Annotated in this window: 54 protein-coding genes and 3 pseudogenes (2 of these 57 only partly in view); 37 read left to right on the plus strand and 20 right to left on the minus strand. The window is 59.2% G+C overall.

All coding sequences use genetic code 11. From position 1 onward, the window contains the following. Both CWM57_RS01715 and CWM57_RS01720 read left to right on the plus strand, forming a co-directional pair. Window positions 1-622, plus strand: the 3' end of a protein-coding gene (locus CWM57_RS01715) for an ABC transporter substrate-binding protein (protein ID WP_100675510.1). The gene continues 977 nt to the left of window position 1, outside the view; only the last 622 of its 1599 coding nucleotides appear in the window; its start codon lies beyond the left edge, outside the window; its stop codon occupies window positions 620-622. Between the two features lie 16 nt (window positions 623-638). Further along, entirely contained in the window at window positions 639-872 is a 234-nt protein-coding gene (locus CWM57_RS01720; RefSeq protein WP_061154428.1) for a YdcY family protein, read from the plus strand. 8 nt (window positions 873-880) lie between these two features. On the opposite strand, the gene CWM57_RS01725 is transcribed toward CWM57_RS01720, so the two are convergent. Both CWM57_RS01725 and CWM57_RS01730 read right to left on the minus strand, forming a co-directional pair. Continuing rightward, complete coding sequence (locus CWM57_RS01725) at window positions 881-1330, minus strand: DMT family transporter (protein WP_032730509.1); 450 nt, start codon at window positions 1328-1330, stop codon at window positions 881-883. Beyond that, complete coding sequence (locus CWM57_RS01730; protein ID WP_074385701.1) at window positions 1327-1845, minus strand: GNAT family N-acetyltransferase; 519 nt, start codon at window positions 1843-1845, stop codon at window positions 1327-1329. Before CWM57_RS01730 ends, CWM57_RS01725 begins: the two co-directional genes overlap by 4 nt. A 161-nt stretch (window positions 1846-2006) precedes the next feature. Between CWM57_RS01730 and CWM57_RS01735 the strand changes: the two genes are divergently transcribed. Next, window positions 2007-2588, plus strand: a complete 582-nt coding sequence (locus CWM57_RS01735) for a helix-turn-helix domain-containing protein (RefSeq protein WP_074385702.1) — start codon at window positions 2007-2009, stop codon at window positions 2586-2588. A gap of 65 nt (window positions 2589-2653) precedes the next feature. Beyond that, window positions 2654-3691, plus strand: coding sequence for an NADP-dependent oxidoreductase (locus tag CWM57_RS01740; protein WP_100630568.1), 1038 nt, complete (start codon window positions 2654-2656; stop codon window positions 3689-3691). A gap of 62 nt (window positions 3692-3753) precedes the next feature. Here the strand turns inward: CWM57_RS01740 and rihA are convergent. Next, window positions 3754-4688 (minus strand): annotated as a pseudogene (gene rihA, locus CWM57_RS01745) (pyrimidine-specific ribonucleoside hydrolase RihA). Here rihA and CWM57_RS27345 point away from each other — a divergent pair. After that, a pseudogene (locus tag CWM57_RS27345) lies at window positions 4650-4811 on the plus strand (hypothetical protein); the annotation flags it as partial. The pseudogenes rihA and CWM57_RS27345 overlap by 39 nt on opposite strands. A gap of 168 nt (window positions 4812-4979) precedes the next feature. After that, window positions 4980-5279, plus strand: a complete 300-nt coding sequence (locus tag CWM57_RS01750) for a DUF406 domain-containing protein (RefSeq protein ID WP_100630566.1) — start codon at window positions 4980-4982, stop codon at window positions 5277-5279. A gap of 59 nt (window positions 5280-5338) precedes the next feature. Here CWM57_RS01750 and pqqU read toward each other — a convergent pair whose 3' ends face one another. Then, window positions 5339-7444, minus strand: coding sequence for a TonB-dependent receptor PqqU (gene pqqU, locus CWM57_RS01755; protein ID WP_165784118.1), 2106 nt, complete (start codon window positions 7442-7444; stop codon window positions 5339-5341). Window positions 7445-7703: 259 nt separating this feature from the next. On the opposite strand from pqqU, the gene CWM57_RS01760 reads away from it, so the two are divergent. Together CWM57_RS01760 and CWM57_RS01765 are read left to right on the plus strand one after the other, a co-directional pair. Continuing rightward, complete coding sequence (locus CWM57_RS01760) at window positions 7704-8765, plus strand: YncE family protein (protein ID WP_074385704.1); 1062 nt, start codon at window positions 7704-7706, stop codon at window positions 8763-8765. A gap of 161 nt (window positions 8766-8926) precedes the next feature. Further along, complete coding sequence (locus CWM57_RS01765; protein ID WP_002906779.1) at window positions 8927-9148, plus strand: YgdI/YgdR family lipoprotein; 222 nt, start codon at window positions 8927-8929, stop codon at window positions 9146-9148. 50 nt (window positions 9149-9198) lie between these two features. On the opposite strand, the gene ansP is transcribed toward CWM57_RS01765, so the two are convergent. Then, the gene (gene ansP / locus CWM57_RS01770; protein ID WP_074385705.1) at window positions 9199-10653 is read right to left on the minus strand and encodes an L-asparagine permease; all 1455 of its coding nucleotides are present in this window, start codon (window positions 10651-10653) and stop codon (window positions 9199-9201) included. A gap of 189 nt (window positions 10654-10842) precedes the next feature. Then, window positions 10843-11730 (minus strand): LysR family transcriptional regulator, encoded by an 888-nt coding sequence (locus tag CWM57_RS01775; protein WP_074385706.1) that lies wholly within the window; start codon window positions 11728-11730, stop codon window positions 10843-10845. A gap of 194 nt (window positions 11731-11924) precedes the next feature. Here CWM57_RS01775 and dapF point away from each other — a divergent pair, with 194 nt between their 5' ends. Continuing rightward, window positions 11925-12791 (plus strand): diaminopimelate epimerase, encoded by an 867-nt coding sequence (dapF, locus tag CWM57_RS01780; protein WP_074385707.1) that lies wholly within the window; start codon window positions 11925-11927, stop codon window positions 12789-12791. Window positions 12792-12814: 23 nt separating this feature from the next. On the opposite strand, the gene CWM57_RS01785 is transcribed toward dapF, so the two are convergent. Then, window positions 12815-13510 carry a class I SAM-dependent methyltransferase gene (locus CWM57_RS01785; protein ID WP_074385708.1) on the minus strand — a complete coding sequence of 232 codons (696 nt, stop codon included), beginning with the start codon at window positions 13508-13510 and terminating at the stop codon, window positions 12815-12817. A 95-nt stretch (window positions 13511-13605) separates the two neighbouring features. Between CWM57_RS01785 and CWM57_RS01790 the strand changes: the two genes are divergently transcribed. From CWM57_RS01790 to CWM57_RS01830, 8 genes and pseudogenes are all read left to right on the plus strand, one after another. Then, a complete protein-coding gene (locus tag CWM57_RS01790; protein WP_074385709.1) occupies window positions 13606-14157 on the plus strand; it encodes a shikimate kinase in 552 nt (183 codons plus the stop codon). A 91-nt stretch (window positions 14158-14248) separates the two neighbouring features. After that, window positions 14249-15256 (plus strand): MsnO8 family LLM class oxidoreductase, encoded by a 1008-nt coding sequence (locus CWM57_RS01795; RefSeq protein WP_074385710.1) that lies wholly within the window; start codon window positions 14249-14251, stop codon window positions 15254-15256. Then, window positions 15246-16367, plus strand: coding sequence for a M20 peptidase aminoacylase family protein (locus CWM57_RS01800; protein WP_061154439.1), 1122 nt, complete (start codon window positions 15246-15248; stop codon window positions 16365-16367). Before CWM57_RS01795 ends, CWM57_RS01800 begins: the two co-directional genes overlap by 11 nt. Window positions 16368-16391: 24 nt before the next feature. Continuing rightward, window positions 16392-18655, plus strand: a pseudogene (locus CWM57_RS28100) (NtaA/DmoA family FMN-dependent monooxygenase). Between the two features lie 11 nt (window positions 18656-18666). After that, a complete protein-coding gene (locus CWM57_RS01815; RefSeq protein WP_100675512.1) occupies window positions 18667-19176 on the plus strand; it encodes a GNAT family N-acetyltransferase in 510 nt (169 codons plus the stop codon). Between the two features lie 9 nt (window positions 19177-19185). Further along, the gene (locus CWM57_RS01820; RefSeq protein ID WP_008804709.1) at window positions 19186-20112 is read left to right on the plus strand and encodes an amino acid ABC transporter permease; all 927 of its coding nucleotides are present in this window, start codon (window positions 19186-19188) and stop codon (window positions 20110-20112) included. Further along, window positions 20096-20875, plus strand: a complete 780-nt coding sequence (locus CWM57_RS01825) for an amino acid ABC transporter ATP-binding protein (protein ID WP_008804710.1) — start codon at window positions 20096-20098, stop codon at window positions 20873-20875. The genes CWM57_RS01820 and CWM57_RS01825 overlap by 17 nt, the downstream gene beginning before the upstream one ends. Before the next feature lie 38 nt (window positions 20876-20913). Beyond that, complete coding sequence (locus tag CWM57_RS01830; RefSeq protein ID WP_162678287.1) at window positions 20914-21765, plus strand: transporter substrate-binding domain-containing protein; 852 nt, start codon at window positions 20914-20916, stop codon at window positions 21763-21765. 65 nt (window positions 21766-21830) lie between these two features. On the opposite strand, the gene CWM57_RS01835 is transcribed toward CWM57_RS01830, so the two are convergent. Together CWM57_RS01835 and CWM57_RS01840 are read right to left on the minus strand one after the other, a co-directional pair. Beyond that, window positions 21831-23141: an MFS transporter gene (locus CWM57_RS01835; protein ID WP_074385713.1), complete on the minus strand. Its 1311-nt coding sequence runs from the start codon at window positions 23139-23141 to the stop codon at window positions 21831-21833. Window positions 23142-23345: 204 nt separating this feature from the next. Continuing rightward, a complete protein-coding gene (locus CWM57_RS01840) occupies window positions 23346-24542 on the minus strand; it encodes an L-talarate/galactarate dehydratase (RefSeq protein WP_061154444.1) in 1197 nt (398 codons plus the stop codon). Between the two features lie 304 nt (window positions 24543-24846). Here CWM57_RS01840 and CWM57_RS01845 point away from each other — a divergent pair, with 304 nt between their 5' ends. The 3 genes from CWM57_RS01845 (at window position 24847) to pptA (ending at window position 26850) form a co-directional block, all read left to right on the plus strand. Then, a complete protein-coding gene (locus tag CWM57_RS01845; RefSeq protein WP_100675513.1) occupies window positions 24847-25851 on the plus strand; it encodes a LacI family DNA-binding transcriptional regulator in 1005 nt (334 codons plus the stop codon). Between the two features lie 83 nt (window positions 25852-25934). Beyond that, the gene (locus CWM57_RS01850) at window positions 25935-26552 is read left to right on the plus strand and encodes a glutathione S-transferase family protein (RefSeq protein ID WP_100630559.1); all 618 of its coding nucleotides are present in this window, start codon (window positions 25935-25937) and stop codon (window positions 26550-26552) included. A gap of 70 nt (window positions 26553-26622) precedes the next feature. Next, the gene (pptA, locus tag CWM57_RS01855; protein WP_002906690.1) at window positions 26623-26850 is read left to right on the plus strand and encodes a tautomerase PptA; all 228 of its coding nucleotides are present in this window, start codon (window positions 26623-26625) and stop codon (window positions 26848-26850) included. Between the two features lie 39 nt (window positions 26851-26889). On the opposite strand, the gene CWM57_RS01860 is transcribed toward pptA, so the two are convergent. From CWM57_RS01860 to CWM57_RS01870, 3 genes are read right to left on the minus strand one after another with little or no spacing between them, the layout of a single operon-like run. Then, complete coding sequence (locus CWM57_RS01860) at window positions 26890-28437, minus strand: carbohydrate porin (RefSeq protein WP_074385716.1); 1548 nt, start codon at window positions 28435-28437, stop codon at window positions 26890-26892. A 42-nt stretch (window positions 28438-28479) separates the two neighbouring features. Beyond that, window positions 28480-29862 carry an MFS transporter gene (locus CWM57_RS01865; protein ID WP_100675514.1) on the minus strand — a complete coding sequence of 461 codons (1383 nt, stop codon included), beginning with the start codon at window positions 29860-29862 and terminating at the stop codon, window positions 28480-28482. 23 nt (window positions 29863-29885) lie between these two features. Then, window positions 29886-31454 (minus strand): family 78 glycoside hydrolase catalytic domain, encoded by a 1569-nt coding sequence (locus CWM57_RS01870; RefSeq protein WP_100675515.1) that lies wholly within the window; start codon window positions 31452-31454, stop codon window positions 29886-29888. Between the two features lie 204 nt (window positions 31455-31658). Here CWM57_RS01870 and CWM57_RS01875 point away from each other — a divergent pair, with 204 nt between their 5' ends. Continuing rightward, on the plus strand, window positions 31659-32483 hold the full coding sequence (locus CWM57_RS01875) for a helix-turn-helix domain-containing protein (protein WP_074385719.1): 825 nt from the start codon (window positions 31659-31661) through the stop codon (window positions 32481-32483). Window positions 32484-32538: 55 nt separating this feature from the next. On the opposite strand, the gene CWM57_RS01880 is transcribed toward CWM57_RS01875, so the two are convergent. Continuing rightward, window positions 32539-33120, minus strand: a complete 582-nt coding sequence (locus CWM57_RS01880; protein ID WP_004151228.1) for a flavin reductase family protein — start codon at window positions 33118-33120, stop codon at window positions 32539-32541. Window positions 33121-33331: 211 nt separating this feature from the next. Here CWM57_RS01880 and CWM57_RS01885 point away from each other — a divergent pair, with 211 nt between their 5' ends. The 4 genes from CWM57_RS01885 (at window position 33332) to nhoA (ending at window position 37638) form a co-directional block, all read left to right on the plus strand. Further along, complete coding sequence (locus tag CWM57_RS01885; protein WP_012541582.1) at window positions 33332-34036, plus strand: ABC transporter ATP-binding protein; 705 nt, start codon at window positions 33332-33334, stop codon at window positions 34034-34036. Beyond that, a complete protein-coding gene (locus CWM57_RS01890) occupies window positions 34033-35001 on the plus strand; it encodes an ABC transporter substrate-binding protein (RefSeq protein WP_008804721.1) in 969 nt (322 codons plus the stop codon). The genes CWM57_RS01885 and CWM57_RS01890 overlap by 4 nt, the downstream gene beginning before the upstream one ends. 59 nt (window positions 35002-35060) lie before the next feature. After that, entirely contained in the window at window positions 35061-36716 is a 1656-nt protein-coding gene (locus CWM57_RS01895) for an ABC transporter permease (protein ID WP_100675516.1), read from the plus strand. Window positions 36717-36792: 76 nt separating this feature from the next. After that, window positions 36793-37638, plus strand: a complete 846-nt coding sequence (gene nhoA / locus CWM57_RS01900) for an N-hydroxyarylamine O-acetyltransferase (RefSeq protein ID WP_070544480.1) — start codon at window positions 36793-36795, stop codon at window positions 37636-37638. A gap of 189 nt (window positions 37639-37827) precedes the next feature. On the opposite strand, the gene CWM57_RS01905 is transcribed toward nhoA, so the two are convergent. Then, on the minus strand, window positions 37828-38403 hold the full coding sequence (locus CWM57_RS01905) for a TetR family transcriptional regulator (RefSeq protein ID WP_100675517.1): 576 nt from the start codon (window positions 38401-38403) through the stop codon (window positions 37828-37830). Between the two features lie 123 nt (window positions 38404-38526). On the opposite strand from CWM57_RS01905, the gene kmrA reads away from it, so the two are divergent. Next, window positions 38527-40026: an efflux MFS transporter KmrA gene (gene kmrA / locus CWM57_RS01910; protein ID WP_061154453.1), complete on the plus strand. Its 1500-nt coding sequence runs from the start codon at window positions 38527-38529 to the stop codon at window positions 40024-40026. Here the strand turns inward: kmrA and CWM57_RS01915 are convergent. Beyond that, complete coding sequence (locus CWM57_RS01915; RefSeq protein ID WP_165784119.1) at window positions 40021-40857, minus strand: IclR family transcriptional regulator C-terminal domain-containing protein; 837 nt, start codon at window positions 40855-40857, stop codon at window positions 40021-40023. The genes kmrA and CWM57_RS01915 overlap by 6 nt on opposite strands. 171 nt (window positions 40858-41028) lie before the next feature. Between CWM57_RS01915 and CWM57_RS01920 the strand changes: the two genes are divergently transcribed. The 7 genes from CWM57_RS01920 (at window position 41029) to CWM57_RS01950 (ending at window position 47277) form a co-directional block, all read left to right on the plus strand. After that, window positions 41029-42192 carry a muconate cycloisomerase family protein gene (locus tag CWM57_RS01920; protein ID WP_165784120.1) on the plus strand — a complete coding sequence of 388 codons (1164 nt, stop codon included), beginning with the start codon at window positions 41029-41031 and terminating at the stop codon, window positions 42190-42192. 12 nt (window positions 42193-42204) lie between these two features. Beyond that, window positions 42205-42495: a muconolactone Delta-isomerase gene (gene catC, locus CWM57_RS01925; protein WP_061154455.1), complete on the plus strand. Its 291-nt coding sequence runs from the start codon at window positions 42205-42207 to the stop codon at window positions 42493-42495. A gap of 69 nt (window positions 42496-42564) precedes the next feature. Next, entirely contained in the window at window positions 42565-43491 is a 927-nt protein-coding gene (gene catA, locus CWM57_RS01930) for a catechol 1,2-dioxygenase (protein WP_100675520.1), read from the plus strand. A 109-nt stretch (window positions 43492-43600) separates the two neighbouring features. Further along, window positions 43601-44983 carry a Rieske 2Fe-2S domain-containing protein gene (locus CWM57_RS01935; RefSeq protein ID WP_074385725.1) on the plus strand — a complete coding sequence of 461 codons (1383 nt, stop codon included), beginning with the start codon at window positions 43601-43603 and terminating at the stop codon, window positions 44981-44983. Further along, the gene (benB, locus tag CWM57_RS01940) at window positions 44983-45468 is read left to right on the plus strand and encodes a benzoate 1,2-dioxygenase small subunit (RefSeq protein ID WP_074385726.1); all 486 of its coding nucleotides are present in this window, start codon (window positions 44983-44985) and stop codon (window positions 45466-45468) included. Before CWM57_RS01935 ends, benB begins: the two co-directional genes overlap by 1 nt. 9 nt (window positions 45469-45477) lie before the next feature. After that, window positions 45478-46494, plus strand: coding sequence for a benzoate 1,2-dioxygenase electron transfer component BenC (gene benC, locus CWM57_RS01945; RefSeq protein ID WP_100675521.1), 1017 nt, complete (start codon window positions 45478-45480; stop codon window positions 46492-46494). 9 nt (window positions 46495-46503) lie between these two features. Continuing rightward, window positions 46504-47277 (plus strand): 1,6-dihydroxycyclohexa-2,4-diene-1-carboxylate dehydrogenase, encoded by a 774-nt coding sequence (locus CWM57_RS01950; protein WP_074385728.1) that lies wholly within the window; start codon window positions 46504-46506, stop codon window positions 47275-47277. Here the strand turns inward: CWM57_RS01950 and yddG are convergent. Next, entirely contained in the window at window positions 47274-48152 is an 879-nt protein-coding gene (yddG, locus tag CWM57_RS01955; protein ID WP_074385729.1) for an aromatic amino acid DMT transporter YddG, read from the minus strand. The two genes, CWM57_RS01950 and yddG, sit on opposite strands and share 4 nt — an antisense overlap. A gap of 225 nt (window positions 48153-48377) precedes the next feature. Here yddG and fdnG point away from each other — a divergent pair, with 225 nt between their 5' ends. The 3 genes from fdnG to fdnI are packed head-to-tail and all read left to right on the plus strand — an operon-like array spanning window position 48378 to window position 52970. After that, window positions 48378-51425: a formate dehydrogenase-N subunit alpha gene (gene fdnG, locus CWM57_RS01965; protein ID WP_100630547.1), complete on the plus strand. Its 3048-nt coding sequence runs from the start codon at window positions 48378-48380 to the stop codon at window positions 51423-51425. Between the two features lie 11 nt (window positions 51426-51436). After that, a complete protein-coding gene (fdxH, locus tag CWM57_RS01970) occupies window positions 51437-52321 on the plus strand; it encodes a formate dehydrogenase subunit beta (RefSeq protein WP_100630546.1) in 885 nt (294 codons plus the stop codon). After that, window positions 52314-52970 carry a formate dehydrogenase-N subunit gamma gene (gene fdnI / locus CWM57_RS01975; protein WP_048330292.1) on the plus strand — a complete coding sequence of 219 codons (657 nt, stop codon included), beginning with the start codon at window positions 52314-52316 and terminating at the stop codon, window positions 52968-52970. Before fdxH ends, fdnI begins: the two co-directional genes overlap by 8 nt. A gap of 52 nt (window positions 52971-53022) precedes the next feature. Here the strand turns inward: fdnI and CWM57_RS01980 are convergent, their stop codons facing one another. From CWM57_RS01980 to CWM57_RS01995, 4 genes are all read right to left on the minus strand, one after another. Beyond that, window positions 53023-53349 carry a CcdB family protein gene (locus tag CWM57_RS01980; protein ID WP_074385734.1) on the minus strand — a complete coding sequence of 109 codons (327 nt, stop codon included), beginning with the start codon at window positions 53347-53349 and terminating at the stop codon, window positions 53023-53025. Next, on the minus strand, window positions 53346-53531 hold the full coding sequence (locus tag CWM57_RS01985) for a hypothetical protein (protein WP_025711567.1): 186 nt from the start codon (window positions 53529-53531) through the stop codon (window positions 53346-53348). The genes CWM57_RS01980 and CWM57_RS01985 overlap by 4 nt, the downstream gene beginning before the upstream one ends. 178 nt (window positions 53532-53709) lie before the next feature. Further along, on the minus strand, window positions 53710-54528 hold the full coding sequence (gene ppk2 / locus CWM57_RS01990) for a polyphosphate kinase 2 (protein ID WP_012541603.1): 819 nt from the start codon (window positions 54526-54528) through the stop codon (window positions 53710-53712). A gap of 86 nt (window positions 54529-54614) precedes the next feature. Next, window positions 54615-55052 (minus strand): VOC family protein, encoded by a 438-nt coding sequence (locus CWM57_RS01995; protein WP_012968112.1) that lies wholly within the window; start codon window positions 55050-55052, stop codon window positions 54615-54617. Window positions 55053-55330: 278 nt separating this feature from the next. Here CWM57_RS01995 and araJ point away from each other — a divergent pair, with 278 nt between their 5' ends. After that, on the plus strand, window positions 55331-56200 hold the 5' portion of the coding sequence (araJ, locus tag CWM57_RS02000) for an MFS transporter AraJ (protein WP_038422617.1). 285 nt of this gene lie beyond the right edge of the window; only the first 870 of its 1155 coding nucleotides appear in the window; the start codon lies at window positions 55331-55333; the stop codon falls past the right edge of the window.

The following is a 56200-nucleotide window of genomic DNA, read 5'->3' on the forward strand; positions in this document are numbered from 1 at the left end:
CGATTCCGGCAGCGTGGCGAAATCACCGATCCCGTCGGCGATGCTCGGGTATAAGAAAGATCTTCCGGACTACGACTATGATCCGCAGAAAGCCAAAGCGCTGCTCAAGCAGGCGGGTCTGGAGCAAGGGACGGAAGTGACCCTGTGGTCGATGCCGGTCCAGCGCCCCTACAACCCGAACTCGAAGCGGATCGCCGAAATGATCCAAAACGACTGGGCTAAAGTGGGCGTCAAAGCCAAGATTGTCAGCTATGAATGGGGCGAATACCTTGCTGGTATGCGCAAGGGAGAAGATGACAGCGCATTGTTTGGCTGGATGTCGGACAACGGCGACCCGGACAACTTTGCCGGCACGCTGCTCAGCTGTGATAATATCCAGACCGGCTCCAATGTCGCCCGCTCGTGCGATAAGTCCTATGACGCGCTGGTGAAGAAAGCGCTGCTGGTGAGCGATCCGCAGGCGCGCGCCAAACTCTATGAACAGGCGCAAGAGATCTTCTACCAGCAGGCGCCGTGGATCACCCTGGCGACCGGCAAGACTTTCTATGCCACCCGTAGCAACGTCAGCGGCTACCGCGTGAGCATGATGGGGAGTGATTTTTCCAAAGCGAAGCTGAATTAAGCGAAAGGAGAACAGGATGGCACATCTGGATGAGGTTATCGTCAAAGTCGATGACACCCTTGCCGAGGGCGTTATCACTCATATGAATGAGCTGCTGATCGCCCTGAGCGATGATCCACAACTCAGCCGTGAGGAACGCTATACCCAGCAGCAGCGCCTGCGCACTGCCATCGCCCACCATGGGCGACAGCATCAGGAAGAGCTGGACGCACGCCGCGAGCAGCTGACGAAAGGTGGCGCGATCCTCTGAAGATGCGCTCAGAACTGGCGCCTGGCCACCAGCCAGGCGCCCACCACCAGCATCACCGCGCCGCATACCGGCCCAATCAGCGCCCGCACCGGCACGCCGTGGGCGCGTACTAAATCCATGATCAACCCGCCAACCAGCTGGCTGGCGACCAGTACCGCAATGGTGGTGGCCGCGCCCACGCTCTGATAGCCGCTGATGCTGGCGAAGACGAAAAAGGACCCCAGCAGGCCGGGGATCAGCGTCCACCACTTCACGCTCAGGGCCAGCTCCTGAAAGCCGGCGACGCCCTGGCGCAGCAGTAACATCGTCACGAAAATAACGATCCCCACCAGCGAATTGAGCAGCATGGCGATAAGGATCGTCGACGCCGACTGGGTGATGCGCACCATCAGGGTATTTTGCACCACCAGACCAACGCCGGCGGCGACCAGACAGGCGAGGGTAAGCGACGCATTCATGCCTTGCCGTCCGGATCCTGACGCTCATCCAGCTGCAGCTGCATAAAGGTGAGATCCAGCCAGCGACCAAATTTGGTCCCTACCTGCGGCATCTGCCCGGTAGTGATAAAGCCCAGCGTTTCATGCAGATGCAGCGAAGCGTGGTTCTGCGATTCGATACCGGCGACCATCACATGTTTATTCAGCCGACGCGCTTCGGCGATCAGCGCAACCAGCAGTTTGCGACCCAGCCCTTTCCCCTGATGATCGGGGTGAACGTACACCGAATGCTCTACGGTGTGGCGGAAACCGTCAAACGCGCGCCAGTCGCCAAACGAGGAATAGCCGGTGATGACGCCGTTTTCCTCGTTCACCAGCACCGGAAAGCCGGCCAGCTGGCGGGCTTCAAACCACGCGATGCGGTTGTCGGTATCCACGGTTTTATCATTCCAGATGGCGGCGGTATGCGTGACGGCGTGGTTATAGATCTCGGCGATCGCCGCACAGTCGTCTTTAATGGCAGGGCGGATGGACATAGCAAACCTCAGTTTTTGTACACTATAGTAGTACGATATTATTACAATAATGAACATCGCACTGTCATCCGTTTTCCGCATAATTTTTTCTGATGACCCGGTAATAACGCGGCCCGACGGGCAGTTGTGTAATGGGTGGTCGCACACTATAGTATTACGTTATGAATACTATAGAAGACAACCTCAATCAGCGCATCAGTGCACGCATCCGCATCGAGCGCGAGTCCCGCGGCTGGTCGCTGAACGACCTCGCCGAACGGGCCGGCGCCTCACGGGCGATGATCCATAAAATCGAGCGCGGCGAAAGCAGCCCGACGGCCTCGATGCTGGGCCGTCTTTCCGGCGCCTTCGGCATCAGTATGTCAACGCTGATCGCCCGGGCGGAAATGCAGGAGGGTAAGCTGCTACGCTTCGCCAGCCAGCCGGTGTGGCACGACCCGCAAAGCCACTATCTCCGCCGCCATGTCTCGCCGCGCAGCGATCTGCCGATCGATCTGGTGCAGATTGAGCTGCCGCCCGGCAGCGATGTGCCCATGCCGGCCTCTTCCTATGCGCTCGCCCGCCAGCTTATCTGGCTGCAGCAGGGCGAGCTGGTGTTCATCGAAGGGAATACCCGTCATGAGATGCAGAAGGGGGATTGTCTGGAGCTTGGCCCGCCCAACGACTGTCGCTTTATCAATGAATCTGCGGAGACCTGCGTCTATCTGGTGGTTCGCCTTAATCAATCGCCATCCGGCTCTTAATGGTAAAGCACGTTGCGCATAAAGCAGCTAGCCTCAGTACAGTCTGCTAACAAGAGGAGTTTGCTATGACAGATCAACCGCAACGCCAACACCGCTGGGTACTGGCTTCCCGCCCCCATGGTGAACCGACGGCAGAGAATTTCCGCCTGGAAGAGAGCGAGGTGCCGACGCCGGGACCGGGGCAGGTTCTGCTGCGTACCGTTTATTTATCGCTCGACCCCTATATGCGCGGGCGCATGAGCGACGCACCTTCTTATTCGCCACCGGTGGCCATTGGCGCGGTGATGGTGGGAGGGACCGTGAGCCGCGTGGTCACCTCAAATCATGCTGATTTTCAACCCGGCGACTGGGTGCTGGGCTACAGCGGCTGGCAGGATTATGAACTCTCCGATGGCAACGGACTGGTGAAACTGGGTGACGACCCGCAACACCCGTCCTGGTCGCTGGGAGTTCTGGGGATGCCGGGCTTCACCGCCTACATGGGATTGCTGGACATCGGCCAGCCGAAGGCGGGCGAAACGCTGGTGGTCGCTGCGGCGACCGGTCCGGTTGGCGCCACGGTCGGACAGATCGGCAACATTAAGGGCTGCCGCACCGTCGGCATCGCTGGCGGCGCGGAGAAGTGTCGGTATGCGGTTGAGACGTTAGGCTTTGATGTCTGCCTTGACCATCGCGCCGCGGATTTCGCCGAACAACTGGCCCAGGCCTGCCCGCAGGGCATTGACGTTTACTACGAAAACGTCGGCGGCAAGGTCTTTGACGCGGTGCTGCCGCTGCTGAATACCGCGGCGCGGGTCCCGGTCTGCGGGCTGGTGAGCGGCTATAACGCCACCGGTTTGCCGGACGGACCGGATCGTCTGCCGCTGCTGATGGCGACCATCCTCAAGAAGCGCATTCGGATGCAGGGCTTTATTATCGGCCAGGATTACGGGCATCGGATCGCGGAATTCCAGCAGCAGATGGGGCGCTGGGTGCAGGAGGGGAAAATCAAATATCGCGAACAGCTGATCGACGGTCTGGAGCAGGCGCCGCAGGCGCTGATCGGCCTGTTAAAAGGTGAGAACTTCGGTAAGGTGGTGATCCGCGTCGCGGCGGACGACTAGTCCGGCGGATCCGACTTACTCTGCCCCTTTTCCCGCGACGGAAAAGGGGCATGTCAGGCGTGTCAGGCGTAAAAGGCTAACCGTTGGGCGAGCAGATCGACAAAGGCTTCGCGGTCCACATCCAGCATCAGGGTGGTATTGGGCCGATTGCCAGTCAGATGGTAGTAATCGACCACCGTCATCCCCTGGGTATATTTTCCTTCCGTTTCCACGCCGACCCAGCGTTCGATAGTGGTAAATATCTCCGGCTTGAGGAGCCAGGCGATGGGCAGGGATCGTGCAGCGGCGCGCCGTCGAACCCCCACTTTTCATCCTTGTGGTAGGCCATAAAGAAGTCGAGCAGCTCGGCGACAATGGTCGACACCGGATTGCCAATCTGGCGGAATCGCTCGATATCGGCGGGAAGGATTTGCGCCTTATGGGTGACGTCAAGGCCTGCCATCACCACCGGGATCCCCGACTGAAAGACCATTTCCGCGGCCTGCGGATCGACGAAAATATTAAACTCTGCCGCTGGCTGCCAGTTGCCCAGCCCCATTGCGCCCCCCATGATCACGATGCGGGCGATTTTCGCGTGCAGCTCCGGGTGGCAGGCGAGCAGCAACGCCACGTTAGTTTGTGGCCCGGTGGCCACCAGAGTTACCGGCTCCTGGCTCTCGCGCAGCACCCTGGCCATCAACTCGACGGCGGTGCAGTTCTGCGGGGCAAAGGTCGGTTCCGGCAGGCTTGGGCCATCCAGTCCGCTCTCGCCGTGCACGTTATCGGCGATGATCAGATCGCGCATCAACGGTTTCCGAGCGCCGCCGGCAACCGGGATATCCGGCCGGTTCAGCAGCGTCAGCATACGCAGCACGTTGCGCAGGGTCTTCTCCGGCGTCTGGTTTCCCGCGGAAGCGGTGACGGCTTTTACCTCCAGCTCCGGCGAGGCGAGGGCGAGGACCAGGGCGATCGCGTCATCATGTCCCGGATCGCAATCAATCATCATCGGCAGTGCCATAGCAGCTCCTTGTTGGCGTTGTTCTGTGACCAGGCTAACGCTGTGAGGCGAGGCAGACGAGATGGTGTGCAGAATAGTGTGATGGAGGCCACGATTGCAGCGATGGCATCGCGTATCGTCACGTGATCGTCCGCAATCATGTTGCCTCGTTTTGCGGTGGCGCAAGCTGGCGCAAGCTGGCGCTCGCCGCGGCGCAATATAATAGAAAAATTGCTAATCCTTACGGATATTAATGGTTTGCTTTTCGGTGAGCGGATTCTTATCCTTAAGAAAACTCGAGAGGTTATTACGATGAAAGATGTAGTAGATAAATGCAGCACCAAAGGCTGCGCCATTGATGTCGGTACCATCATTGATAACGAGGACTGCGTCTACCGGGCTGAGAAAATGTTCCCGAGCCGCGAAGAAGCAGAATCCACCGTTGCCGCCGTGCGCGAACGTGCCGCCGCCGCAGCGCCGGCCAGTGAACCGCCGCAGGTTGATTACACCATTGCCGCCGCCGGCGACGCGGTGAAACTCGATCTCGCCATCGCCTTCTCCTGCCAGGCGGAAAAGATCATTTTCGAGTTATCCCTGCGAAATCTGCTTTAACCCGCGGAAGCGCAACAACGTTAAGCCTTCGCCCGCCGCTCCGCGGGCGAAGTCGAGCGTTATTCGAAGCGCCAGGCGAGGTTCAGGCCGATGCCGTAGTTACGTCCGGGAGCAGGCTCGTAGTAGCGCCCGTTGGACTCATTAACGATAACGGACCCGACGTACTCCCGGTCGAACAGATTGTCGACGCGGCCGAACAGATCCATGTCCATCCTGCCGTAGCTCCATTTATAGCCAGTCGTCAGGCCAACCACCGTCCAGGAAGGCGCTTTAGCCGTGTTTTCGTCATTGGCCATGATGTCGCTCATGTAGCGAATATCGCTGCCGGCGTACCAGCCCTGCTCCGGCTGATAGCCAAAGGAGGCGAAGCCCATATTGCGTGCGATCCCCGGAATGCGGTTACCGTTGCAGCTGGCGTCATCGCAGACGTTAGTGCGATAGGTCGCGTCCAGCCAGGTCCAGGCCGCCTTCAGACGCCAGCTCTCGCCAAACTGCTGATCCAGTCCCAGCTCCATCCCCTGACGACGGGTTTTGCCGGCGTTTTTATAGCTGGTGCGCCCGCCGCTGCTGCTGTCGACCACGATCTCATTATCGGTATTGGTCTGGAACAGGGCGGCGGTGAGCAGCCCATTGCCGATCCGCGTCTTACTGCCGATCTCCACCGTGTCGTTGGTGGAGGGCTTCAGGCCGAAATTGAGGCCGCTCTGGTTATCGGAGCGGTATGACAGCTCGTTGATAGTCGGCGTCTCGAAGCCGCGGCCAGCAGAGAGGTAGACGTTCCACGCGTCGGTCAGGGCATACTTCAGCGAGCCTGCGGGTAGCCATTTGTGATAGCTGGCATCGCCGCTGTCATCGCCATTGCCTGGGGTGATGTAGTAGTCATTCGAGTCGAACCATACTGAGCTGTAGCGAACCCCGGCATCGAGCGAGAGTTTTTCCGTTAACTGCCACTGGGTCTGCAGGTAGGGGTCGACGTTCCACATCAGGTTGCGTTCGTTACGGCGCAGCGCGCCCTGTTCGCCATACTGTGGCGCGCCGTTGAGCATCACAAAGTTTTCATACCCTTTGCGGCGCTCGCTCATGTTCTCGTAATCGAGACCGGCGGTGAGAGTAACGGGCACCAGCCACTCTCCGCGATGGGTCAGGCGAGTATCGATCCCCTGGTAGTGACGGGTGAGATCGATCACCCCGCCGGCATGGCTCGGCTTCAGCTGCGGCGCGCGCGGGATCGACTGGTACTGCGTGGTTTCGCGTTCGCCGGCGTACATCATGACGCTGAGATCGTCCTGGGCGCTGAGCTGGCGCTCATAGCGCAGGCCGGCCTGGGTCTGCCGGGTATTCTTGCGGGTATTATACTGGTCGCCGCGCGGCGACTGGCGCGGGTTATCGCGCCATTCGTCGGCGGTTAAGCCGCCGGCGTCATTGGCTTTGATATCCACGCTGTTCAGCAGCAGCGTCAGCTTACTGACATCGTTGATGCGCACCCCCAGTCGGGCGTTCGCCAGATTTTTGCGTGCGCCGCTGTGATCGCGATAGCCATGAGTGGTGAAGCGGTTGGTCGAGACCGTGTAATCCACATCGCCTGCATGGCTGCCGTCGCCAACCGCGCCAGTGGCCTTCATCCCGTAGTGCCAGGTACCGAAGCTGCCATAGTAGCTGCTGGCTTCCACGGTGGGCGGCTGGGTGCCGGTCTGGCTGGTGACGTTGATCACCCCGCCGGACGAGTTACCGTACAGGGCAGAGAAGGGGCCGCGCAGCACCTCAATAGTGTCGACGCTGCCAATATCGATATTCGAGGTCTGCCCCTGGCCGTCGGGCATGGTCGCCGGAATGCCATCGACATAGATGCGCAGTCCGCGTACGCCATAGGTTGAGCGGGAGCCAAAGCCACGAATCGACAGTTGCAGATCCTGGGCATAGTTTTGCCGGTTCTGCACCTGCAAGCCCGGTACGGCGCCCAGTGATTCAGAGAGGTTGACGCGCGGGGCGGCCTGGCGCATTTCATCCCCATTGACCACGCTGACGGCGGCGGGGGTATCCAGTTCAGAAACAGTGGTTGGCGCGGCGGTCACCACCATGGTTTGTTCATCAGCGGCCTGGGCGGCGGCGATGAGCGGCAGCAGCAGAGCCGGCAGGGCCGCGTGACGCACGGACAGGATTTTCATCGATAGTACTCGGGAAACGAACCAAATGGAACATATGTAGATATGTTACCCCGTTTGTAAAATATTTGAAAATTATTAACCGTCGTTGGTTAACGGATAGTGCTTCTTGCTGATGAATTTACCGAACAACAACAATTAGCGCTCCACTTTGAGATAAATAATGATTACTATTCGCATTCAAAAATAAAGGTAAAGCCATGACTTTACCGCCGGAAGCGATGTCGGGTCAGCACATACTGGTTTATCAAAGGGAGTCGTCATGTCACTACGTCATTTTGCCGCGCCGCGTCTGCGCCATTCACTGTTATTTACCTCTCTGCTGCTGGCAGGTAGCTTTAGCGCCCACGCCGCGGATGAGATGCTGCGTAAGGCCGTCGGGAAAGGGGCCTACGAAATGGCCTACAGCCAGCAGGAGAACGCGTTATGGATCGCCACGTCGCAGAGTCGCTCACTGGACAAAGGCGGTATTGTTTATCGTCTTGACCCCACCACCCTGGACGTGACGCAGATTATTCACAACGATCTGAAACCGTTCGGCGCCGCTATCAACCATGCCACCGGCACGCTGTGGTTTGGCAATACCGTCGACAGCACCGTCACCGCCATTGACGCCAAAACCGGCGCGGTGAAAGGGCGTCTGGTGCTGGACGAGCGTCAGCGCAGTGAAACCGTGCGCCCGCTGCAGCCGCGCGAGCTGGCGGTCAATGAGCAGACCAACACGGTCTACATTACCGGTCTGGGCAAAGAGAGCGTGATTTGGGTGGTGGATGGCGCGACCCTGAAGCTGAAAACCACTATTACCGGCACCGGGGCGATGGCGACGGGTCTGGCGATCGATCCGCAGGCGAAACGTCTCTATACCACCAATGCCGATGGCGAACTGCTGACCATCGACAGCGAGAGCAACACCATTGTGTCGCGCAAAAAATTGCAGGACGATGGCAAAGCGCACTTCTACTTAAACCTGAGCCTTGATACCGCCGGTCATCGCGCCTTTATCACCGACAGCAAGCAGCCGGAAGTGCTGGTGGTTGATACCCGCGACGGTAAAGTGCTGGAGAAAATCGCCGCGCCGGAATCGCTGGCGGTGCTGTTTAACCCGACGCGTAATGAAGCCTATGTGACGCACCGTAAGGCCGGGGAAGTCAGCGTCATCGACGGTAAGCGCTACAAGATCGTGAAGACCTTTAAAACGCCGACTCACCCCAACAGCCTGGCGCTCTCTGATGACGGCAAAACGCTGTACGTCAGCGTGAAACAGGCTTCCAGCCGTGAGAAAGAGGCCACTGCGCCGGATGATGTGATCCGTATCGCGCTGTAAGCCAGCTGCCCGGGCGCGACGACGATCGGTCAAGGTCGCGCCCCGTATGCCGTCCGGCACCTCACCCTCTGTTACAAACGCGTATTGGCCTGATAAACCAGATGGTTATACACTTAACCCTTTCCCGCTTCGCGCGGGCAGTGGTAATCAGTGGAGATAAAATGAAAAAGCCATTTATGGTGATTTGCGCCGGTGCGATGCTGGCGCTGCTGGCAGGCTGTTCGTCCAACTACGTTATGACCACCAAAAGCGGTCAGACGATCGTCACCCACGGCAAGCCGCAGCTGGATAAAGAAACGGGGATGACCAGCTATATTGATGAGTCTGGTAATAAGCGGGAAATTAACAGCAGCGACGTGTCGCAGCTGGTTGAGGATAACTAAATCCTGACCTCCCGGTTTGCCCGCGATGGACAAACCGGGAGTCCTGCCAGTTACTTCCTGAGCGTCGGCGCCGTACTGTGGATCGCATGCACGCGTTTACGCACGCCAAACCAGCCAGCTACCAGCAGCACCGCCAGCAGTGGAATTGAGCCAATGGTGTAAGTGCCGTTCGGATAATCGAAGGCCATCAGCACCAGCACGCTGAACAGGAACAGCAGCGTCAGCCAGGAGGTGAATGGCGCCCCCGGCATTCTGAAGCTCACCTTCGCCGCTTTTCCTTCCTTGATCGCTTTGCGCAGACGCATCTGACACACCACGATAAAGCCCCAGGAAGCAATGATCCCCAGTGACGCGACGTTCAGCACGATCTCAAACACCTGCGACGGCACCAGATAGTTGAGGAACACCCCCACCACATACACCGCCAGCGTTGCCAGGATCCCGGCGTAAGGGACGTGGTGACGGCTCATCTTCGACATAAACTTCGGCGCGGAGCCCCCCATCGACATCGAGCGCAGGATACGTCCGGTGCTGTAGAGGCCGGAGTTGAGGCTGGAGAGGGCGGCGGTTAACACCACGATGTTCATCACGCTACCGATATAAGGCACGCCCAGTTTTGAGAAGAAGGTGACGAACGGGCTCTGTCCTGCCTGGTAGGCGGTCCACGGCAGGAGCAGCACCAGCAGCACTACCGAACCGACGTAGAACAGGCCGATACGCCAGATCACGCTGTTAATGGCCTTAGGTACCATCGACTCCGGATCTTTACACTCGCCGGCCGCGGTCCCCACCAGCTCAATAGAGGCGAAGGCAAAGACCACGCCCTGCACCAGCACCAGCGCCGGCAGGAGGCCGTGAGGGAAGAAGCCGCCGTTATCAGTGATCAGGTGGAAGCCGGTGGTATTACCGTCCAGCGGCTTACCGGAGCCGAGGAAAATGGTGCCGACCACAAGGAATGCAACGATAGCCAGCACTTTGACCAGCGCGAACCAGAATTCCATCTCGGCGAACCATTTTACGCCGATCATGTTCATGGTACCGACGATCGCCAGCGCGCCAAGGGCGAAGACCCACTGTGGCACATCGCCAAACGCGCCCCAGTAGTGCATATACAGCGCCACGGCGGTGATATCGACGATCCCGGTCATGGCCCAGTTAACGAAGTACATCCAGCCGGCCACGTAAGCGGCCTTTTCACCGAGGAATTCCCTGGCATAGGAGACGAAGCTGCCGCTCGAGGGTCGGTGGAGAACCAGTTCGCCGAGAGCGCGAAGAATAAAGAAGGAGAAGATGCCGCAGACCAGATAGACCAGTGCGAGCGCTGGCCCTGCCATTTGTAAACGTGCCCCGGCGCCGAGGAACAAACCGGTACCGATAGCGCCGCCGATGGCGATCATCTGTACCTGACGGTTGCCCATCGCTTTGTGATAACCCGCTTCATGCGAGTTGAGCCAGTGGCGTTTTGCAGCATGGTGCTCCGCTGCAGTGTCGTGTTTCGTATTCATTGATGTATCAGTTTCCTGTCAATGCCCATGTTTGCAGCCGGAGTGGATGACGGCTGGCACATTATGCTGGCTTTCTCATCATTCTGACGTAGGAGATAAGCTCAGACATGGCGCTGAATCCTACACGTAACGTAATAGTTACGCACCTAAAACATTTACCGATAGCATTTGACAGATTTATCAATGAGATCAATGTCGCAGAGTTTTCAGCAACAGAGTGAAAGCGCTGGTATGCTGGCGTCGACTGGGGTAGTAGAGATGGTAGCCGGGGAAGGTAGGCGTCCAGTCTGCCAGCACCCGCACCAGCCGGCCACTGGCTACGGCCTCCGTTACGCAGTCGTCCGGAACGTAGGCCAGACCCAGGCCCGCCTCCGCCGCGTCGATGCGCTGCGGCAGGCTGTTGAGGATCACTTGCCCCTCCACCCGCACCTGAATCTCCCGGCCGTCTCGGGCAAACTCCCAGGCGTAAAGCCCACCCCGTGTCGGCAGCCGCAGATTGATGCAACGATGCTGCGCAAGATCCCAGGGCGTCTGCGGCGTACCGGCCAGCTGCAGATAGGCTGGCGAACCCACCACCGCCATCCGCATATCCGGAGCAATGCGCACGGCAATCATCTCTTTCGCCACCTGTTCGCCGAGTCGCACCCCGGCGTCAAACCGGCCATCCACGATATCCGTGAGGCCATTATCAACAGTGATTTCGATGTTAATATCCGGATATTGCAGCATAAATGGCTTTAGCGCCGGCCAGAGTACGGTGCTGGTGGCATGCTCCCCGGCGGTGATGCGCAGGTTGCCCGCCGGGCGTTCGCGCGTATCGCGCAGCGCGGTCAGCGCCCGCTCCATCTCCTCCAGATGCGGACCGAGGCGCTGAATCAGTCGCTCGCCCGCCTCGGTCGGTACCACGCTGCGGGTGGTGCGGGTCAGCAGCCGCACATCGAGACGCGCTTCGAGATGGCGCATGGCATGGCTGAGCGCCGACTGCGACACCCCAAGCTGGGCCGCCGCGCGGGTAAAGCTGCGCTCACGCGCCACCACCATAAAGGAGAGCAGATCGTTTACGTTCTCTTTTAGCATAATCTTTCCGGATTGATGAATACTGCTCACAGGTACGCAGAGTGTATGCCCGATGAAGGGGAGGCGCCAGCCTGTTGGCCGGACGCAGTGGAGCAGAATGACCACGACGGTTAACAACGCAGGGTTTAATTCATCAAGACGGTGAATGTAATGTAAGATGTCCAAAAAACCGCAGCGCCAGGCGAACCCACACAATGACACCCTTACACTTTCATAAATATCACGGGCTGGGTAATGATTACCTGGTATGCCATCGCGATGTTGCCGATCAGTTGAGCAACGAGCATATTCAAATTCTGTGCCATCGCCACTATGGTGTGGGATCGGATGGCTTGCTGATCGACAGCGGCGATCAGATCAATCCCACACTGCGTATTATCAATCCGGACGGCTCCGAGGCGGAGAAAAGCGGTAACGGGCTACGGATCTATGCGCGTTATCTTTTTGATATCGGTCGTGTCGGCCATGAGCCCTTTCTGGTACATACGGCGGGCGGTGACGTTTATTGCACTGTCCATGGCGATGTTCATCAGATTAGCGTCGACATGGGGCGGGCGAATTTCAATCCGGCGGCGCTGCCCGCCTTAGTGAATTTGCCTGAGGCGGTGAATTATCCCTTGCCGCTGGCGGATGAAACCCTGTCCGTCGTGCTGGTCTCGATGGGCAATCCCCACTGCGTTGTCCTCGTCGATAAGCTCGACCTGGCGCAGGTTCATCGTTTAGGGCCGCAAATCGAAAACCATTCCTTGTTCCCCAAACGCACCAATGTCCAGTTTGTGGAAGTTATCGATCGCCATACGCTGAAGATTGGTATCTGGGAGCGGGGCGCCGGGTTTACGATGGCCTCCGGGAGCAGCAGCTGTGCGGCTGCCAGCGCGATGCGCCGGTTAGGGAAGGTGGACGATCGGGTGGATGTCAACATGCCTGGTGGTCAGCTGCACATCACCTTCGACGCGGATTTTCAGGTTCGTATGCGTGGCCCGGTGCATAAAATCGCCAGCCTGACGCTGGATAGAGACTGCTTTGTTGGCGGCAGCGCCATCTTCACTGGCGCTGCATAACAGGTGGCGCGGTCAGCCTGAAATTAACTCTCCTGAGGATCAGCCGACGGCCCGTTTGCCGAACAAACGATGGTGGCATGATCCCACCAGGCATTGTGCTTAACGTCGGTGGCAAGGACGGTAAATTGCGCCTGCTGTATCTCATTCAGTAAAGCCGGGAGGGGTTTAAGCGTACGCCAGGGCTGCCCCTCTTTCAGGAGATGATGCTTGACAGGATCGTAAGTGGCGAGGTCTTCAGCATAACGAGGAAGCCCGCACATCGAGCCGATCACCAGCCGGCCTGCGGGTTTCAGCAATCTTCTCGCCTCGGCGAAAAAACGGCGACGCTGATCTTCCAGCAGACAATGTAGACAGCTGCCATCAATGATTAAGGCAAACTGGGCATCCTCACATTGAGAAAGATGACAGACGTTGCCGACGAAAAATGTGGCGTCCAGACCCGCTTGCTGAAAACGGTCTTCCGCCCAGCGGATCGCCGTTTCGGACACATCAACACCCCACACGGCATAGCCTCTTTCCGCCAGATACTGGGCGGCCATGGCACCATTGCCACATCCCAGTTCAAGTACCGGCGCGCCGGGAGCCGGTAAATAGCCATGGGAATCCAGCCAATGAAATGTTTTTTCCTGTTGTATCTTTGCCCTGGCAAAACCATCACCCGCCCAGGCGCTTGCTCCGTTGGCTAACAGCTGTCTGTAGCGTGCTTCATAGGGGTTCATCCTGAAAACACCTTTTATCATTGATTAAGATCACTACTGTATACGCCATTTAACATTGATATAAGTATTAGTTTGGCTACCTGGGAGAAACAGAAATGAACATCAACGTGGTCGGCACCAGCGGCTCAGGCAAATCCACCCTGGCCCGGCGCCTGGCACACCGGCTGGGACTACCCTGGATCGAGCTCGATCGCCTGTACTGGCGGCCGAACTGGCAGGGCACGCCGGATGAGGCGTTTTTCGCCGCCATTGCCGCCGCCACGGCCTCGCCGGGCTGGGTGCTGGATGGCAATTACAATCGCAGCCGCAGCGTCAAATGGCGCGAGGTGGATCTGGTGATCTGGGTCGATTATAGCCTCTGGCGCACGCTGCGCCAGGCGGTGTGGCGGGCGGCGAGCCGGGCGTGGCGGCATCAGGAGCTGTGGCCGGGCACGGGCAACCGCGAGAGCTTTCGCCGTTCGTTCTGCAGCCGGGAATCCATTATCCTCTGGACGCTGAAAACCTGGCGGCAGAATCGCCGACGCTATCTGGCCGATATGCAGGATCCGCAATATCGTCATATTCGCTTCGTCCGGGTGCACAATCCGCGGCAGGCAGAGGCGCTGCTCCGCGAGCTGGAAGCGCAGCGGTCAGGCGGGCATATCTAATTTTCAGCAGTACACATGTGAATTAATTGTTTCTCAATAGTTAGCAGAGATTTTAATAATGCAGGCACGTACTTTCATATGAGCCTGCGAAATGTCTTATCGAATCAGTATCCTGGATAAAAGTCCGCTTGCCGCCGGGGAAACCGCCGCGCAGGCGCTGGCGCGTACACTAACGCTGGCGCAACACGCCGAAGCCTGGGGCTATCACCGTTTCTGGGTCGCCGAACACCACAATACCGATCAGCTGGCGAGCCCCTCGCCGGAGCTGGTTATCGCCTGGCTGCTGGGCCACACCCGGCGGATCCGCCTCGGGTCCGGCGGCGTCATGCTCCAGCACTATAGCCCCTATAAGGTCGCGGAAAACTTTAACCTGCTGGCCGCCCTCGCGCCGGGTCGCATCGATCTCGGCGTCGGCAAAGCGCCTGGCGGCCTGCCGCTCTCCACCCGCGCCCTGCAGCAGGGCCTGCATCAGGAGGAGAAAGGGACCTTTGCCGATCAGCTGGCGCAGCTGGATAACTGGCTGTCGCTGACTGAGCCCGGTGGAGAGGAGAGCCTGCGCGCCACGCCGATCCCGCCGCGTCGGGCCGACGGTTTCCTGCTCGGTGCCAGCCTGGAGAGTGCGGAACTGGCGGCTCGTCTTGACTGGAACTTTGTCTTTGCCGCTCATCTCAATGGTGACAGCGCGCTGCGCCGTTCCGTGTTCAACCGCTGGCGCGAGCTGAGCCCGCGTGAGGCGATCGTCGCCGTGCAGGTGGTGGTGGCCGACGATCCGGCCACCGCCGCCGCGCTGGCGCAGCAGGTCGAGGTGTGGGGCGTCGAGCTGGAGAACGGCCAGCGGGTGACCGTCGCCAGTGAGGCTCAGGCCGTCGCCTTTGCCCGCCAGGCTGGCAGCCGGCCGACACGCATCCACCGCCGCGAATCCTCACTGATCTCCGGTACTCCCGAACAGGTTAAAGCCCGGCTTGACGCGCTGCAGGCGGAAGATCAACTGGATGAACTCATCATTGATACCCCTATTAGCGACGGGCCAGCGCGCCTGCACTCCCTGCGCCTGCTGGCGCAGGCTCACTACGGCAAGGAGGTGCTGAATGTCCTTTGAACAACAACTGATTAGCTGGCGGCGCGAGCTGCACCAGAACCCGGAGCTCTCCCTGCAGGAGGTGGCCACCACCGCGCGGATCCGCGACTGGCTGCAGAGCGGCGGGCTGACCCTGCTGCCCTACGATCTGAAAACCGGGCTGGTCACCGAAGTCGGCAGCGGCGACAAGGTGGTTGCCCTGCGGGCGGACATCGACGCGTTGCCCATCGAGGAGGCGACCAGTCTGTCCTATCGCTCGCAGAACCCCGGGGTGATGCATGCCTGCGGCCATGATATTCACACCAGCGTGATGCTGGGGGCGGCGCTGCTGCTGAAGGAGCGGGAAGCGGAACTCCCGGGGCGGGTGCGGATCCTGTTTCAGCCGGCGGAGGAAAATTTTGGCGGGGCAAAAACCCTGATCCGTGCCGGGGCGCTGGAGGATGTGTCGGCGATCTTTGGCATGCACAATGAGCCCGGCCTGCCGGTGGGCGAATTTGCCACCCGCGGCGGCGCGTTCTACGCCAACGTCGACCGCTTCGTCTTCAAAGTGACCGGGAAGGGGGCGCATGCCGCCCGCCCACACGAAGGAAAGGATGCGATCCTGCTGGCCAGCCAGCTGGTGACGGTGCTGCAGAGCGTGGCCAGCCGGGAAGTGAACACCCTCGACTCGGTGGTGCTCAGCGTGACGCGGATCCAGGGAGGCAATACCTGGAACGTGCTGCCGGAGAGCGTCGAGCTGGAAGGGACGCTGCGCACTCACAGCAGTGAAGTGCAGCAGCGGGTCAAGGCCCGGGTCAGCGAGATCGCGGCCGGTTTCGCCAGCGCCTTTGGCGCACAGATTGACGTCTTCTGGTATGCCGGCCCGACGGCCCTGGTCAATGACGCCCGCTGGGCCGACTTCGCCAGCGACGTGGCGGCCCAGGCCGGGTACCGCACCCATCACGCCGATCTGCATCTCGGCGGCGAAGATTTTGCGGTCTATCTTCAGCATATTCCCGGGGCGTTCGTCAGCATCGGCAGCGCCAGCGAATATGGTCTGCACCATCCGGCATTTAATCCGGACGAACGGCTTATTGCGCCCGCAGCGCACTATTTCGCCCAGCTGGCGGAACAGGCATTACAACACATTTAATGGATGACAGGGGAAGGGGTAGCTATGTCTGAAAATCGACAATTGCGTCTGGGAACGATATTACATGGCGCATCGGGAAATATGTCCGCCTGGCGTCATCCGGCGGCGCAGGCGGACGCCAGTATTAATTTTAACTTTGTCACACAGACGGCGTTAAAAGCGGAAGAGGGGAAGCTGGATTTTATTTTTGTCGCCGACGGGTTATATATCAATGAAAAATCGATTCCCCATTTTTTAAATCGCTTCGAACCCTTAACGGTACTTTCCGCGCTGGCCGCGGTCACCCGGCATCTGGGACTGGTGGGGACCTTATCGACGTCGTACAGCGAGCCGTTTACCACCGCCCGCCAGTTCGCCAGCCTCGACCATTTAAGCCAGGGACGGGCGGGGTGGAACGTGGTCACTTCGCCGCTGGAAGGGTCGGCGAAAAACTTCTCCCGGGCCCAGCATCCGGATCATGCGCTACGCTATCGCATTGCCGATGAATATCTGCAGGTGGTGAAAGGATTATGGGATTCGTGGGAAGAAGACGCCTTCGTGCGCAATAAAGAGAGCGGCCAGTTCTTTGACAAAAATAAACTGCATACGCTCGATCACCATGGCGATTTCTTTAAAGTGGCCGGCCCGCTGAATATTGCCCGTACGCCACAGGGACGGCCGATTATTTTCCAGGCCGGCGCGTCGGACGACGGCAAGAAATTAGCCGCACGCCACGCCGATGCCATTTTTACCCATCAGGAATCGCTGGCCGAGGCGCAGGCATTTTATCAGGATGTCAAAAGCCAACTCACCGCATATCAGCGCACCCCGGACCAACTGCATATCTTCCAGGGCGTCAGCGTCATCGTCGGGGATGACGCCGAGGATGCGGAACGTCAGTACCAGACTACCGCGGCGCTGGTCTCCATCGAGGATGCGCTGAATTATCTGGGGCGGTATTTCGAACATCATGATTTTTCACAGTATCCGCTTGATGAGCCGTTCCCGGATATTGGCGACCTCGGACAAAACAGCTTCCGCAGCACCACCGACGAGATTAAACGTCACGCCCGCGAGCGGGGATTAACCCTGCGCCAGGTGGCCCTGGAGGCAGCGAGCCCGCGTCCGCGCTTTACCGGCACTGCCAGCGATGTCGCCGATGGCCTGCAATTGTGGTTCGAACAGCACGCGGCGGACGGCTTCATTATTCAGGGCGGCACGCCGGAAACCTTCCCGCGCTTTGTGGATGAGGTGGTTCCGCTGTTACAGGCGCGCGGCCTGTTCCGTCGCGACTATCCGGGCACCACCCTGCGGGAAAGTCTGGGTCTGGCGCTACCTGCTAATCAATTCCAAAAATAATAAAAGAGAATCACGCTATGCAGAAAACAACACTCTTGCTGGCCGTCGCGTTGGCATTTAGCGCCTCGTCGTGGGCCCAGGACGTCAAGATCAATGGTACCGGGGTGAGCCTGGAGGCCAACAAAACGCCGATTCACACCGCGAAAAATCCACAGGCCATTGCGCTGTTGCCGAAAGATCTGCATCTGGCGGTGCCGGGGAAATTCACCGTCGCGGTGGCAGCCCTGAACTCACCACCGCTGACGGTCTTCGCCGATGACAACAAAACCCTGCTCGGCAGCGAGACGGATATCGCCCGACTGGTGGCGGAGAGCCTCGGACTGGAAGTGAACGTGGTTCCCACTTCATGGGAAGACTGGCCGCTGGGCATCACCTCCGGCAAATATGATGCCGCGATCAGCAATATTACCGTCACCAAAGAGCGCAAAGAGAAGTTCGATTTCGCCACCTACCGTAAAGACTCGCTGGGTTTCTACGTCAAAAGCACCAGTCCGCTGAGCAAAATTGACAAGGCGGAAGACATCGCCGGGCTGAAGATTATCGTCGGCTCCGGTACCAACCAGGAGGCGATCCTGCTGGCGTGGAACGCAGAGAACGTCAAGAAGGGGCTGAAGCCGTTTACCCCGGTCTACACCAAGGATGACGCCGCCCAGACGCTGGCCCTGCAGACCGGGCGCGCCGACGCCTTTTTCGGCCCTAACGTAATTGGCGCATGGAAGGCGGCGCTGACCGGCAAAACCAAACTGGTGGGCAGCGTTGACGGCGGCTGGCCGAAAGCGGCGCATATCGCGGTGACGCTGAAAAAAGACAGCGGGCTGGTGAATGCCGTCCAGGCGGCGCTGAACGGCGCTATCGCCAGCGGGGACTACGCCAAAGTGCTTAACCGCTGGGGTGAAGGGGTGGAGAGTATTCCGCAATCAGAAATCAACCCACCCGGACTGGGCGACTGACAGGAGGCGCGATGAGCGAAGCATTCCGCGATATTTCTCCGGACGCACCGGAGCTGCAGCCGATTATTAACGGGCTGTTTGCCGAATATGCCGCCCGCTACGGCGACTATTTTTCCCGCGATGCGGAAGTGGAGTTGACTGAGTGGTATTTGCCGCCGCAGGGGCTGTTTATCGTCCTTGAGCGTGAGGGTGAAATTATCGCCACCGGCGCTTATAAACCGAAAGATCGCCACACCGCGGAGATCAAACGTATCTGGACGCACCGCCGTCTGCGCCAGCAGGGGCTGGCGGCGAAGGTGGTCCAGGAGCTGGAGCGGCGGGCGGTGCTGGCCGGGTACAGCCATATCTACCTGACCACCGGCTTCCGTCAACCGGAGGCGGTAAAGCTCTATCTCAGCCAGGGGTATGAGGCGCAGTTTGACCTCACGCGAGACCCGGAAGAGTACAGCCAGCCGCCCTATGACGGCCGACTGCGGTTCACTAAAGCGCTGGCGGTGAGCGCCTTCAGCCACAGCGCCTGAGGAGGCATGATGCATTCATCTGAAACAATAAAAGTGGTGCCGGCGCGCTATCCGCTGCGGGTAGTCGGGGCCCTGGTCGCCCTTCTGGTGCTGGCGGTGGTGATCCAGTCGGTGGCCTTTAACCCGCGCTGGGAGTGGGGCGTCTTCGCCCGCTGGTTCTTCGACCCGGTGATCCTCGAGGGGCTGGGACAAACCCTGCTCCTGACCCTGCTCGGCACGGTGCTGAGCGTGATCTTCGGCGGCCTGCTGGCGCTGGCCCGCTTATCCTCATCGTGGCTGCTCAGCAGCCTCGCCTGGGGCTATATCTGGCTGTTTCGCTCGCTACCGCTGATTGTGGTGCTGATTATTCTCTATAACTTTTCTTATCTCTACGACACCCTGTCGCTGGGGATCCCGTTTACCGGCGTGACCTGGGCCAGCTATCAGACCATTAACGTGCTGGGGCAATTCTCCACGGCGGTGGTGGGCCTGACGCTGGTGCAGAGCGCCTATACCGCGGAGATCATTCGCGGCGGCTTTTTGGGGGTCGACCATGGGCAGTATGAAGCCGCCGCCGCGCTGGGGCTTCCCGCCTGGCGACGTACGTTGCGCATTATTCTGCCGCAGGCGCTGCGCACCATCCTGCCCTCCGGCTTCAATGAGATCATCAGTCTGGCGAAAGGAACGGCGATGGTGTACGTCCTGGCGATGCCGGAGCTGTTCTACACCATCCAGATGATCTACAACCGTACCCAGGAGGTGATCCCGCTGTTGATGGTTGGCGCCGCCTGGTATCTGGCGATCACCAGCGTCCTCTCCGCCATTCAGTATCTGGTGGAACGCGCCCTGGCGCGCAGCGAGCGCCGCTCGGCGGTAAACAGCGCCCGCAGCAGCCGTCTGAATCAACCCGCACGTCAACCACAGCCGCAGGAGGCCGTTCATGCCCAGCTCTCATAATGGCCATATCTCTATCACCGGGGTCAGCAAATACTATGGCCGTCACAAGGCGCTGGACGATGTGTCGCTGGAGATCCCCCCGGGCACGGTGACGGTGATCCTCGGCCCTTCCGGCTCGGGCAAGTCCACGCTGCTGCGCACCATAAATCACCTCGAACGCGTCGATGAGGGATTTATTCAGATTGACGGCGACTATATCGGCTACCGCCGCAAAGGCGACAAGCTGTATGAGATGAAAGAGAAGGAGATCCTCCGCCAGCGGATCAACGTCGGCTACGTTTTCCAGAATTTTAACCTGTTTCCGCATCTGACGGTGCTGGAGAACCTGATAGAGGCGCCGATCGCCCACAAGCAGGTCACGCGCAAAGAGGCTATTGCCCGCGCCTATGAACTGCTGGACGTCGTCGGACTGCGCAATAAAGCCGACGCCTGGTCGCGGCATCTCTCCGGCGGCCAGCAGCAGCGTATCGCGATTGCCCGGGCGCTGGCCCTGGACCCGCGGGTGATCCTGTTTGATGAGCCCACCTCGGCGCTGGATCCGGAGCTGGTGGGCGAGGTACTGGATGTGATCAAGAAGCTGGCGCGCTCCGGTACCACCCTGGTGGTGGTGACCCACGAGGTAGGCTTTGCCCGCGAGGTGGCCGACCAGGTGGTGTTTATGGTCGACGGCAGGATCGTCGAGCAGGGCAGCAGCGATGAGGTGCTCAACCATCCGCAGCATCCGCGTACCCGGCAGTTTTTATCCAGGGTGCTGCCGTCATGAACAGAGCGATAGTGACCCTTGTGCTCAGCGCCCTCGCCATGGACGCTCAGGCGGCGCTGGATCTGCGCGCCAATGAGCAGCCATTGCCGGTCACCCGCGACCCGCAGGCGATAGCGAAAATTCCGCCAGGCTATCGCTTTGTGGAGCCGGGGACGCTAACGGTGGCGATCTCGGCGCTCAATTCGCCGCCGCTGGCGCTGCTGGCCAGCGACAACCGCACGCGGATCGGCAGCGACCCGGATGTTGCCCGCCTGCTGGCCGGAAGCCTTGGCCTGAAACTCAGGCTGGTGCCCACCGCGTGGGAGGACTGGCCGCTGGGCATCGCCTCCGGCCGCTACGACGTGGCGCTGATCAATATCGCGGTGACCGAGAAGCGCAAAGAGAAGTTCGATTTTGCGACTTACCGGGTGGACTCCCTGGCCTTCTCGGTGAAATCCACCAGCGACATCGCCGCGGTAAACGGACCCGCTGACCTCGCCGGGCGCAAAGTGATCGTCGGGTCCGGCACCAATCAGGAACGGATCCTGCTGGGCTGGAACGACGACAACCGGGCAGCCGGGCGGCCGCTGGCCCAGCCGGTCTACCTGACCGATGATGCCTCCGGCAATCTCTATATCCAGTCCGGGCGAGCGGATATCTTTTTCGGCCCGCAGTCGGTGGCAGCCTATAAGGCCGCTCTCAACGGACAGACCAGGGTGGTGGGCCTGGGGCCGAAAAAGGCGTGGGTGGCGACGACCACTAAAAAAGGCAACGGCCTGGTCTTTGCCTTGCAGGCAGCACTCGACGGGGCGATTGCCCGCGGTGAATATCAGCAGGTGCTGGCGCGCTGGGGAGAGCAGGGCGAGGCGGTGGCGCAGTCGGTGGTCAACCCGCCGGGGATTACCTACTAAAAAACCGCTGTTTCGCCGGAGTACGATGCGAAACAGCGGAGGCGAATGCTCGCCAGGGTCTTCAATCAAACGGTGCGCGGAGTGAGCGTCAAACGATCCAGCGGCCCAACGATAAACAGATAGGAGAACAGGCCCAGCACGCCCATGGAACCGACGTAGAGGATGGCGTAATCAAACGAGTGGGTGTTGGCGAGGATCACCCCGATGACCAGCGGGGTAATGATGCTCGCCAGGTTGCCGCACATATTGAACACGCCACCGGCAATACCGAGCATCTCTTTCGGCGAGGTGTCGCTCAGCACGCACCAGCCGAGGTTCCCGAAACCTTTGGCAAAGAACGCCAGACTCATGGCGGCGATCACCACCACTTCCGAGGAGGTGTAGTTGGCGACGACAATGACGCAGGAGAGCAGCATGCCGCAGATCACCGGGAGCTTACGGGCGGTGGTCAGACTGTAACCGCGTTTCAGCAGCCAGTCCGAAAACACGCCGCCCAGCAGGCCGCCGATAAATCCGGCAATCGCCGGGATACTGGCGACAAACCCGACCTTGAGGATTGACATGCCTTTAGCCTGGTAGAGGTAAGTCGGAAACCAGGTGAGGAAGAACCAGGTAATCGATGTGACGCAGAACTGGCCGATATAAACCCCGATCATCATGCGATTGACGCAGACGCTTTTAATCTGCGCGAGAGTTAATTTTTGCTTTGTTTTTTGGCTACCTAATTCCGGTACGCCGCCGCCTTCACGAATATAATCGAGCTCCTGCGGGTTAATTTTAGGGTGATGTGAAGGATCCTTTACTTTTACCAGCCAGAATATTCCCAGCACCACCCCGATAGCGCCAATATAATAAAAGACATAGTGCCAGCTTAAATTATGCAGAATGATGGTCATCAGCGGCGTAATAATGCCCAGCGAAATATACTGCGCGGCCTGATAGACTGAGGTGACAAATCCACGCTCTTTATTGGGGAACCACTGGACGCTCAGGCGACTGTTGGCCGGAAAAGCGGGGGCTTCAATGGCGCCCATCATCAGACGCAGGATCACCAGCACCACCAGCGGACTGGCAAACAGATAAATAGTGCCCTGAAACATAGTGACGACCGACCAGCCAATCAGCGCGCAGCCGTAGACCAACCGCGAACCATATTTATCCAGCAGCCAGCCACCGGGGATTTGCATAATGACGTAGGAAATACCAAAAACCGAAAAGGCCAGGCCCATTGCTTCAGGGTCAAAACCTAACTCTTTACTCATCATCGGCGCGACAACGGACAGGGTGGCCCGGTCTGCATAATTAAATACGGTCGCGAGAAATAAAAAAACTAATATACCGTAACGCACGTTGCTGCGTTTTATTTGCTGTTGCATGTTATTCAACTCCTTTGCAGGGTTGTGAAGACACGTCATCTTTCATGTCGCCTTAATGCTTGCCTGAATGATTTCGTGTATTGCGAGTACAGCGGGTCAGCGATTATTTCCGGTGGCGCTGCGCTTACCGGGGCTACGGGTTCTCAGTGGTCTGCAGACCGGTAGCCCGGATAAGGCGTGGACGCCGTCATCCGGGAAAAGTCATTACGGGCGTGTTCCAAACTCGCAGCTTTGCTGGGTCCAGCGGCGGGCCTGCTCGCTGAGGGTGAAGCCCAGACCATGGCGTTCGGAAACCCACATCCGGCCATCGCGCAGTTCTAACTGCTCGTTAAACAGCGGGTTCAGCCACTCGAAGTGCTCCAGCCACGGTTCCAGCGGGTAGGCGGCGGCGAGATGCAGGTGCACCTCCATCGCAAAATGCGGGGCCAGCTTGCGACCGTGCTTCGCGGCCAGATCCATTATTTTCAGGAACGGGGAGATCCCACCGACGCGCGGGGCATCCGGTTGCACGAAGTCGCTGGCGTTGCCGAGGATCAACTGCTCATGTTCGCGGAAGCTGGTCAGCATCTCGCCGGTGGCAATCGGCGTATCCAGCGCGGCGGCCAGCTGCGCGTGGCCTTCGACGTCATAGGCATCCAGCGGCTCCTCAATCCAGATCAGATTGAACGGCTCCATTTTGCGCCCCATGCGGATGGCGGTTTCGCGATCCCATTGCTGGTTGGCATCCACCATCAGCGGAAAGTCATCACCCAGCACTTCGCGCACCGCCGTCAGACGACGGATATCTTCGGCAGTATTAGGCTGACCGACTTTCAGTTTAATCCCGCCGATGCCGTTTTCACGGGAGATAGCCACGTTTTTCAACACCTGATCCAGTGGGGTATGCAGGAAGCCGCCGGATGTGTTGTAGCACTGCACGGAATCACGATGTGAACCCAGCAGTTTGGCCAGCGGTAGACCGGCGCGTTTGGCTTTCATATCCCACAGGGCAATATCGATAGGGGAGATAGCTTGTACCGCCATGCCGCTACGGCCGACGGAAGCCCCGGCCCACAACAGTTTGGTGTAGATCTTGTCGATGTCGTTTGGATCTTCGCCAAGCAGATTATCGGCTATCTCTTTGGCGTGAGCGTAAATGCCCTGGCCGCCTGCACGTTTCGAGTAGCTAAAGCCGACGCCGGTGAATCCATCCCGGGAGTGAATTTCCGCGATGATAATCGCCACTTCTGTCAGCGGTTTTTGGCGACCGGTCAGCACTTTGGCATCGCTGACGGGAGTGGCCAGCGGCAGAAAAGCCAGCGACAGCCTGACGTGGTCAATGCGGTCACCGGTTTCAGCGGCGGTTTTGACGCCGGTGGTTTTGGCGTAGGTTACGGACTCGGAATTGGCGCTTGAGGTCATAGTGGTGTCCTTTTCTATAATAAAATGATTGCGCTATCATTTGTAATGGTGAAATGTTTTTGACGCTACGGTAGTGGTTTTAATTTGTACAAACGATCACAATTGGCCGTTATAAAGGCGAAAAATTTGCCGTGCAGATCACAATACAAAACAGTTTGTGAAAAGTGACAAGCCATAATGATAGCGATAACATTTTGTATTGCAGGTCGTTGATTCTGTTAGGGGAGACGCGGCGGGCGCTGGCAATTGCGTGGGGCATCATCAATAATGCCCACAGGAAACGACTTAACACAGGGGCTTAGCCGTGAAAAGCAAAAAACCGACGCGGGCGCCGACGCTGGAGGATGTGGCTCGCAGCGCCGGGTTGTCGCCGATGACGGTCAGTCGGGCGCTGAATACGCCCCAGCTGGTCAGGCCAAAAACGGTAGAGAAAGTGATGCAGGCGGTGCAGGCGACGGGCTATATCCCCAATGCGCTGGCCGGCGGCCTCGCCTCCAGGCGCAGCAAACTGGTGGCGGTCGTGGTACCGCAAATCAATAACAATATGTTTGTCGATACCATCCAGGCGCTGAGCGATACCCTGGCGGCGCGCGGCTACCATATGCTGCTGTGCGTGGCGGGCTATGACCGGCACACCGAAGCCGAGCTGGTCTCCACCTTGCTTTCGCGGCGCCCTGATGGCGTGGTGTTAACCGGCATCCAGCATGCACCGCTGTTAAAGAAAACGATCCTTAACGCCGCCACGCCGGTGGTGGAAATCTGGGATCTCACCCCGACGCCGCTGGACATGCTGGTCGGTTTTTCCCATGAAAAAGTGGGCGAAACCATTGGCGAGTACGTGCTGGAGAAAGGCTACCGGCGACCAGGCCTGCTGTGGGCGGGCGATGCGCGCGCGATGTTGCGTAAGCAGGGGCTCTGTGCCCGACTGGCTAAAAAAGGGCTGGACGATGCGCCTCAGGTTGAAGTGCCGCTCCCGGCGTCGCTGGCGCTGGGGCGAAGCGGTCTGGCGGAGCTGCTCGCCGGCGGCGAATTTGATGTGATCATCTGCAGCTCAGACACCCTCGCCCAGGGGGCGATTATGGAAGCCGAAAGCCGGGGGCTACGCGTACCGCAGGAACTGGCGGTGATCGGTTTTGGCGATCTGGATTTCGCCGCCAGCAATCGTCCGGCCATCACTACCGTCAGCGTCGACCGTCATGCCATCGGTGAACGGGCCGCCACGCTGCTGGCTGACCGCATCGAAGGGGGAGAAGACAGCGGGGTGATTATAGATATCGGCTTTCAGCTGGTGGCACGAGAATCGGCGTAGGCCTGCCTTTTCAGGGCGTGGTGTGCCGGGTGGGTGAGCGGCGAATTTCTGCCTACACTTAGGCTTTACCCTGGAGGCAGACCATGATAACCGTTTATGGCGTGCCGGGATGGGGCTCGACGATTAGCGAGCTGATGCTCTCCCTGGCCGATATTCCCTACGAGGTGGTTGACGTGGAGGGCTTTGACCAGCCCGGTCCGGCGCGCGAGCGTCTGCGGCAGATTAACCCGCTGTGCCAGGTGCCCACCCTGCAGCTGGCCGACGGGAGCATCATGACCGAAACCGCCGCCATCGCGCTGATGATCCTCGACCAGCGTCCCGATCTGGCCCCCGCGCCAGGGACGCCGCAGCGTCAGCAGTTCCAGCGTCTGCTGGTCTGGCTGGTGGCCAACGTCTATCCTACCTTTACTTATGCCGATTACCCGGAACGCTGGGCGCCCGCCGCCGCGGAGCAACTGGTGGAGAATTGTCGCCAGTACCGGAAAAATCTCTATCTCTGGTTCGAACAGCAGCTGGCCGCCGGGCCGTGGGCGCTGGGCGCGTCGGTAACGTTGCTGGATTGCTATATCGCGGCGATGTACAGCTGGGGGCCGCGACAGGCGTGGTTTGACGACCACGCGCCAAAATTCGCCGCCATCGCCCGGGCGGTCTGTCAGCGACCGGAGTTGGCCGCGGCGCTTCGCCGTAACAAGCTGATTTAACGCACGCGATGGCAACCAGAACGGCCATTCTGTGGTAGCGTTATGGTTCTGACCACAAGGAGTCTTTGCTATGCCGCATGTTGATATTAAATGCTTTCCCCGTGAACTGACTGACGAACAAAAAACCGCGCTGGCCGCCGACATCACTGAGGTGCTGATCCGCCATCTGAACAGCAAAGAGAGCGCTGTCAGCGTCGCGCTGACTCAGGTTGAGCCGGACGCGTGGCAGGCGGTGTGGGACAGTGAGATCGCCCCGCAGATGGCGCAGTTAATTAAGAAGCCGGGTTATAGCATGTAGTTGCCACTGGCGGGCATGAAGTCCGCCAGTGACGATCCGTCAGAACCAAATCTCCGTCTGCACGCCGAAGTTCCATGTCCCGCCTGCGGTAAAGCCTTTACTGCCGAAATCATCGTTGATCGCATAACGATCCAGGTCTTTATCCCAGTTCATCCACGTGACAAAGAAACGTATCTCCGGCCGCGCTTTGATATCAAACACATCGCCCACTTTAAAGGTGGGGGCGAAGGTCAGCTTGTAGAAATCACCGCGCACCGCCTGATACTGATAAACGTTGTCATTATAGCGATAGCTGCGCCCGTTCGGATTGAGATCCATATACTGCCACGAGGCCTCATACAGCAGGGCGAAGTGAGCGGAGATCCCTTGCGACACCCGCAGGTTAAACGTCGCCCAGTCGTAGCGGTCGCCGTCGCGATAGCGGTCTTCGCTGTGCTGGGCTATCACCGACGGCGCCAGCTGCCAGTTTTTCCCCAACGGCAGGATCCCGTACGAGGCAAAGCGCAGGGAAGCCGCGTTCTCGGTCAGGTCGCCATCGCTCCCAGGCTGACGCGCTTCGGCACCCAGCCCGACGCCGTACTGCAGCGCGCTTTCCGACACCCCCGGCGCCAGGCCGTAGAACTGCTGTTTGTCGTGCAGAGCCAGCATCGCGTAGTAGCCGTTTTTGGCGGTGTTATCGCTGCGCAGGGCATAGCTCCCGGTGGTCGAGGTATTATCTTTCAGGTCATCGTTACCCTGGGCGGTCATCACCGTGGTCATCAGCTGCCAGTTGCCGTAAAAATGGTTGGCGGTGAACAGCAGATTCTGGATGTCATTATCCGCGTAATTATCGCTGCCAAGGTCGCCGAAGTTACGCGCATACACCGAATAATCGCCGCGCAGGCCGCTTCCCCAGTCGACATCGTTGATCCCGCCGCCGGTGCCACCGAGGAACATGATGTCGCTATCGGTAAAGTGGATATCGAAGTTATCCCGATCGAAGCGTTTGCCGGCCCAGATCGAGGCGCGTTTTAACGGTCCGGTGAACTCGGCGAAGTCGCCCATCTCGACGTACAGCTGACGAATGTTCAGATGGTGGCTGTCGTTATCCTGAACCCACGGATCCGGGTTGGTGGCCCCGTCGGCGAGCATGGTCTTAAAGCGCGCCCATGAGCCATCGTTGAAGGTGAGTTTTTTGCCAAAGCTCAGCTCAGCGTAATTATCTTTTTCGTTGCCGAGACGACCGACGTGGGCATCGCCGTTGAGCGAACTGGCCGGGGAGATGCCTGGCCCGCCGCGGGCACCTTTGCCGTGGCTGTTGACTAACATTCCGGAACGGGCGTAGGCGTTAAAGGTAAAGCCGTCGTCCGGGGCGCGCTTCGCCAGCTGCTCGCTCAGTTGCTGATTGGTGGCCTGCTGTTTTTGTTCGCGAGCCGTGGTCTGTTGGCTGAGCGCCTGCACCTGCTGCTCCGCTGCAGCCGCGCGCTGTTCGGCGAGATTGAGGCGCGCTTCAAGTTGCGCCAGCCGTTGTTCGACGCTCAACCCGGCGGCGCTGGTGAGTGGAAAAAGGGCGCAGCAAACCGCTGCGCTAATCACAGAGATACGCATAAAAGTCCTTAATTTATCCAGAGGTTAAATCAGCGGGGCGCCTTACATGGCGGGGGATTCTCCGGTGGTCGGGGTCGGGGCTGGCGAGGCGCCGCGTCCGGCATCGAGGTCGGCACGGATCTGCTCATAGTGATCGTCGAGGCGGTAGAAGCGGCCCATCCACAGCATCGAAGCGAGGATCAACAGCGCCGGAATGTACAGATAGCAGGCCTTGATGGCCAACAGGGCGCTGTCGCTTTGCGCCTGGTTGGCGATATAGCCGCCGGAGGAAAGCAGTACCCCGGTGATCGCCCCGGCGCCGGCCATCGCCACCTTGCCGAGAAAGCCGTTTATCGAGGTCAGGATCCCAGCGGTATTGATGCCGGTTTTCCACACACCGTAATCCACCGGGTCGGCCTGCATCGAGAAATAGATAGCCGTGCGCTGACCGGCGCCAAGGGAGAGGATCACCGCCCCGACGATCAGCCCCAGCGCGTAGGTGCCAGAGAGCATCATCATCCCCATCCCGAGCAGATTGATCGCGCTGGCCACCAGATAGACATGACGTTTTTTCATGCGTCGGGCCAGCAGCGGGACGGTGAGGGTGCCGAGCAGGGGAACGAAGGTGGAGATCCCGGCGATAACCGCCGTCAGCTCGGTATTCCCGACGTAATAGTGGAAGAAGTACACCAGCGCTCCGGTCTGAAAGAAGAATGCCCCCCACATCAGAAAGATATTGCTGGCGAAGATCCACCACGGACGATTGGCGCGCAGGCTAATCCAGGCGCGTTTCAGGGTCATGCGCTCCCCGGTGAGGGTGATCTTTTCTTCGACGTTGCGAAAGCTCACCAGCAGGAAAAAGGCCGCCAGTATGCCAAAAATCACTGCGGTATAGAGGAACCCCTGCTGCTGGTCGCCTTTGCCCAGCATGCCGACCAGCGGCAGGGTGGCCACGGCGACGATGGTGGCCCCGAGAGATCCCAGCAGAATGCGCACTGCCGACAGCGTGGTGCGCTCTGCGGAATCACTGGTTAAAAACGGCAGCATGGCGCAGAACGGAATGTTCACCAGGGTGTAGAGGAACGACAGACACAGATAGGTGATAAAGGCGTACAGCAGTTTGCCGGTGGTGCCGAAATCCGGCACATAAAAGGCCAGAATACACAGCAGACCAAAAGGCAGGGCGCCGATCAGCAGCCAGGGACGGCAGCGCCCCCAACGGGTGGCGGTATTGTCGATTACCAGCCCCATCAGCACGTCGGCCACGCCATCCACCAGCCGGGTGACCAGGAACATCAGCCCGACGTAATAGGCCGGGAGGCCCATCACGTCGGTGTAAAAGAACATCAGATACAGAGAGATCATCTGCCACACAAGGTTGCAGGAGAGATCGGCAATGCCATAGCCAAGGCGCTGCCGCCACAGAGTAAACGTTGTTTCTGCCATAAATCACTCGCTTATCGTTGTTGTTAAAGTCCGTACTGGCGAATAAACCAGGCCGGGGTACAGCTCCACGCATGGCAGTAACTGTTGATGAGCTTACTGCCATACGGGGAAAAGTCAGGATGCTGTGGGTCGAAAATTTCCCAGAAGGTGTCGGCGCCGGAGTCAACCATCGCCCCCCAGTAGGCCTTGATCTCCGCTACCGCCTCCTCGCGCAGGCCGCACTGCAGCAGGGCGACAATGTGATGATGGCGCAGGTACGGCGTATTCATGGCAATGGCGGGCGGCTGTTGCTGCAGGCGGCGCATCAGCGCTTGCCGCTGCGCCATGGTTCCAACTTCCGCCAGCACCAGCCAGATCTGCGATGCCCATGAGACCTGGCGCGCGGCGCCGCTGATAAACACCTGCCGTTCGCTGTCCCACAGGTGCTGCTGAGCGGCCTCTTTCAGCTGCGCCAGTGTGGCGGTGTCGTCGGGCACCCGCTGTGGCTCAATACGCTGCGCCAGCCAGATGGCGCGCTGCAGGCAGTAGATGAGCACCCCCTGCGCTGACGCCTGTTTATTCAGATCCGCCTGCCAGTCGATAAACACCCACCAGTCATCGCTGTCGCGCACCAGGCCGCGGGTATCGCAACGGGTCAGCGCCAGCTCGATTTGCCGTCGCGCCGTGGGCCACAGTTCACGGGCGGTTTCCATGTCGCCAGTGCTTTGCAGGTAGTGATAGAGTACGTCGACAAAAAACAATGAATAATCAAAGAGAAAGGTGTCATCGGCGCGCACGTCAGGCTGGACAAAGACATTGGCGGAGACCATGCCGTCTTCCCGGGTATGGCCGGCAAACAGGTACAGGCAGCGGCGGACCAGATCGTGGTGGCCGAAGGTCACGTCATTGACCAGCGCCTGCAGGCGCAGGTCGCCGAGCCACAGCCGACGGTCGCGTTTCGGCCCATCCTCAAACACCTCCTGCATGCAGTTTTGCAGGGTGCGAACCGCGACGTCATCAATGGCTTTCAGCTGCGGATCGGCGATGACCGCCGGCTGCGGGTTGCCGGCAGAGGTAACGGTTTCCAGGGCTATCTCATCGAACTGCAGACGAAATTTGCGCGACAGCGCTTTGATTTCCACCTTCAGGTAGCGCAGGCAGTAGCGACGCGGCAGGTCAACCCGGGCGGGCAGGACGTCGAGCCACAGATCCTGTTGCTGCAACCAGCTACTGCTCAGCCACCCCTGGTACTCGCTGAACGGCTCGCAGACTTCGCTCAGCGTTTCGCCGAAGGTGAAGTGCAGATGGGCCGGGGCATCCGGCGGGCTGCCGACGCTGCGACAGCTGAACTGCAGGTAGCCAACAAAATGGCTGCCAAAGTCAATAATGATGCTGTCGCCGACGCTGAGCGGTTGCTGATAAAACTGCTCCGGGGTGCAGACGGCATGCCCCCGCCAGCCGGTCAGCGCCTTGGGATCGGGTTCAGCCCTGACGATGGCCTGTGGCGCCTGGCGCTGACGATGCAGCGCGGGCGTCAGGGCGGCCGCACGCTGTAATAAATGCGGATGGCGGGTCATCGCCACACTGGAATTGTATTGAATTGCCTGTGACATACTGCGTCCTCTCCATTAGGTTAGGCGCAGCATAGGCCGTCGTCTGGCGGCGCCACCACTCTGGCAATGCCAAACCGTCAGTGAAAATGGCAGGAATAATGAGGTGGGGGCGCTGGCGATCACAAATCCGCACATCGGGCGAGTGACGAAGGCTGGAATAGATTATCGTGCCCCTGCGCACCACGCTGTTCAGGATTTGCTGTAATGATGACACTGACCGTTGAGTATTATTTCACCCATCCCCAGGATAAGCTCGGCATGTACGCCAGCGACCCGGAAGATAATAGCCAGGAACATGGCCACGAGTTTGCCGAGCTGGTGATCGTCGAGGAGGGGCATGGATTACACGTTATTAATGGCCGCCCGCTGTATATCCAGCAGGGCGATGTATTTTACGTCCAGCCTGGCGATGTCCACTATTATGATGAGCTGGGGACGCTGAAGCTGATTAATGTCTTAATTAATCCGGCGGTGGCCTTTCGCTATTTACAGCAGATGGAGGGATTGCTGCAGCAATTATCGGCGCAGCGCGCCGCCTGCTATGGCTGGCTGGCGCCTGAGACCCGCAGCTATTGTCGGGAACTGGTGGAAAAGATATTTTCCCTGGCGCTGAGGGCGGCGGATAATACCCCGCTACGTGAGTCTCTCTTTTTCCAGCTGGTGACCACCATTCTCACAGCCGAGTCGGAAGCAGAATATAGCAGCACCCGCTATAAACTCCATAAATTACTCACCTGGCTGCAGGAGCACTGTTTCGAAGAACATAACTGGCAGCAGCTGGCGGAGCAATTTCATCTCACCACCCGCACGGCGTTTCGCCATATTAAAGAGGCCACCGGCTTAACGCCGGATAATTATCTGAAACGCCTGCGGCTGGTCTCCGCGCGGGTCAAATTACGTGAAACGGAGATGACCATTACCGAAGTGGCTTATCTGTGCGGCTTCGCCAACAGCAACCACTTTACCACCCTGTATAAAAAAGTGTTTGGCCTGACCCCCAGCGCCGATCGCCGCCGCCCACCGTGTTGAAAAGGGGGGGCCGCAGGCCGGGCAGGGGAAACCGGCCGCCTGCGGCAAGTCACGCTTATTCGTCGAGGGAGTTTGCCCGCACATGACGACCGCTGGCGACAAAATTGCCGGTGCCAAGATGATGCAGGGTATTGAGCTTATCGTCGTCGAACTGCCAGCGTCCGGTGACGAACGCGCGCTCATCGGCGGCGGCAGACACCACCTCCCCGAACAGGGTGTCGTACTGGGTCTGGGCCGCCGTCGCCGGCAGCAGTCGGCACTCCATCCATGCCAGACACTTCTCCTCGATCAGCGGCAACCCCAGCTCCGGACCGGTCACTACCGGGATCCCCCAGGCATTGAATTTGTCCTCATCGCGGCCGCTGACGCTGCCGACGGCGTAGGTCCAGCTGGCGGCGGCGACGCCGGGAACCACAATGCCGAAGGTGCCGTTGCGCTCGATGATCTCCCGCGTCCAGGTGCTTTTATCCACCACAATAGCCACCCGCGGCGGGGCGAATTCCACCGGCATTGACCAGGCGGCGGCCATGACGTTGCGCCGGTCGGACGGGGCATCGTAGCTGGTGATCAAAATGGTCGGGCCGTGGTTGAGCAGGCGGCTGGCATATTGCAGTTCAACGTGGCGAAAGCGGCTCATAGGCGTTCCTTGAATAATGGGTCGGTTGGCAGGTAACACGTTAAGCCGCAATGAAAATGTAATCAATACGTCATCTCGTCTGACTATAGTCGCCAGCACTAAGTCCCAAAGAGGATCACAATATGTTGGCTCCCCTGATGTTATCCCAGGTGAGCGTGCCCCGTCGGATGTCGGCCGCCGGGCAGGTCTCGCTGTCCCGAAAGGGAGGGCGATGATGCGCACGCTGACCCCTATCACCCTGCAGGAGGTCTCTTTTGCCTTCGCAGAGACTCCCGTTCTTGACCGTTTCTCGTTGCATATCGAACCCGGCCGCATCGTGGCGCTACTGGGTCCGTCCGGCTGCGGCAAAAGCACTTTGCTGCGTCTGCTGGCCGGGCTGAGCGTGCCGGCCAGCGGCGAAATCCGCTTTGGCGACAGGCTGGTCGCCCGCGCAGGATGGGGATTGCCCCCGGAGCAGCGCGATATCGGCATGGTTTTTCAGGATTACGCCCTCTGGCCGCATATGAGCGTGGCGCAGAACGTCGCCTTTCCACTGCGCATGCGCGGTGTCTCCCGTAGCGAACGCGAGCGCCGGGTCAGCGAGGCGCTGGCGCGGGTAGGCCTCAACGGTTTCGCCGAACGTAAACCCTCTGGTCTTTCTGGCGGTCAGCAGCAGCGGGTGGCGCTGGCGCGGGCGATCGTCGCCGCGCCGCGGGTGCTGCTGTTTGATGAACCGCTCTCCAACCTGGACAGCGAACTGCGCGAATCGCTGTGCGGCGAAATGAGCCGCCTGTTGCGACAGCTCGGCATCACCGCCGTGTATGTCACCCATGACCGACGTGAAGCCGAGCTGTTAGCCGACCAGATTGTCTATTTATCCGCGGGCCGCGTGGCCGCTGTCCGCGCCGTTACGCCAACCTCAGGGGAAGTTGCATGAACACCGTTATGACCGTTAAGAAAGGAGTGGTACTCGCGATGGCTCTCTCCGCCATGATGCTTTCCAGCGCCCATGCGCTGACCGTTTACACCGCCGGCCCTGGCTCGCTGGCGAAAAGCCTGGCCAGCGGTTTTGAACAACAGACCGGGGTGAAGGTGACGGTTTTCCAGGCCACCACCGGCAAAGTGATGGCCCGACTGGAGGCCGAGCAGGCCAACCCGCAGGCGGATGTGCTGATCTCCGCCTCGTGGGATACCGCCGAAGATCTGCACCAGCGGGGCTGGTTGCTGCCTTTTGCGAGCGCCAACGCCGACCAGGTACCGGCGAACCTGAAATCAGCGGACTATATCGCCCAGGGCGTCTCCGCCCTGGGTATTGTCTGGAACAGTAAAAGTGGCACCCCGGAACCGAAAGAGTGGCGGGATCTCACCCAGCCGGCGTTTAAAGACAAGGTGACAACCCCCGACCCGGCGCTCTCCGGCGCGTCGCTGGATTTGCTGATCGGGCTGCAAAACAGCATGGGCGACCAGGCCTGGCAACTGTTTGACGATCTGAAAAAGAACGGCATGGTGGTCAGCGGACCCAACGCCCAGGCGGTGACGCCGGTGATGCAGGGGGCGAAAGCAGCGGTATTTGGCGCGGTGGATTATGTCTCCTACGGCAATATTCAGCAGGGCGAGTCGCTGAAGGTGATCTTCCCGGCCAGCGGAACGGTGATTGCCCCGCGCCCGATGATGATCCTCAAAACCAGCCAGCATGCCGACGATGCCAAAGCCTTTATCGATTATGTTCTGTCGCCGGAAGGTCAGGCGAGGGTTGCCGATGCCTGGCTGATGCCCGCCCGCCGCGACGTGGCGGCCAAACGTCCGTTACTGGACGCGCTGAAGGTGCTGCCCACCACCAGCGAAGGCAGCAGCGAACGGGGCGCCGTGCTCGCCCGCTTCAGTCAGCTGTACGCGCAGTAATTGCTCCTGTTCCTCCGGCGCTGGCCGCCGGGGGGACCCCTCAACTTCAGGAACCGGTTGTGAAACAAACATTCCTTTCCGGCGCGACCCTCGCCGCCCTGGTGATGCTGGTCGCGTTACCGTTAGTGTTTATTCTGCTGCAGGCGATTTTTCCCCATTTTAGCGCTGGTTCGCTCGGGAACGCCTTTGGCGGCGTCTCGGCGCTGCTGGCCGATCCCCAGTTGCCGGCGATGCTCGGCGGTACGCTGTGGATCGCCGCCGGCGTGGCGCTGGTCAGCGTAATGATTGGTCTGCCGCTCGGCATCCTGCGCGGTATGTTTTCGCTGCCGCTGCCCCGGCTGTGGGATCTCCTGTTTTTGATCCCCTTTCTGACGCCGCCCTATATCTCGGCGCTCTCCTGGATGCTGGCCCTGCAAAGCCAGGGCTATCTGCAGCAGCTGACCGGCTGGCAATTGAACGATCTGCTGTTCAGTCGCAGCGGGATCGTGCTGGTGATGACCTTTAACATTTTCCCGGTGGTCTACTTTGCCGTCTCCCGCAGCCTGCTGGCGAGCGGGACCCGGCTGGCGGTGGTCGCCCGCGTCCATGGCGCCAGCGCCTGGCGCGCTTTCTGGCACGTGACACTACCGATGCTCTCCCCGGCGCTGGCGGCGGGCACGCTGCTGGCGTTTACCCTCGCTATCGAGGAGTTTGGCGTACCGGCGGCGCTGGGCAGCCGGGCGGGAGTGGTGATGCTGACGGTCGGTATTGAGAAAAAGCTGGCCGACTGGCCGGTGGACCTTACCGGCGCCGCGCTGCTGTCGCTGCTGCTGATGGCGGTGGCGTTGTTCGCCTGGTGGCTGCAAATACGGCTGGTGGGGGAGAAAGAGGTCACCAGCGTCACCGGCAAGCCGGGAGAAAACCGCGGGGCATCGCTGGGCGTGATGACGCTGCCCGCCGTGCTGATAATGGCGGCCGTCGGCGGCCTGGCGGTCGGCGTCCCCGCCGCCTCGATGATGCTCACCAGCGTGATGGGCACGCTCTCAGGGGGCGTGAGTGTTGAGAATGTCACGCTGCGTCACTTCGCGGCGCTGTTTGACCAGCAGGGGGATGCCCTGTCGGCCCTCGGCACCAGCCTGTCGCTGGCCCTGGGCTCGGCGCTGATCGTCGGCGCGCTGGGCCTGCTGGCCGCCTGGCTGGTGATGGTGCAGAAGATTAAAGGGCGCGGGATGGTGGACGCGCTGTCGCTGATGCCGGCGGCGCTGCCGGGCGTGGTGGTGGGGGTCGGTTTGATCCTGCTGTGGAATCAGCCTTTCTGGCCGCGTTCGCCCTATAACACGCTGTGGATGTTGCTGCTCTCCTATTGCTGCCTGCTGTTGCCCTGGCCGGTGCGCTATGTCGGCAGCGCGCTGCGCCAGCTGGGCCCCAATCTTGAGCCCGCCGCCCGGGTGCACGGGGCGTCGCCGCTACAGGCGCTGCGGTTGATTGTCCTGCCGCTGGTCTTTCCGGCGCTGCTGGCGGCGATGCTGATGGTGTTCGCGGTGGCGTCCCGGGAGCTGGTGACCTCGCTGCTGCTCTCTCCAGCCGGTACGCAAACCGTGTCGGTGTTTATCTGGCGCCAGTTCGAACAGGGTTCCGTCGGTCAGGGCATGGCGATGGCCAGCCTGACGCTGTTGACCGGTCTGGTCCTGATGCTGACGGCGCTGGCGCTGATGCAGCGCAGCACGCGCGGTTAACGACAAGCGCACAAAAAAGACGGTCGGCGCGGAAAAATAGGCTATAAATGTCGGACACCTACAGCTGGAGGCCTTGATGAGTCCCTTTTTACGCGCCTATTTTTCCCGTCTGGGCTGGACGGGTGAGCCTGATGTATCCATTGATACCCTGCGGGAACTGCATCTGCAGCATAACAGCGCCATCCCCTTTGAAAACCTCGACGTCCTGCTGCCGCGTGAGATCCACCTTGACGATCGGGCGCTGGAAGAGAAGCTGATCGCCGCCCGCCGCGGGGGGTATTGTTTTGAACAGAATGGCCTGCTGGAGCGCGCGCTGCGCGAGATAGGCTTTAACGTCCGCAGCCTGCTGGGCCGCGTGGTGCTGGCCAATCCGCCGCAGATGCCGCCGCGTACTCACCGTTTATTGCTGGTGGAAGTGGCGGGCGAGCGCTGGATCGCCGACGTCGGCTTCGGCGGCCAGACGCTGACCGCGCCGATCAAACTGCTGGCCGATATCCCCCAGCAAACGCCGCACGGTAGCTATCGTCTGGTGCATGAAGGCGATGAGTGGACGCTGCAGTTCAACCATCACGAACACTGGCAGTCGATGTACCATTTCGATTTAGGCCGCCAGTATGCGTCTGATTATGTGATGGGCAACTTCTGGTCGGCGCACTGGCCGCAGTCCCATTTCCGTCACCATCTGCTGATGTGCCGTCATCTGCCGGACGGCGGCAAAATGACCCTCACCAATTTCCACTTTACCCACTGGGAGAATAACCACGTGGTGGAGAAGGTCGATTTTGCCGATGTCTCCGCGCTGTATGAAGCGCTGCAGACCCGCTTCGGGCTGGGTGTCGACGATCCTAAACATGGCTTTAGTGAAGCGGCGCTGGCGGCGGTAATGGCGGCGTTCGATACCCATCCGGAAGCCGGGAAGTAAATTTCCTCATGCCCGGTGGCGCTGCGCTGACCGGGCATGGGGGAAAGCTATCGAATGAAGATAGAAGCGTTTATGTAGGCCGGATAAGGCGTAGCCGCCATCCGGCAAACTAACGGCGCAACGGGGTCAATGGCCTCCGCCAGCAGTCAGTGCCCGCGATGGATCCATGCCACGCCCTGGCAGCGTCCGCTAAAACAATTCCATGGTAATCATCTTATTCAAATAACGGCTAAACGCCGCCTCATCCAGGGTCTGGGTGCCGAGGGCATAAATCCCGTCGAGGCCGCACACCAGGGCGATAAAACGCCAGGCGATATCCGCCGGTGGTTCAGACGATCGAAATTCGCCGCAGGCGAGGCCCTGCTTGATGATGGCGACGGTCTCTTCATGCCACATGTTCATGGTCAGCAGGTAGGCCGCTTTGATGTCCGGGTCGCTGTCGGCCAGCACCTGGCCTTCGCGCCACAGGCGGATATAGGGCTCCAGCCGGCCATCTTCACTGCCAATCATCGAGAATAACCGCTCGCGCCAGCTGGCGTCTTCGGCCACCAGCGGCATATCGAGCATCTCGCGGATCAGACGGATGAAAACCTGCGATTTCAGCTCGCCGATGGAGGCGAAGTGGTGGTGCAACTGCCCGGCGGCCACCTCGGCTTCGCGGGCGATCTGTCGCACGGTCATGGCGGCAAAACCCCCGCGCAGCGCCAGCCGCATGGCGGCCTGCATAATCCATTCCCGTCGTGCATCCCGCTGTAAATAGTGCATAGAACCCCGCTGTCATCTGACTTTGGCCGAGTGTAACAAAAAGTTGGACATGCGTTCAACAATCCGGCAGGATCGCCATCCTGGACGTGCGTCCAATTTCCAACATTGATTGAGGTACAAGCTATGTCACGGCAATGGATGACGCTGATGGCGATTTTACTGGTTTATATTCCGGTGGCGATTGACGCCACGGTATTGCATGTGGCTGCCCCGACGCTCAGCGTCGCACTGGGTAGCAGCGGTAATGAACTGCTGTGGATCATTGATATCTACTCCTTAGTCATGGCCGGTATGGTGCTGCCGATGGGCGCCCTCGGCGATAAAATTGGCTTCAAGCGCCTGCTGCTGCTCGGCAGCGCCATTTTTGGCGTCGCCTCGCTGTGTGCCGCGCTGTCGCCGACGGCCCTGACGCTGATTGCCTCACGCGCTTTGCTGGCGGTGGGGGCGGCGATGATCGTCCCGGCGACGCTGGCTGGGATCCGCAGCACCTTTGCCGAGGCCAGCCAGCGCAATATGGCGCTGGGTCTGTGGGCGGCGGTGGGCTCCGGCGGCGCGGCCTTTGGCCCACTGGTGGGCGGCATGCTGCTGGAGCATTTCTACTGGGGGTCGGTATTCCTGATCAACGTGCCGATCGTGCTGGTGGTTATCGCCATTAATGCGAAGGTGGTGCCGCGCCAGCCCGCGCGCCGCGAACAACCGCTCAATCTGCTGCAGGCGCTCATTTTAATTGCCTCGATCCTGATGCTGGTGTTTAGCGCGAAATCGGCGCTGAAGGGCCAGCTGGCGCTGTGGCTCACCGCACTGGTGGCGATCGGCGGGGCGGCGATGTTGACCTGGTTTATCCGCAAGCAGCTGTCGGCGGCCCGCCCGATGGTGGATATGCGGCTGTTCACCCATCGTATTATTTTAAGCGGGGTGATGATGGCGATGACGGCCCTGATTACTCTGGTCGGTTTTGAACTGCTGATGGCTCAGGAGCTGCAGTTTGTGCATCAGAAAACGCCGTTCGAGGCGGGGATGTTTATGCTGCCGGTGATGGTCGCCAGCGGCTTCAGCGGTCCGATCGCCGGAATACTGGTGTCGAAACTGGGACTACGGCAGGTCGCGACGGGCGGAATGTTGCTCAGCGCCTTCAGCTTTCTTGGCCTCGCGCTTACGGATTTCAGCACTCAGCCGTGGCAGGCGTGGGGGCTGATGACATTGCTGGGCTTCAGCGTCGCCAGCGCGCTGCTGGCCTCCAGTTCCGCGATTATGGCGGCGGCGCCGAAGGAGAAAGCGGCGGCGGCCGGGGCGATCGAAACCATGGCCTATGAACTTGGCGCCGGTCTCGGCATTGCGCTGTTCGGCCTGATCCTGACCCGCAGCTACAGCGCCACCATTGTGCTGCCGCCTGGCCTGAACGATGCTATGGCACAGCAGGCGTCGTCGTCGATTGGCGAGGCGGTCAGTCTGACCGAGGCGCTGCCCGCCGGGGTGGCCGAAGCGCTGATGGCGGCGGCGAAGGCGGCCTTTACCCAGGCTCACAGCCTGGTGCTGGCGACGGCGGGCGTACTGCTTCTGCTGCTGGCCGCCGGCATCTGGCGCAGTCTGGCGAGCGTGGCGAAACCGCAGTCAACGCTATAGCTGTAGCGACAGGTCCATCGCCGCGCGTCGAAGCGGGGCGAGGGCCTTCTCTTTTAACGCCGCGGTGCTGATCGTCGCGGCGGGGACTCCGACATTCAGCGCCGCCACCACCTGGCCATGGCGCGACAGCACGGGCACCGCCAGCGAACACAACCCTACCTCAATCTGCCGGTCGGCGAGGGCATAGCCCTGCATGCGCACCCGGGCGATCTCTGCACGTAAACCAGCCATATCGCACAGAGTATGCGGGGTATAGCGGATTAACGCTGCTCGTGACAGCGTCACTTCAAGCTGCTCCTCCGGCAGCGCGCTCAGCAACACCCGTCCCATAGAGGTCGCCCACGCCGGCAGGCGACTGCCGCGCCCCAGGTCGACGCTCAGTAAATTATTGACCGCCGCGCGGGCGATATAGAGCACGTTGTCGCCGTCCAGCGTCGCCGCTGAGCAGGATTCGCCGAGCGCTTTGCCAAGGCTATCCAGCGCCGTCTGCGCGACTTTCGCCAGCGGCGTGCCGGCCAGATAGGCGTGGCCGACGGCCAGCACCCGGGGCAGCAGTTCATAGCTGCGGCCATCCGGGCTGTGCACCATGCCCAGCGCGGCGAGGGTATACAGGCAGCGGCGTACCGCCGCGCGGGAGATTTGGGTTTTCTGGCTCAACTGGGAAATGGTCAGCCGCTGGCGCTGGGGGGTAAAAGCGTTAAGGACCTCCAGCCCGCGGGCCAGAGACAGCATAAAGTTGGGATCGTGCTCGGCCTGCCTGGCGCTCAAGGTGGTGGGGGTATGGTCACGCATTGATTCCCTCTCCGTTGCAATGCAAAGCTCACGGGGCATCACTATACCGTGCGCAAACCGCACCGTCCTGAATTGTGCCGGATTTACCACCGCGATCACATTATTAACTGCCTTTTAACAAACATGCCGATAATCGCACAACATTTCGATTATCGCCGTTGACCATCGGCCAGGCTGAACCCTATTGTCAATGGCACACACCTCCCCGTTATGGATGTGGGTACAAAAAGTTATACATCTCACCAGGAACCGAAAATGACCGCCACCGTAGAACGTATTGAGAGCTGGATAGTGGATGTCCCGACCATCCGGCCACACAAGTTATCGATGACCACCATGGGCTGCCAGACGCTGGTGATCGTCCGCCTTACCCGCTCCGACGGCATCTGCGGCATCGGCGAAGCCACCACCATTGGCGGCTTGAGCTATGGCGTCGAGAGCCCGGAGGCCATCTCGTCGGCGATAACCCATTATCTGACGCCGCTGTTGAAAGGGCAGCCGGCCGATAACCTGAATGCGCTGACTGCCCGCATGAACAGCGCCATTAAAGGCAACACCTTTGCGAAGTCCGCCGTTGAAACCGCGCTGCTGGATGCCCAGGGCAAAGCCTTAGGGCTGCCGGTGTCGGCGCTGCTCGGTGGGGCGCTGCAAACGGCGTTGCCGGTGCTGTGGACCTTAGCCAGCGGCGATACCGCGAAAGATATTGCCGAAGGGGAAAAACTGTTAGCCGAGCGCCGCCATCATGCGTTCAAACTGAAAATTGGCGCGCGGGAATTAGCCACCGACCTGCGTCATACCCGGGCCATTGTGGAAGCGTTAGGCGATCGCGCCAGCATCCGCGTCGACGTCAACCAGGCCTGGGACGCCGCGACCGGCGCGAAAGGCTGCCGCGAACTGGCGGCGATGGGCGTCGACCTCATCGAACAGCCGGTCAGCGCCCACGATAATGCCGCACTGGTGCGCCTGAGCCAGCAAATTGAAACTGCGATCCTCGCGGATGAAGCGGTCGCGACCGCCTACGATGGTTATCAGCTGGCGCAGCAGGGCTTTACCGGCGCTTATGCCCTGAAAATCGGCAAAGCCGGGGGACCGAATAGCGTGCTGGCGCTGGCCCGCGTCGCGCAGGCGGCGGGGATTGGCCTGTATGGCGGCACCATGCTGGAAGGGACCGTCGGTACCGTCGCCTCGCTGCACGCCTGGTCGACGCTGCCGCTGCAGTGGGGCACCGAGATGTTCGGCCCGCTGCTCCTCAAAGACGATATCGTCAGCGTGCCACTCACCTTTGCCGATGGACAGGTAGCGCTCCCGCAGACGCCAGGGCTCGGCGTGGAGCTGGATGAAGACAAGCTGCGCTTCTATTCCCGTAAAGCATAACAGGAGAAAATAATGCTATTTAAAGTGGAGATGACCGTTAATATTCCGCTCGGTTTTCCTGCCGCCGAAGCGGATGAAATTAAACAACGCGAAAAAGCCTATTCGCAGCAATTACAACGTGAAGGCAAATGGCGACATATCTGGCGCGTCGCCGGTCTTTACGCCAATGTCAGTATTTTCGATGTTCAAGATGCCGAAGAGTTACATCAAATTTTAATGGGATTGCCGCTGTATCCTTTTATGGATATTCGCGTCGAGGCGCTATGCCGTCATCCCTCGTCTGTTCGTGAAGACGATAGCTAATAATAATAACATCTGTCCTCATGCCGGGAACACCCGGCAAATATCCTACAACGATAAGAGAGAATAATTATGAGTAATGCTTTCGTACAACAAGAAGCCGTGCAGAAATTATTACGTGAAGGCGCGGGGTTAAATGTTCCTGGCGGTAATGAACGCTTTAAAGCCATTGTCCACCGTTTGCTGGAGAATATCTGCACGCTGATCGATGACTATAACGTCACAGAAGAAGAGTTCTGGCACGCGGTGAACTATCTGCACGAGCTGGGTGGGCGTCAGGAAGCGGCGCTGCTGGCGGCGGGGCTGGGACTGGAGCATTTCCTCGACCTGCGTCAGGACGCCATCGACGCGGCGGCGCGGCGGGAAACCGGTACCCCACGCACCATCGAAGGACCGCTGTATGTGGCCAATGCGCCGCTGGCCGACAGCCACGCCCGGATGGATGATGGCGCCGATGCCGGGGAAGTGATGTGGCTGCATGGTCAGGTTAAAGATAATCAGGGCCAGCCGGTAGCCAATGCCATCGTTGATATCTGGCATGCCAATACCCTGGGCAATTATTCGTTCTTCGATCAGAGCCAGAGCGACTACAACCTGCGCCGGCGGATCCGCACCGGCGCCGATGGCCGCTACAGCGTGCGCAGCATCATGCCATCCGGCTACGGCTGTCCGCCGGATGGCCCGACGCAGAAGTTGCTGGACCAGTTAGGCCGCCACGGCAACCGCCCGGCGCACATTCACTTCTTCGTCTCCGCGCCGGGCTATAAGCATCTGACCAGCCAGATTAACCTCAGCGGCGATAAATATCTGTGGGATGATTTTGCCTTTGCCACCCGCGACGGTCTGATTGCCGACCCGGTAAAAGTGACCGACCGCGAGACCATCGCGCAGCGCGATCTTGAGGGAGAGCACACCGAGGTCTGTTTTGATTTCACCCTCTGTAAAGCCCTGAACGCCGACGAAGAGCACCGCGGCTCGCGTCTGCGCGCCAAAGAGTAATCGGTTTTACTGGCCACGGGCACGCTGCTGCCCGGGCCGGATATTGCACCCGAAAACGACAAATTCACCCTGTTTCTTTCATCCTGAATCCTGCAGGAGGGACTGACTCATGCAAAAAACGCTCTCAGCGCTCAAAGACAAAATCACCAACGCGTTAATTGTCGACCGTGAAAATCATATCTACCGTTGTCATCGTTCTATATTTACCGATCAACAGTTATTTGATTTCGAAATGAAAAATATATTTGAAGGGAATTGGGTTTTTCTTGCCCATAAAAGTCAAATCCCAGAGCCGGGTGACTATTATACCCTGACGCTGGGGCGCCAGCCGGTTATTATTACCCGCGATAAAAAGAATGAACTGCATGCGTTAATTAATAGCTGCGCCCACCGCGGCGCGATGTTATGCCGACGCAAAAGCGGAAATAAAAACTCATTTACCTGTCCGTTCCATGGCTGGACCTTCAGCAATAATGGCAAATTATTAAAAGCCAAAGATGAGAGCACCGGCGGTTATCCTGAAACCTTCAAACAGGAAGGATCTCACGATCTGCAAAAGTTGCCGCGCTTTCAGTCTTACCGCGGTTTCTTATTCGGGAGCCTCAACGCCGACGTGCAGCCGCTGGAGGAGTATCTCGGCGAAACCCGCAAAATCATCGATCTGATTGTCGATCAGGCGCCGGACGGGCTGGAAGTGCTGAAGGGCTCGTCGAGCTATGTATACGAAGGCAACTGGAAGCTGGGCGCGGAGAACGGCGCCGATGGCTATCACGTCAGCGTGGTCCACTGGAACTACGCCTCAACCATGTCACGCCGCAACTATGAAGCGGAAGGGACGCATGCGGTTGACGCCAACGGCTGGTCAAAGAGCGTCGGCGGCGGCTACGGTTTTGACAATGGCCACATGTTGCTGTGGACCCGGGCGCTGAACCCGGAAGTGCGCCCGGTGTATGCCCACCGCGAGCGTCTGCAGGCGGAATTTGGCGAACGACGCGCCGACCAGATGGTCAACGAAACCCGCAACCTGTGCCTTTATCCCAACGTCTATCTGATGGATCAGTTTTCTACCCAGATCCGCGTGATCCGCCCGATTGCGGTGGATAAAACCGAAGTCACCATCTGGTGCTTTGCGCCAAAAGGCGAATCTGACCAGGCGCGGGCGCTACGCATCCGCCAGTACGAAGATTTCTTTAACGTCAGCGGAATGGGGACGCCGGACGATCTGGAAGAGTTCAGCGCCTGTCAGCGCGGCTATCTTGGCGAAAATCTGCCCTGGAGCGATCTGAGCCGCGGCGCGCTGCGCTGGGTCGATGGCCCGGATGAGCACGCCAAACATGCCGGTTTCACGCCACGACTCAGCGGGGTGAAATCGGAAGATGAAGCGCTGTACATCGCCCATCACCATCACTGGCAAACGGTGATGCTGGCGGCGCTGGAACAGGAACAGCAGCGTTACGACCAGTCGATTACCCAGCGTGTGGAGGTGGCCTGATGCTGACCCTCGAACACGTTCGCCAGTTTCTCTATTACGAAGCCCGCCTGCTGGATGACCGTCAGTGGGACGAATGGCTGAGCTGTTACAGCCCGCAGGTGGTCTACTGGATGCCGGCGTGGGGCGACGACGACCAGCTGACGCGCGATCCGCAAAAAGAGATTTCCCTTATCTACTACCCCAACCGTGAAGGCCTGGAAGATCGCGTCTATCGCATTAAAACCGAACGTTCCGGCGCCAGTACGCCGGAGCCGCGCACCACGCACATCATCAGCAATGTTGAACTGATGGGCGAAAGCGACGAGGGGCTGGCGGTGCGCTACAACTGGGTCACCTGGAGCCATCGCTATCAACACACGGACGCTTATTTCGGCTCTACCTGTTGCACGCTAATCGAGCAGGACGGCAGGCCGCAGATCGTGCGCAAAACGGTACGCCTGAATAACGACTATATCCGTCAGGTGATTGATGTTTACCACATTTAAGAGGCGCTTATGACCTTCAATATTGCTCTTAATTTTGAGGACGGCATTACCCGCTTTATTCAATGTAATGCCGGGGAGAAGGTGCTGGATGCCGCCTATCGCCAGAAGGTGAATCTGCCGATGGACTGTTCGGACGGCGTTTGCGGTACCTGCAAATGTCACTGCGCCAGCGGTGAGTACGACCTGGGCGAAGATTATCTCGACGAGGCGTTAAGCGACGACGAAGCGCAGGCCCGTCAGGTGCTGACCTGCCAGATGGTCCCGACCAGCGACTGTGTGATCGATGTGCCGGTGGCCGCCGCGCAGTGTAAAACCGCGCTGACCAACACCGGGGCGCAGGTGCGGCAGGTGAATTGTCTGTCCGATACCGCCATCGAACTGGTGGTCGCCCTGGATGAGCCGCTGGCTTTTCTGCCGGGGCAATATATCAACATTCAGGTACCGGGCACGCCTCATGTGCGCGCCTACTCATTTAGTTCGTTACCGGGTTCTCTCGAAGGGCGCTTTCTTATTCGTAACGTGCCTGGCGGCATGATGAGCCAGTGGTTAACCCAGCAGGCGCGGCCCGGCGATCGTCTGATCCTCAGTGGGCCCATGGGCAGCTTCTATTTGCGCCACGGCGAACGCCCGCTGCTCATGCTGGCGGGCGGCACCGGGCTGGCGCCGTTGCTGTCCATGTTACACACCCTGCAAACACAGGGCAGTCAGCGCCCGGTAACGCTACTGTACGGCGTGACCCGCGATTGCGATCTGGTGAAAACCGACGCGCTGGATGCGTTTAAACAGCAACTGACGGGATATCGCTGGCTGCCGGTGGTGGCGGATGAAAGCAGTTCCTGCCCGCAGCGCGGTTTTGTCACCGACCATCTTGACGACGCCATGCTGAATAACGGCGACGTCGATATCTATCTTTGTGGGCCGCCGCCGATGGTCAACGCAGTCGCCACGACGCTGCGCGACAGAGGCATTTCCCCGGCAGGCTTCTGGTATGAGAAATTTATCGCCAGCCAGAGCGCGGCGGCATAAGGAGGCAGTATGCGTTTTACCGATAAGGTCGTTGCCATTACCGGCGCGGCGCAGGGGATTGGCCGCCAGACCGCGGAGCAGGCAGCAGCTGAAGGCGCCGCGCTGTTGTTGATTGACCGTTCAACGTATGTCCACGAGCTGGCAGCCGTACTAGCCCAGTCCGGAAGTCAGGTACTGGCGCTGGAGGCCGATCTGGAACAGTGGTCGAGCACCGAGCAGGCGTTTGCCGCTGGGATCGCGCATTTTGGCCGCCTCGATGTGTTAATCAATAACGTCGGGGGGACTATCTGGGCGCGGCCGTTTGCCGAATACCAACCGGAGCAGATCGAGAAAGAGATCCGCCGCTCGCTGTTCCCCACGCTGTGGGGCTGCCGTGCGGCGCTCCCCTGGATGTTGAAGCAGGGGAAAGGCAGCATCGTCAATATCTCGTCGGTGGCGACGGCGGGGGTGAACCGGGTGCCTTACTCGGCGGCGAAAGGCGGCGTTAACGCGTTGACCCGGTCGATTGCCATGGAGTACAGCGGCAGCGGTATTCGGATTAACGCCGTCGCACCGGGCGGGACGGAGGCGCCGCCACGTCTGACGCCGCGCAACGATGAGCAACCGAGCGAGCAGGAAAAGGCGTGGTATCAGCAGGTGGTCGATCAGACGGTGGCGAGCAGTCTGATGCGCCGGTACGGCACGCTGGCGGAACAGGCGAACGCGATCCTGTTTCTCGCCAGCGATGAAGCCAGCTATATCACGGGTGTGACGATACCGGTGGCGGGGGGCGATCTCGGTTAGCGGCGAGTGGCGTACCAGCAGAGCAGGGAGCCGAGACACACCATTCCGGCGCCCTGCCAGAAGGACCACGATAGCGTGGCGCTGAGCAGGACTGCCGCCAGCGCGGAAGAGAGCACCGGCGTGAAGTACGACGCCGCCGCCAGCAGGCTGACGTTGCCGTGCAGGATCCCGACGTTCCACGCCGCGTAGGCCAGCCCCAGCGCCACGGAGACCGTCATCAGCTTAATGACTACCGGCCAGCTAAACAGCATCGGCGGCTGGTCGCTGGCGAGAAATTTCAGCCATAGCGTCAGGGCGGTTAACAGGACAAAGAGGGTAATGCCATTTTTACCTTTGGCGTACTTCGCGGTCACCGTGCAGTACGCCGCCCAGATAAACGCGCCGACAAACGCCAGAATGTAGCTGAGTGGGCTGGACACCACGTTATTGATGATTTCCTCGGGGTTGAGTCCGTGCTCGCCGCCAAGTACCCAGCTCACGCCGAACAGCGCCAGCACTAAACCGGGGATCACCAGCCAACTGCTTTTCTGGCCATTAAAGAGAATGGCGAACAAAATCGTCAGGCTGGGCCACAGGTAATTGACCATCCCCACTTCAATGGCCTGCTGGCGAGTGGCGGCGAACCCCAGCGACAGAGCGAGGCAGATTTCATAGCTGACAAACAGCACGCTGCCGGCCAGCAGATAGCGGCGCGGGATCTGGCGCAGGTTGGGAAAGCCAACGGTAAAAATGAGCAGCAGGCCGCTGAGGCTATAAATCATCGCCGCGCCGCCAACCGGGCCTAACCCTTCGCTGACGCCGCGAATCAATCCGACCATCGTGCTCCATAAGATAATGGCGGCGAAGCCTATTGATGTCGCTCTCTTTTTTTGCATATTTAACCTGATAGTGACGCAAACGCAGCCGGAATTTATAACACCTTTTGCCGGTCGATGGTCGATATTTCCCGCCGGCGTTAACTCTTTGGTATTAGTCAAACTCGTCGCTGCTGACTATTAAGGGGGCGAGCGTTTTCGACCTTGATTTGACGCAAATAAAACAAAGGTATTGCTGTTAGTTTCCTCCGCGCGATGAATCAACATCCTGCATGGAGGAATGCAATGGACGTCAGCCGCAGAAAGTTCTTTAAGATCTGCGCAGGCGGTATGGCCGGAACCACAGCCGCCGCCCTGGGCTTTGCCCCGAAAATGGCGCTGGCTCAGGCACGCAATTTCAAATTGCTGCGTGCGAAAGAGATCCGCAACACCTGCACTTACTGCTCCGTTGGCTGTGGGCTATTAATGTATAGCCTCGGCGACGGCGCGAAAAACGCCAAAGAAGCGATTTACCATATTGAAGGGGACCCGGACCATCCGGTGAGCCGCGGCGCGCTGTGCCCGAAAGGCGCTGGCCTGCTGGACTATGTCCACAGTGAAAACCGCCTGCGATATCCGCAATACCGCGCCCCGGGCTCGGATACATGGCAGCGCATCTCCTGGGACGAAGCCTTTAGCCGCATCGCCAGACTGATGAAAGCCGATCGCGACGCCAACTTTATTGAAAAGAACGAGCAGGGCGTGACGGTTAACCGCTGGCTTTCCACCGGCATGCTGTGCGCCTCGGCGGCAAGCAATGAGACCGGCATGCTGACGCAAAAGTTTGTGCGTTCGCTCGGCATGCTGGCGGTAGACAACCAGGCGCGCGTCTGACACGGACCAACGGTAGCAAGTCTTGCTCCAACATTTGGTCGCGGCGCGATGACCAACCACTGGGTTGATATCAAAAACGCTAACGTCGTGGTAGTGATGGGCGGCAACGCCGCGGAAGCGCATCCGGTGGGGTTCCGCTGGGCGATGGAAGCGAAAAACAATAACGATGCTACGCTTATCGTCGTCGACCCGCGCTTTACGCGTACCGCGTCGGTGGCCGATATCTATGCGCCGATTCGTTCCGGTACCGACATTACCTTCCTGTCGGGCGTGCTGCTGTACCTGATCGAAAATAATAAGATCAATGCCGAGTACGTGAAGCATTACACCAATGCCAGTCTGCTGGTGCGGGATGATTTTGCCTTCGAAGAGGGCCTGTTCAGCGGCTACGATGCCGAAAAACGTCAGTACGATAAATCGTCCTGGAACTACCAGTTCGATGAAAACGGCTACGCCAAACGCGATGAAACGCTCAGCCATCCGCGCTGCGTGTGGAATCTGCTCAGGCAGCATGTTTCCCGCTACACGCCGGAAGTGGTGGAGAATATCTGCGGTACGCCGAAAGCGGACTTCCTCAAAGTATGCGAGGTGCTGGCGTCAACCAGCGTCGCGGATCGCACCACCACCTTCCTGTATGCCCTGGGCTGGACGCAGCACACCGTCGGTGCGCAGAACATCCGCACCATGGCGATGATCCAGCTGCTGCTCGGCAACATGGGCATGGCCGGCGGCGGCGTCAACGCGCTGCGCGGCCACTCTAATATTCAGGGGCTGACCGATTTGGGACTGCTGTCGACCAGTCTGCCGGGCTATTTGACGCTGCCGTCCGATAAACAGAGCGATCTGCAAAGTTATCTTAGCACCAACACGCCGAAGGCGACGCTGCCCGAGCAGGTGAACTACTGGAGCAACTACCCGAAATTCTTTGTCAGCCTGATGAAATCGTTCTATGGCGAGGCGGCGCAGAAAGAGAACGACTGGGGCTTCAACTGGTTGCCGAAATGGGATCAGGCTTACGACGTTATCAAGTACTTCAATATGATGGATAACGGCAACGTCACTGGCTATATCTGTCAGGGCTTCAACCCGGTAGCGTCCTTCCCGGACAAAAACAAAGTGGTGCGTAGCCTCAGCAAGCTGAAGTATCTGGTGGTTATCGATCCGCTGGTGACCGAAACCTCGACCTTCTGGCAAAACCACGGCGAGTCTAATGATGTCGACCCATCGGCGATTCAGACCGAAGTCTTCCGCCTACCGTCGACCTGCTTTGCCGAAGAGGATGGTTCGATCGCCAACTCCGGTCGCTGGCTGCAGTGGCACTGGAAAGGCCAGGACGCACCGGGGGAAGCGCGCAACGATGGCGAAATCCTGGCTGGGATCTATCATCGTCTGCGCGAGCTGTACCGTCGCGAAGGCGGGAAGGGCGCGGAACCGCTGCTGAAAATGAGCTGGAGCTATAAGCAGCCAGACCATCCGGAATCGGCAGAAGTGGCTAAAGAGAACAACGGCTACGCGCTGGCGGATCTCTACGATCAAAATGGCACTTTGCTGGCGAAAAAAGGACAGTTGCTGAACAGCTTCGCGCTGCTGCGCGATGACGGCAGCACCGCGTCGTCGTGCTGGATCTACACCGGCAGCTGGACCGAGCAGGGCAATCAGATGGCGAATCGCGATAACGCTGACCCTTCGGGCCTCGGCAATACGCTGGGATGGGCCTGGGCGTGGCCGCTCAATCGCCGGGTGCTGTATAACCGCGCCTCGGCTGACATGAACGGCAAGCCGTGGGATGCGAAGCGGATGCTGATCCAGTGGAACGGCAGCAAGTGGGTCGGGAATGATATTCCGGACTTCAATACTGCGCCGCCGGGGAGCAACACCGGGCCGTTTATCATGCAGCAGGAGGGACTTGGCCGCCTGTTTGCGCTGGATAAACTGGCGGAAGGGCCGTTCCCGGAACACTACGAGCCGATGGAAACCCCGCTTGGCACCAACCCGCTGCACCCGAATGTGGTCTCCAGCCCGGTGGTGCGTCTGTATGAAGAGGACGCCATCCGCTTGGGTAAGAAGGATAAGTTCCCGTATGTCGGCACCACCTATCGTCTGACCGAGCATTTCCACACCTGGACCAAGCATGCGTTGCTCAATTCCATCGCGCAGCCGGAACAGTTTGTCGAAATCAGTGAAGGACTAGCGAAAAGCAAAGGTATCGCCAACGGCGATTGGGTGAAAGTCAGCAGCAAGCGCGGGTTTATTCGCGCGGTTGCCGTGGTGACCCGGCGCCTGCGCACGCTGAGCGTCAACGGCCAGCAGGTCGAAACCGTCGGTATCCCGCTGCACTGGGGCTTTGAAGGCGTGGCCCGCAAGGGTTATATCGCCAACACCCTTACGCCTAACGTCGGCGATTCCAACTCGCAAACGCCGGAGTATAAGGCGTTTCTGGTCAACATCGAGAAAGCGTAAGGAGCGATTCAATGGCGATGGAAACACAAGACATTATTAAACGCTCCGCGACCAACCCGATCACGCCCGCGCCGCGCGCGCGGGACTATAAGGCGGAAGTCGCCAAGCTTATCGATGTCTCCTCCTGCGTGGGCTGTAAAGCCTGCCAGGTGGCTTGTTCTGAGTGGAATGACATCCGCGATGAAGTGGGGCACTGCGTCGGGGTGTACGACAACCCGGCGGATCTCAGCGCCAAATCCTGGACGGTCATGCGCTTTAGCGAGACCGAACAGAACGGCAAGCTGGAGTGGCTTATCCGCAAGGATGGCTGTATGCACTGCGAAGAGCCGGGCTGCCTGAAGGCCTGCCCCTCCGCCGGGGCGATCATTCAGTACGCCAACGGCATCGTCGATTTCCAGCAGGAAAACTGCATCGGCTGCGGCTACTGCATTGCCGGGTGTCCGTTTAATATCCCGCGCCTCAATAAAGAGGATAACCGGGTCTATAAATGCACCCTGTGCGTGGACCGGGTCAGCGTTGGTCAGGAACCGGCCTGCGTGAAAACCTGTCCTACCGGCGCGATCCACTTCGGTACGAAGAAAGAGATGCTGGAGGTGGCCGAGGAGCGGGTGGATAAGCTGAAAAAACGCGGTTATGCCAACGCCGGGATTTACAACCCGCAGGGCGTCGGGGGCACCCACGTGATGTACGTCCTGCATCATGCTGACCAGCCGGAGTTGTATCACAAACTGCCGAAGGAACCGCAGATCGATACCAGTATCAATCTGTGGAAGGGGGGGGTGAAACCGCTGGCGGCGGCGGGCTTTATCGCCACCTTCGCCGGGCTTATCTACCACTACATCGGTATCGGGCCGAACAAGGAAGTTGACGACGACGAGGAGGAGCATGATGAGTAAATCGAAGATGATTGTGCGCACGACGTTTATCGATCGCGCCTGTCACTGGACGGTGGTTATCTGTTTCTTCCTCGTGGCACTGTCGGGAATATCGTTTTTCTTCCCGACGCTGCAGTGGCTAACGGAAACCTTCGGCACGCCGCAGATGGGGCGTATCCTGCACCCGTTCTTTGGGGTGCTGATTTTTGTCGCGCTGATGTTTATGTTTGTGCGTTTTGTCCACCACAATATTCCTGATAAACAGGATATCCCCTGGCTGAAAGGCATCGTGGAGGTGCTGAAAGGCAACGAACATAAGGTCGCGCGCGTCGGTAAATATAACGCCGGGCAGAAGATGATGTTCTGGACCATTATGAGCATGATTTTCGTGCTGCTGGTGACCGGGGTGATTATCTGGCGGCCGTATTTCGCGGCATATTTCCCGATTCAGGTGATTCGCTATAGCCTGCTGATTCATGCGACGTCGGCGATTATCCTGATCCACGCGATCCTCATCCATATGTATATGGCATTCTGGGTGAAAGGGTCGATTAAGGGCATGATCGAAGGCAAGGTCAGCCGCCGTTGGGCGAAGAAACATCACCCGCGCTGGTATCGCGATGTCGAACGCCTGGAAGCGATCAAAGAGAGTCGCGAAGGGATGAAGTAAGCCGTCACGGCGCGAAACCCGCTCCGGAGATGTCGGAGCGGGTTCCCGACAGTCAGCAGTTCGTGATAAGTGTATCGATTGAATCGATAACGCCCTGGCGCGCATGACTCAGATTGCAGACGAAATCCTGTGGCTGGATCCGTTTATTATTTAAGTTACTGATCATTGGCGTACAAAGTAAAAAGCTGTCAAATTCTATATTTATCCTTGGTACGACATGCTGATGCCAGCGTGGTAACTGTTGTAGTCGCATTAAAGGAATAATGACTCTCGTGGCCAGGTCTGCATAATAATCATTCTGCACGATCATATAATACGGCAGGGTTTTATTTGTCTGAGCAGAACAATTTCGATAAACATTGAATTGTTCAAGCATCATAGTACCCTGAAGAATTCATCATCAGTAAGAGTGCCTCCTTTTGCAATAAATTCATTCATTGCGGCAATGAATTCCTTGTGCTGTCGCTGTTTATCTGCTTCTCGTAAATCCTTACCTGGCTGTGCTGACGCCTTCTGGACGGGTACGTCAGTGGGTCTTTTACGTAGCGTATTACTTTTCATCATAGGCTCCTTGCGGTTGGTTCTGTGATTATTCACTTTACTCACTAAAAAATAAATCCCAGCAGGAAATTTAATATTTATTTTGCGAGACAGCTTCCAGAGGAAAGTAACAGCCTGAAATATTCATGGTTATGGTAATAAACCCGCCGCTGGTATTAACCAGCGCGGCGGGGAATAATCAGAACTTCTCCGGAATAAAGCGGAAGGGGAAATTGGTTTGTTTCATTTTGCCAATTTTGCGCTTCGGCAGCGTCACATGCTCTACCGGTAAAGCTTCATAGGGGATCTGCGACAGCAGATGGGTGATGATATTCAGGCGTACGCGCTTTTTATCCTCCGAGCGGGCGACGAACCATGGCGCCCAGGCGGTATCGGTGGCGGCGAACATGGCGTCGCGGGCGGCGGTATATTCATCCCAGCGGTTGAAAGACTTAATGTCCATCGGCGAGAGCTTCCAGATTTTACGACCATCGTCGATGCGATCCCGCAGGCGGCGCTCCTGCTCCTGCGGAGAGACCTCCAGCCAGTACTTGAGCAGAATAATGCCCGATTCGACCATGCCGCGCTCTACCATCGGCGCACCGTCGAGAAACTTCTGCACCTCCTCCGGCGTGCAAAAGCCCATCACCCGTTCGACGCCGGCGCGGTTGTACCAGCTGCGATCGAAAATCACAATCTCGCCAGCCGCCGGAAGGTGTTTGATATAGCGCTGAAAATAGAGCTGGCTTTTCTCACGCTCGGTGGGTGAGGGTAAGGCGACGACCCGGAAGATACGCGGGCTGACGCGCTCGGTGATCGCCTTAATGGTGCCGCCTTTGCCAGCGCCGTCACGGCCTTCAAAGACGATGCACACCTTCAGCCCTTTATGCACCACCCAGCGCTGCAGTTTCACCAGCTCAACATGGAGTTTGCGCAACGCCTTCTCATACGCTTTATTGTCGAGCGGGGCGGTCTTCACCGCCGCGTCGACCGGATTACCGTTTTTCTTATTACCCATCGCCATGCTCCGTGTTGCCGAGGTATCCCTTTGAAGTGTAATCCTTCGCCGGCGAGACGGTGGAAAATATTCGCGCAGGGGACGGGCTAGCTGGCGTTCCCCGCCGCAATGACTTCCAGCCCCACCCGCTGCCCCCATGACAGCTCCAGGGTGTTACCGTCCGGGTCGGCAAAGAAGGCGAAATAACCCACCGGATCGCCCAGCTGTTCCGGTTCCCGCCGCAAAACGCCTTCCCGCCGCGCCTGAGCGACCTTCTCATCGATCTCCGCCTGGGTGGCGCAGGCGACGCCGAGATGGCCGAACGGGCCCAGCGGCGTGTCGGCCGGATCGTCACTCTGCACCAGCACCAGAGCGAAGGGCCGGGTGCGATCGCTGAGCCACGCCACCTTACGTGCTGAGGGCAAGCCGGGCTCGCGCTGGTGAATGACAGTCATCGCGGTATAGCGGGTGTAAAAATCAATACTGCTGGCCAGACAGCGGACGGTAAAGGCGACATGGGTAAAACCGACATCAACAGTTTGCATCGATGATTCTCCAGAGGTGAATGATGGGGAGACTTTACAACCTCAAGTTAAGTTGAGATCAATTGGGCGTTTATCGCTTTGAGCCCACTGATTTTAATAGGGGAGGGTCATTGCTAAGCCACGCCGTCGCCGGCTCGATGACGGCCTGCCGCGCGGGCGGCGAGCATGAACGAATCAGGCCGTTGTATGGAGGAAGCTGCCGTCGGGCGTTTTTAGCTGGTGTGTCGGGGCGGGATAGTCAATAATGCCGGCCGTCTCTCAATACCCCTATAAGATGTATGAAAAAAACGATTTTTTCACTGGCGCTGGGCACCTTCGGACTCGGCATGGCGGAATTTGGCATTATGGGCGTGCTGCCGGATATGGCGCACGATGTCGGGATTTCGATCCCCGCCGCCGGCAATATGATTGCCTGGTATGCCTTCGGCGTGGTGATCGGCGCGCCGATCATGGCGCTGCTCTCCAGCCGGTTTTCGTTGAAATCGGTGATGCTGTTTCTCGCTGCCCTGTGTATTCTCGGCAATACCCTGTTTACCCTCTCCAGTAGCTACGCCATGCTGGCGCTTGGCCGCCTGGTTTCCGGTTTTCCCCACGGGGCGTTCTTTGGCGTCGGGGCGATAATCCTGTCGAAAATCGCGCCGCCGGGGAAGGTGACCGCCGCGGTGGCGGGCATGATCGGCGGGATGACGGTGGCTAACCTGGTGGGGGTCCCCGGCGGCACCTGGCTTGGGCATCACTTCAGCTGGCGCTATACCTTTGCCCTTATCGCCGTGTTTAACGTCGCCGTGTTGATGACTATTTTCTGCTGGGTGCCCACCCTCTATGATCGCACCAGCACCCGGCTGCGCGAGCAGTTCCGTTTTCTGGCCTCCCCGGCGCCGTGGCTGATTTTTGCCGCCACCATGTTTGGCAATGCGGGTGTGTTTGCCTGGTTCAGCTATATTAAGCCCTTTATGATCAACGTCTCCGGCTTTGCCGAAAGCAGGATGATGCTGATTATGATGCTGGCGGGGCTGGGAATGGTGGTCGGCAATCTGTTCAGCGGCAAAATTTCCGGGCGCTTTAGCCCGCTGCGCATTGCGGCCATAACCGACGGGGTCATTGCCGTGACGCTGCTGCTGATCTTTGCCTTCGGTGAGCATAAAGTC

Origin of the sequence: Klebsiella sp. G-Nf4, assembly GCF_002810615.1 — a bacterium.
GTDB classification, from domain to species: domain Bacteria; phylum Pseudomonadota; class Gammaproteobacteria; order Enterobacterales; family Enterobacteriaceae; genus Klebsiella; species Klebsiella variicola.

Excerpts from the sequence above, each read along its gene's own strand:
- CWM57_RS01720 (WP_061154428.1), top strand. The coding sequence starts at position 639 with ATGGCACATCTGGATGAGGTTATCGTCAAAGTCGATGACACCCTTGCC.
- CWM57_RS01725 (WP_032730509.1), bottom strand. The coding sequence starts at position 1,330 with ATGAATGCGTCGCTTACCCTCGCCTGTCTGGTCGCCGCCGGCGTTGGT.
- CWM57_RS01730 (WP_074385701.1), bottom strand. The coding sequence starts at position 1,845 with ATGTCCATCCGCCCTGCCATTAAAGACGACTGTGCGGCGATCGCCGAG.
- CWM57_RS01735 (WP_074385702.1), top strand. The coding sequence starts at position 2,007 with ATGAATACTATAGAAGACAACCTCAATCAGCGCATCAGTGCACGCATC.
- CWM57_RS01740 (WP_100630568.1), top strand. The coding sequence starts at position 2,654 with ATGACAGATCAACCGCAACGCCAACACCGCTGGGTACTGGCTTCCCGC.
- CWM57_RS01750 (WP_100630566.1), top strand. The coding sequence starts at position 4,980 with ATGAAAGATGTAGTAGATAAATGCAGCACCAAAGGCTGCGCCATTGAT.
- pqqU (WP_165784118.1), bottom strand. The coding sequence starts at position 7,444 with ATGAAAATCCTGTCCGTGCGTCACGCGGCCCTGCCGGCTCTGCTGCTG.
- CWM57_RS01760 (WP_074385704.1), top strand. The coding sequence starts at position 7,704 with ATGTCACTACGTCATTTTGCCGCGCCGCGTCTGCGCCATTCACTGTTA.
- CWM57_RS01765 (WP_002906779.1), top strand. The coding sequence starts at position 8,927 with ATGAAAAAGCCATTTATGGTGATTTGCGCCGGTGCGATGCTGGCGCTG.
- ansP (WP_074385705.1), bottom strand. The coding sequence starts at position 10,653 with ATGAATACGAAACACGACACTGCAGCGGAGCACCATGCTGCAAAACGC.
- CWM57_RS01775 (WP_074385706.1), bottom strand. The coding sequence starts at position 11,730 with ATGCTAAAAGAGAACGTAAACGATCTGCTCTCCTTTATGGTGGTGGCG.
- dapF (WP_074385707.1), top strand. The coding sequence starts at position 11,925 with ATGACACCCTTACACTTTCATAAATATCACGGGCTGGGTAATGATTAC.
- CWM57_RS01785 (WP_074385708.1), bottom strand. The coding sequence starts at position 13,510 with ATGAACCCCTATGAAGCACGCTACAGACAGCTGTTAGCCAACGGAGCA.
- CWM57_RS01790 (WP_074385709.1), top strand. The coding sequence starts at position 13,606 with ATGAACATCAACGTGGTCGGCACCAGCGGCTCAGGCAAATCCACCCTG.
- CWM57_RS01795 (WP_074385710.1), top strand. The coding sequence starts at position 14,249 with ATGTCTTATCGAATCAGTATCCTGGATAAAAGTCCGCTTGCCGCCGGG.
- CWM57_RS01800 (WP_061154439.1), top strand. The coding sequence starts at position 15,246 with ATGTCCTTTGAACAACAACTGATTAGCTGGCGGCGCGAGCTGCACCAG.
- CWM57_RS01815 (WP_100675512.1), top strand. The coding sequence starts at position 18,667 with ATGAGCGAAGCATTCCGCGATATTTCTCCGGACGCACCGGAGCTGCAG.
- CWM57_RS01820 (WP_008804709.1), top strand. The coding sequence starts at position 19,186 with ATGCATTCATCTGAAACAATAAAAGTGGTGCCGGCGCGCTATCCGCTG.
- CWM57_RS01825 (WP_008804710.1), top strand. The coding sequence starts at position 20,096 with ATGCCCAGCTCTCATAATGGCCATATCTCTATCACCGGGGTCAGCAAA.
- CWM57_RS01830 (WP_162678287.1), top strand. The coding sequence starts at position 20,914 with ATGGACGCTCAGGCGGCGCTGGATCTGCGCGCCAATGAGCAGCCATTG.
- CWM57_RS01835 (WP_074385713.1), bottom strand. The coding sequence starts at position 23,141 with ATGCAACAGCAAATAAAACGCAGCAACGTGCGTTACGGTATATTAGTT.
- CWM57_RS01840 (WP_061154444.1), bottom strand. The coding sequence starts at position 24,542 with ATGACCTCAAGCGCCAATTCCGAGTCCGTAACCTACGCCAAAACCACC.
- CWM57_RS01850 (WP_100630559.1), top strand. The coding sequence starts at position 25,935 with ATGATAACCGTTTATGGCGTGCCGGGATGGGGCTCGACGATTAGCGAG.
- pptA (WP_002906690.1), top strand. The coding sequence starts at position 26,623 with ATGCCGCATGTTGATATTAAATGCTTTCCCCGTGAACTGACTGACGAA.
- CWM57_RS01860 (WP_074385716.1), bottom strand. The coding sequence starts at position 28,437 with ATGCGTATCTCTGTGATTAGCGCAGCGGTTTGCTGCGCCCTTTTTCCA.
- CWM57_RS01865 (WP_100675514.1), bottom strand. The coding sequence starts at position 29,862 with ATGGCAGAAACAACGTTTACTCTGTGGCGGCAGCGCCTTGGCTATGGC.
- CWM57_RS01870 (WP_100675515.1), bottom strand. The coding sequence starts at position 31,454 with ATGTCACAGGCAATTCAATACAATTCCAGTGTGGCGATGACCCGCCAT.
- CWM57_RS01875 (WP_074385719.1), top strand. The coding sequence starts at position 31,659 with ATGATGACACTGACCGTTGAGTATTATTTCACCCATCCCCAGGATAAG.
- CWM57_RS01880 (WP_004151228.1), bottom strand. The coding sequence starts at position 33,120 with ATGAGCCGCTTTCGCCACGTTGAACTGCAATATGCCAGCCGCCTGCTC.
- CWM57_RS01885 (WP_012541582.1), top strand. The coding sequence starts at position 33,332 with ATGATGCGCACGCTGACCCCTATCACCCTGCAGGAGGTCTCTTTTGCC.
- CWM57_RS01890 (WP_008804721.1), top strand. The coding sequence starts at position 34,033 with ATGAACACCGTTATGACCGTTAAGAAAGGAGTGGTACTCGCGATGGCT.
- nhoA (WP_070544480.1), top strand. The coding sequence starts at position 36,793 with ATGAGTCCCTTTTTACGCGCCTATTTTTCCCGTCTGGGCTGGACGGGT.
- CWM57_RS01905 (WP_100675517.1), bottom strand. The coding sequence starts at position 38,403 with ATGCACTATTTACAGCGGGATGCACGACGGGAATGGATTATGCAGGCC.
- kmrA (WP_061154453.1), top strand. The coding sequence starts at position 38,527 with ATGTCACGGCAATGGATGACGCTGATGGCGATTTTACTGGTTTATATT.
- CWM57_RS01915 (WP_165784119.1), bottom strand. The coding sequence starts at position 40,857 with ATGCCCCGTGAGCTTTGCATTGCAACGGAGAGGGAATCAATGCGTGAC.
- CWM57_RS01920 (WP_165784120.1), top strand. The coding sequence starts at position 41,029 with ATGGATGTGGGTACAAAAAGTTATACATCTCACCAGGAACCGAAAATG.
- catC (WP_061154455.1), top strand. The coding sequence starts at position 42,205 with ATGCTATTTAAAGTGGAGATGACCGTTAATATTCCGCTCGGTTTTCCT.
- catA (WP_100675520.1), top strand. The coding sequence starts at position 42,565 with ATGAGTAATGCTTTCGTACAACAAGAAGCCGTGCAGAAATTATTACGT.
- CWM57_RS01935 (WP_074385725.1), top strand. The coding sequence starts at position 43,601 with ATGCAAAAAACGCTCTCAGCGCTCAAAGACAAAATCACCAACGCGTTA.
- benB (WP_074385726.1), top strand. The coding sequence starts at position 44,983 with ATGCTGACCCTCGAACACGTTCGCCAGTTTCTCTATTACGAAGCCCGC.
- benC (WP_100675521.1), top strand. The coding sequence starts at position 45,478 with ATGACCTTCAATATTGCTCTTAATTTTGAGGACGGCATTACCCGCTTT.
- CWM57_RS01950 (WP_074385728.1), top strand. The coding sequence starts at position 46,504 with ATGCGTTTTACCGATAAGGTCGTTGCCATTACCGGCGCGGCGCAGGGG.
- yddG (WP_074385729.1), bottom strand. The coding sequence starts at position 48,152 with ATGCAAAAAAAGAGAGCGACATCAATAGGCTTCGCCGCCATTATCTTA.
- fdxH (WP_100630546.1), top strand. The coding sequence starts at position 51,437 with ATGGCGATGGAAACACAAGACATTATTAAACGCTCCGCGACCAACCCG.
- fdnI (WP_048330292.1), top strand. The coding sequence starts at position 52,314 with ATGAGTAAATCGAAGATGATTGTGCGCACGACGTTTATCGATCGCGCC.
- CWM57_RS01980 (WP_074385734.1), bottom strand. The coding sequence starts at position 53,349 with ATGATGCTTGAACAATTCAATGTTTATCGAAATTGTTCTGCTCAGACA.
- CWM57_RS01985 (WP_025711567.1), bottom strand. The coding sequence starts at position 53,531 with ATGAAAAGTAATACGCTACGTAAAAGACCCACTGACGTACCCGTCCAG.
- ppk2 (WP_012541603.1), bottom strand. The coding sequence starts at position 54,528 with ATGGGTAATAAGAAAAACGGTAATCCGGTCGACGCGGCGGTGAAGACC.
- CWM57_RS01995 (WP_012968112.1), bottom strand. The coding sequence starts at position 55,052 with ATGCAAACTGTTGATGTCGGTTTTACCCATGTCGCCTTTACCGTCCGC.